57 protein-coding genes and 2 tRNA genes (2 of these 59 running past the window's edge) are annotated in these 55,759 nt (G+C 56.8%); 27 read left to right on the forward strand and 32 right to left on the reverse strand.

What is annotated here, in order from left to right; all coding sequences use genetic code 11:
* Window positions 1–42, forward strand: the 3' portion of a protein-coding gene (locus tag ACN0WX_RS04390) for a type 1 glutamine amidotransferase domain-containing protein (protein WP_417621054.1). 525 nt of this gene lie to the left of the window's left edge; 42 of the gene's 567 nt are visible here — the last part of the coding sequence; its start codon lies off the left edge, out of view; the stop codon is at window positions 40–42.
* Window positions 43–278: 236 nt separating this feature from the next.
* Window positions 279–797, forward strand: coding sequence for a hypothetical protein (locus ACN0WX_RS04395; protein ID WP_417621055.1), 519 nt, complete (start codon window positions 279–281; stop codon window positions 795–797).
* Between the two features lie 41 nt (window positions 798–838).
* Here ACN0WX_RS04395 and ribH read toward each other — a convergent pair whose 3' ends face one another.
* From ribH to ACN0WX_RS04415, 4 genes are all read right to left on the reverse strand, one after another.
* Complete coding sequence (ribH, locus tag ACN0WX_RS04400) at window positions 839–1,261, reverse strand: 6,7-dimethyl-8-ribityllumazine synthase (RefSeq protein WP_417621056.1); 423 nt, start codon at window positions 1,259–1,261, stop codon at window positions 839–841.
* A gap of 96 nt (window positions 1,262–1,357) precedes the next feature.
* Entirely contained in the window at window positions 1,358–2,674 is a 1,317-nt protein-coding gene (gene ribB / locus ACN0WX_RS04405; RefSeq protein WP_417621057.1) for a 3,4-dihydroxy-2-butanone-4-phosphate synthase, read from the reverse strand.
* 282 nt (window positions 2,675–2,956) lie between these two features.
* Window positions 2,957–3,829: an alpha/beta fold hydrolase gene (locus tag ACN0WX_RS04410; RefSeq protein ID WP_417621058.1), complete on the reverse strand. Its 873-nt coding sequence runs from the start codon at window positions 3,827–3,829 to the stop codon at window positions 2,957–2,959.
* Window positions 3,830–3,976: 147 nt separating this feature from the next.
* Window positions 3,977–6,160, reverse strand: a complete 2,184-nt coding sequence (locus tag ACN0WX_RS04415) for an FdhF/YdeP family oxidoreductase (protein ID WP_417621059.1) — start codon at window positions 6,158–6,160, stop codon at window positions 3,977–3,979.
* 287 nt (window positions 6,161–6,447) lie between these two features.
* On the opposite strand from ACN0WX_RS04415, the gene ACN0WX_RS04420 reads away from it, so the two are divergent.
* The 6 genes from ACN0WX_RS04420 to bla all read left to right on the forward strand — a co-directional run bounded on the left by ACN0WX_RS04420 (window position 6,448) and on the right by bla (window position 13,082).
* Window positions 6,448–8,694 carry a TonB-dependent hemoglobin/transferrin/lactoferrin family receptor gene (locus ACN0WX_RS04420; RefSeq protein WP_417621060.1) on the forward strand — a complete coding sequence of 749 codons (2,247 nt, stop codon included), beginning with the start codon at window positions 6,448–6,450 and terminating at the stop codon, window positions 8,692–8,694.
* A gap of 21 nt (window positions 8,695–8,715) precedes the next feature.
* The gene (locus ACN0WX_RS04425; RefSeq protein ID WP_417621061.1) at window positions 8,716–9,747 is read left to right on the forward strand and encodes a DUF6607 family protein; all 1,032 of its coding nucleotides are present in this window, start codon (window positions 8,716–8,718) and stop codon (window positions 9,745–9,747) included.
* On the forward strand, window positions 9,747–10,175 hold the full coding sequence (locus ACN0WX_RS04430; RefSeq protein WP_417621062.1) for a hypothetical protein: 429 nt from the start codon (window positions 9,747–9,749) through the stop codon (window positions 10,173–10,175). Before ACN0WX_RS04425 ends, ACN0WX_RS04430 begins: the two co-directional genes overlap by 1 nt.
* Window positions 10,175–10,729: a hypothetical protein gene (locus ACN0WX_RS04435; protein WP_417621063.1), complete on the forward strand. Its 555-nt coding sequence runs from the start codon at window positions 10,175–10,177 to the stop codon at window positions 10,727–10,729. The genes ACN0WX_RS04430 and ACN0WX_RS04435 overlap by 1 nt, the downstream gene beginning before the upstream one ends.
* Before the next feature lie 187 nt (window positions 10,730–10,916).
* Entirely contained in the window at window positions 10,917–11,981 is a 1,065-nt protein-coding gene (locus tag ACN0WX_RS04440; RefSeq protein ID WP_417621064.1) for an NAD(P)-dependent alcohol dehydrogenase, read from the forward strand.
* 114 nt (window positions 11,982–12,095) lie between these two features.
* Entirely contained in the window at window positions 12,096–13,082 is a 987-nt protein-coding gene (gene bla / locus ACN0WX_RS04445) for a subclass B3 metallo-beta-lactamase (protein ID WP_417621065.1), read from the forward strand.
* Between the two features lie 50 nt (window positions 13,083–13,132).
* On the opposite strand, the gene ACN0WX_RS04450 is transcribed toward bla, so the two are convergent.
* From ACN0WX_RS04450 to ACN0WX_RS04460, 3 genes are read right to left on the reverse strand one after another with little or no spacing between them, the layout of a single operon-like run.
* Window positions 13,133–14,407: a spinster family MFS transporter gene (locus ACN0WX_RS04450; RefSeq protein ID WP_417621066.1), complete on the reverse strand. Its 1,275-nt coding sequence runs from the start codon at window positions 14,405–14,407 to the stop codon at window positions 13,133–13,135.
* Window positions 14,408–15,313, reverse strand: coding sequence for an alpha/beta fold hydrolase (locus ACN0WX_RS04455; protein ID WP_417621067.1), 906 nt, complete (start codon window positions 15,311–15,313; stop codon window positions 14,408–14,410).
* An 11-nt stretch (window positions 15,314–15,324) separates the two neighbouring features.
* Window positions 15,325–17,673, reverse strand: coding sequence for a TonB-dependent receptor (locus ACN0WX_RS04460; RefSeq protein WP_417621068.1), 2,349 nt, complete (start codon window positions 17,671–17,673; stop codon window positions 15,325–15,327).
* 123 nt (window positions 17,674–17,796) lie between these two features.
* Here ACN0WX_RS04460 and ACN0WX_RS04465 point away from each other — a divergent pair, with 123 nt between their 5' ends.
* Window positions 17,797–18,429 carry a TetR/AcrR family transcriptional regulator gene (locus tag ACN0WX_RS04465; RefSeq protein ID WP_417621069.1) on the forward strand — a complete coding sequence of 211 codons (633 nt, stop codon included), beginning with the start codon at window positions 17,797–17,799 and terminating at the stop codon, window positions 18,427–18,429.
* Window positions 18,430–18,456: 27 nt separating this feature from the next.
* On the opposite strand, the gene ACN0WX_RS04470 is transcribed toward ACN0WX_RS04465, so the two are convergent.
* From ACN0WX_RS04470 to ACN0WX_RS04500, 7 genes are all read right to left on the reverse strand, one after another.
* Complete coding sequence (locus ACN0WX_RS04470) at window positions 18,457–20,214, reverse strand: EAL domain-containing protein (protein WP_417621070.1); 1,758 nt, start codon at window positions 20,212–20,214, stop codon at window positions 18,457–18,459.
* A gap of 29 nt (window positions 20,215–20,243) precedes the next feature.
* The gene (locus tag ACN0WX_RS04475; protein ID WP_417621071.1) at window positions 20,244–20,684 is read right to left on the reverse strand and encodes a response regulator; all 441 of its coding nucleotides are present in this window, start codon (window positions 20,682–20,684) and stop codon (window positions 20,244–20,246) included.
* Window positions 20,677–22,689, reverse strand: coding sequence for a sensor histidine kinase (locus tag ACN0WX_RS04480; protein ID WP_417621072.1), 2,013 nt, complete (start codon window positions 22,687–22,689; stop codon window positions 20,677–20,679). The genes ACN0WX_RS04475 and ACN0WX_RS04480 overlap by 8 nt, the downstream gene beginning before the upstream one ends.
* Window positions 22,690–23,026: 337 nt before the next feature.
* Window positions 23,027–23,103 (reverse strand) — tRNA-Arg (locus tag ACN0WX_RS04485).
* A gap of 118 nt (window positions 23,104–23,221) precedes the next feature.
* Window positions 23,222–23,641, reverse strand: coding sequence for a hypothetical protein (locus tag ACN0WX_RS04490; protein WP_417621073.1), 420 nt, complete (start codon window positions 23,639–23,641; stop codon window positions 23,222–23,224).
* Window positions 23,642–23,733: 92 nt separating this feature from the next.
* Entirely contained in the window at window positions 23,734–24,372 is a 639-nt protein-coding gene (nth, locus tag ACN0WX_RS04495; RefSeq protein ID WP_417621074.1) for an endonuclease III, read from the reverse strand.
* Between the two features lie 5 nt (window positions 24,373–24,377).
* Complete coding sequence (locus tag ACN0WX_RS04500) at window positions 24,378–24,638, reverse strand: hypothetical protein (protein ID WP_417621075.1); 261 nt, start codon at window positions 24,636–24,638, stop codon at window positions 24,378–24,380.
* A 154-nt stretch (window positions 24,639–24,792) separates the two neighbouring features.
* Here ACN0WX_RS04500 and ACN0WX_RS04505 point away from each other — a divergent pair, with 154 nt between their 5' ends.
* Complete coding sequence (locus ACN0WX_RS04505; RefSeq protein ID WP_417621076.1) at window positions 24,793–25,398, forward strand: hypothetical protein; 606 nt, start codon at window positions 24,793–24,795, stop codon at window positions 25,396–25,398.
* Between the two features lie 29 nt (window positions 25,399–25,427).
* Here ACN0WX_RS04505 and ACN0WX_RS04510 read toward each other — a convergent pair whose 3' ends face one another.
* The gene (locus ACN0WX_RS04510; protein ID WP_417621077.1) at window positions 25,428–26,603 is read right to left on the reverse strand and encodes an acyltransferase family protein; all 1,176 of its coding nucleotides are present in this window, start codon (window positions 26,601–26,603) and stop codon (window positions 25,428–25,430) included.
* 103 nt (window positions 26,604–26,706) lie between these two features.
* On the opposite strand from ACN0WX_RS04510, the gene ACN0WX_RS04515 reads away from it, so the two are divergent.
* Complete coding sequence (locus tag ACN0WX_RS04515; RefSeq protein ID WP_417621078.1) at window positions 26,707–27,519, forward strand: LytR/AlgR family response regulator transcription factor; 813 nt, start codon at window positions 26,707–26,709, stop codon at window positions 27,517–27,519.
* A 46-nt stretch (window positions 27,520–27,565) separates the two neighbouring features.
* On the opposite strand, the gene dapB is transcribed toward ACN0WX_RS04515, so the two are convergent.
* On the reverse strand, window positions 27,566–28,294 hold the full coding sequence (gene dapB, locus ACN0WX_RS04520) for a 4-hydroxy-tetrahydrodipicolinate reductase (RefSeq protein WP_417621079.1): 729 nt from the start codon (window positions 28,292–28,294) through the stop codon (window positions 27,566–27,568).
* Window positions 28,295–28,442: 148 nt separating this feature from the next.
* Between dapB and ACN0WX_RS04525 the strand changes: the two genes are divergently transcribed.
* The 3 genes from ACN0WX_RS04525 to ACN0WX_RS04535 all read left to right on the forward strand — a co-directional run bounded on the left by ACN0WX_RS04525 (window position 28,443) and on the right by ACN0WX_RS04535 (window position 29,748).
* Window positions 28,443–29,150, forward strand: coding sequence for an NAD-dependent deacylase (locus ACN0WX_RS04525; protein ID WP_417621080.1), 708 nt, complete (start codon window positions 28,443–28,445; stop codon window positions 29,148–29,150).
* On the forward strand, window positions 29,143–29,490 hold the full coding sequence (locus tag ACN0WX_RS04530) for a GFA family protein (protein ID WP_417621081.1): 348 nt from the start codon (window positions 29,143–29,145) through the stop codon (window positions 29,488–29,490). Before ACN0WX_RS04525 ends, ACN0WX_RS04530 begins: the two co-directional genes overlap by 8 nt.
* 78 nt (window positions 29,491–29,568) lie before the next feature.
* Entirely contained in the window at window positions 29,569–29,748 is a 180-nt protein-coding gene (locus tag ACN0WX_RS04535; protein ID WP_417621082.1) for a hypothetical protein, read from the forward strand.
* Between the two features lie 61 nt (window positions 29,749–29,809).
* Here the strand turns inward: ACN0WX_RS04535 and ACN0WX_RS04540 are convergent, their stop codons facing one another.
* From ACN0WX_RS04540 to ACN0WX_RS04580, 9 genes are all read right to left on the reverse strand, one after another.
* Entirely contained in the window at window positions 29,810–32,002 is a 2,193-nt protein-coding gene (locus ACN0WX_RS04540) for a catalase (RefSeq protein WP_417621083.1), read from the reverse strand.
* 343 nt (window positions 32,003–32,345) lie between these two features.
* Window positions 32,346–33,248 carry an ATP-grasp fold amidoligase family protein gene (locus ACN0WX_RS04545; protein WP_417621084.1) on the reverse strand — a complete coding sequence of 301 codons (903 nt, stop codon included), beginning with the start codon at window positions 33,246–33,248 and terminating at the stop codon, window positions 32,346–32,348.
* A 153-nt stretch (window positions 33,249–33,401) separates the two neighbouring features.
* Complete coding sequence (locus ACN0WX_RS04550; protein ID WP_417621085.1) at window positions 33,402–33,806, reverse strand: MAPEG family protein; 405 nt, start codon at window positions 33,804–33,806, stop codon at window positions 33,402–33,404.
* Between the two features lie 81 nt (window positions 33,807–33,887).
* The gene (locus tag ACN0WX_RS04555) at window positions 33,888–34,670 is read right to left on the reverse strand and encodes a HesA/MoeB/ThiF family protein (protein ID WP_417621086.1); all 783 of its coding nucleotides are present in this window, start codon (window positions 34,668–34,670) and stop codon (window positions 33,888–33,890) included.
* The gene (locus tag ACN0WX_RS04560; protein ID WP_417621087.1) at window positions 34,667–35,074 is read right to left on the reverse strand and encodes a hypothetical protein; all 408 of its coding nucleotides are present in this window, start codon (window positions 35,072–35,074) and stop codon (window positions 34,667–34,669) included. The genes ACN0WX_RS04555 and ACN0WX_RS04560 overlap by 4 nt, the downstream gene beginning before the upstream one ends.
* A 36-nt stretch (window positions 35,075–35,110) precedes the next feature.
* Entirely contained in the window at window positions 35,111–35,557 is a 447-nt protein-coding gene (gene dut, locus ACN0WX_RS04565) for a dUTP diphosphatase (RefSeq protein WP_417621088.1), read from the reverse strand.
* Window positions 35,557–36,822 (reverse strand): bifunctional phosphopantothenoylcysteine decarboxylase/phosphopantothenate synthase, encoded by a 1,266-nt coding sequence (locus tag ACN0WX_RS04570; RefSeq protein WP_417621089.1) that lies wholly within the window; start codon window positions 36,820–36,822, stop codon window positions 35,557–35,559. The genes dut and ACN0WX_RS04570 overlap by 1 nt, the downstream gene beginning before the upstream one ends.
* 5 nt (window positions 36,823–36,827) lie before the next feature.
* Entirely contained in the window at window positions 36,828–38,381 is a 1,554-nt protein-coding gene (gene ubiB / locus ACN0WX_RS04575; protein WP_417621090.1) for a 2-polyprenylphenol 6-hydroxylase, read from the reverse strand.
* A 13-nt stretch (window positions 38,382–38,394) separates the two neighbouring features.
* The gene (locus ACN0WX_RS04580; RefSeq protein ID WP_417621091.1) at window positions 38,395–39,135 is read right to left on the reverse strand and encodes a class I SAM-dependent methyltransferase; all 741 of its coding nucleotides are present in this window, start codon (window positions 39,133–39,135) and stop codon (window positions 38,395–38,397) included.
* A gap of 105 nt (window positions 39,136–39,240) precedes the next feature.
* Between ACN0WX_RS04580 and mutM the strand changes: the two genes are divergently transcribed.
* From mutM to ACN0WX_RS04595, 3 genes are all read left to right on the forward strand, one after another.
* Window positions 39,241–40,053: a bifunctional DNA-formamidopyrimidine glycosylase/DNA-(apurinic or apyrimidinic site) lyase gene (gene mutM, locus ACN0WX_RS04585; protein WP_417621092.1), complete on the forward strand. Its 813-nt coding sequence runs from the start codon at window positions 39,241–39,243 to the stop codon at window positions 40,051–40,053.
* A 111-nt stretch (window positions 40,054–40,164) separates the two neighbouring features.
* Window positions 40,165–40,425: a 30S ribosomal protein S20 gene (rpsT, locus tag ACN0WX_RS04590; RefSeq protein ID WP_417621093.1), complete on the forward strand. Its 261-nt coding sequence runs from the start codon at window positions 40,165–40,167 to the stop codon at window positions 40,423–40,425.
* A gap of 269 nt (window positions 40,426–40,694) precedes the next feature.
* Window positions 40,695–41,360, forward strand: coding sequence for a DUF4136 domain-containing protein (locus tag ACN0WX_RS04595; RefSeq protein WP_417621094.1), 666 nt, complete (start codon window positions 40,695–40,697; stop codon window positions 41,358–41,360).
* 12 nt (window positions 41,361–41,372) lie between these two features.
* Here ACN0WX_RS04595 and dnaA read toward each other — a convergent pair whose 3' ends face one another.
* Window positions 41,373–42,815, reverse strand: coding sequence for a chromosomal replication initiator protein DnaA (dnaA, locus tag ACN0WX_RS04600; RefSeq protein ID WP_417621095.1), 1,443 nt, complete (start codon window positions 42,813–42,815; stop codon window positions 41,373–41,375).
* 535 nt (window positions 42,816–43,350) lie between these two features.
* Here dnaA and ACN0WX_RS04605 point away from each other — a divergent pair.
* A tRNA-Val gene (locus tag ACN0WX_RS04605) sits at window positions 43,351–43,426 on the forward strand.
* Window positions 43,427–43,457: 31 nt separating this feature from the next.
* Here ACN0WX_RS04605 and ACN0WX_RS04610 read toward each other — a convergent pair.
* The 3 genes from ACN0WX_RS04610 to ACN0WX_RS04620 form a co-directional block, all read right to left on the reverse strand.
* On the reverse strand, window positions 43,458–44,132 hold the full coding sequence (locus tag ACN0WX_RS04610) for a cytochrome b/b6 domain-containing protein (RefSeq protein ID WP_417621096.1): 675 nt from the start codon (window positions 44,130–44,132) through the stop codon (window positions 43,458–43,460).
* 6 nt (window positions 44,133–44,138) lie between these two features.
* Window positions 44,139–44,654, reverse strand: coding sequence for a c-type cytochrome (locus ACN0WX_RS04615; RefSeq protein WP_417621097.1), 516 nt, complete (start codon window positions 44,652–44,654; stop codon window positions 44,139–44,141).
* A gap of 102 nt (window positions 44,655–44,756) precedes the next feature.
* Complete coding sequence (locus tag ACN0WX_RS04620; RefSeq protein WP_417621098.1) at window positions 44,757–45,356, reverse strand: TlpA family protein disulfide reductase; 600 nt, start codon at window positions 45,354–45,356, stop codon at window positions 44,757–44,759.
* A 16-nt stretch (window positions 45,357–45,372) separates the two neighbouring features.
* On the opposite strand from ACN0WX_RS04620, the gene argH reads away from it, so the two are divergent.
* The 5 genes from argH to ACN0WX_RS04645 all read left to right on the forward strand — a co-directional run bounded on the left by argH (window position 45,373) and on the right by ACN0WX_RS04645 (window position 49,589).
* Window positions 45,373–46,749: an argininosuccinate lyase gene (gene argH / locus ACN0WX_RS04625; RefSeq protein WP_417621204.1), complete on the forward strand. Its 1,377-nt coding sequence runs from the start codon at window positions 45,373–45,375 to the stop codon at window positions 46,747–46,749.
* A gap of 1 nt (window position 46,750) precedes the next feature.
* Entirely contained in the window at window positions 46,751–47,002 is a 252-nt protein-coding gene (locus ACN0WX_RS04630; protein WP_417621099.1) for a hypothetical protein, read from the forward strand.
* Window positions 47,003–47,033: 31 nt separating this feature from the next.
* Window positions 47,034–48,293, forward strand: coding sequence for a diaminopimelate decarboxylase (gene lysA / locus ACN0WX_RS04635; protein WP_417621100.1), 1,260 nt, complete (start codon window positions 47,034–47,036; stop codon window positions 48,291–48,293).
* 115 nt (window positions 48,294–48,408) lie between these two features.
* Window positions 48,409–49,119: a siroheme synthase gene (locus ACN0WX_RS04640; RefSeq protein ID WP_417621101.1), complete on the forward strand. Its 711-nt coding sequence runs from the start codon at window positions 48,409–48,411 to the stop codon at window positions 49,117–49,119.
* Entirely contained in the window at window positions 49,116–49,589 is a 474-nt protein-coding gene (locus ACN0WX_RS04645; protein WP_417621102.1) for a DUF2721 domain-containing protein, read from the forward strand. The genes ACN0WX_RS04640 and ACN0WX_RS04645 overlap by 4 nt, the downstream gene beginning before the upstream one ends.
* Before the next feature lie 305 nt (window positions 49,590–49,894).
* On the opposite strand, the gene ACN0WX_RS04650 is transcribed toward ACN0WX_RS04645, so the two are convergent.
* The gene (locus tag ACN0WX_RS04650; RefSeq protein WP_417621103.1) at window positions 49,895–50,437 is read right to left on the reverse strand and encodes a hypothetical protein; all 543 of its coding nucleotides are present in this window, start codon (window positions 50,435–50,437) and stop codon (window positions 49,895–49,897) included.
* Between the two features lie 47 nt (window positions 50,438–50,484).
* Here ACN0WX_RS04650 and ACN0WX_RS04655 point away from each other — a divergent pair, with 47 nt between their 5' ends.
* From ACN0WX_RS04655 to ACN0WX_RS04670, 4 genes are all read left to right on the forward strand, one after another.
* Window positions 50,485–51,255, forward strand: coding sequence for a TlyA family RNA methyltransferase (locus tag ACN0WX_RS04655; RefSeq protein WP_417621104.1), 771 nt, complete (start codon window positions 50,485–50,487; stop codon window positions 51,253–51,255).
* Window positions 51,256–51,316: 61 nt separating this feature from the next.
* Entirely contained in the window at window positions 51,317–52,483 is a 1,167-nt protein-coding gene (locus tag ACN0WX_RS04660) for a mechanosensitive ion channel family protein (RefSeq protein ID WP_417621105.1), read from the forward strand.
* Window positions 52,484–52,593: 110 nt separating this feature from the next.
* Window positions 52,594–53,772: an acetyl-CoA C-acyltransferase gene (locus tag ACN0WX_RS04665; RefSeq protein ID WP_417621106.1), complete on the forward strand. Its 1,179-nt coding sequence runs from the start codon at window positions 52,594–52,596 to the stop codon at window positions 53,770–53,772.
* Between the two features lie 61 nt (window positions 53,773–53,833).
* Window positions 53,834–54,127: a putative quinol monooxygenase gene (locus ACN0WX_RS04670; protein WP_417621107.1), complete on the forward strand. Its 294-nt coding sequence runs from the start codon at window positions 53,834–53,836 to the stop codon at window positions 54,125–54,127.
* On the opposite strand, the gene dgcA is transcribed toward ACN0WX_RS04670, so the two are convergent.
* Both dgcA and ACN0WX_RS04680 read right to left on the reverse strand, forming a co-directional pair.
* Entirely contained in the window at window positions 54,124–55,104 is a 981-nt protein-coding gene (dgcA, locus tag ACN0WX_RS04675) for an N-acetyl-D-Glu racemase DgcA (protein ID WP_417621108.1), read from the reverse strand. The two genes, ACN0WX_RS04670 and dgcA, sit on opposite strands and share 4 nt — an antisense overlap.
* A gap of 35 nt (window positions 55,105–55,139) precedes the next feature.
* On the reverse strand, window positions 55,140–55,759 hold the 3' portion of the coding sequence (locus ACN0WX_RS04680; protein WP_417621109.1) for a putative O-glycosylation ligase, exosortase A system-associated. It continues 793 nt past the right edge of the window; 620 of the gene's 1,413 nt are visible here — the last part of the coding sequence; its start codon lies off the right edge, out of view; the stop codon is at window positions 55,140–55,142.

Below are 55,759 nucleotides of genomic sequence, written 5' to 3' on the forward strand. Positions count from 1 at the left end.
GTCAAAGAAGGCATCCACAAACGAATGCAAAAAGCAGCCTGATCACGAGGGCTCTGACAAAAGAGGCTGGCTCCCTCCCCCCGGGGTCGGCCTTTTCCTCGGCGATATCCCGAAAGGTCAGGATTTGCTGATGCTGGCGGCGCTGTTCGTGTCAGAACAACATTTTATCCTATCCATGCGTCCACTCGCCTCAACCGCCCTGACAATGCCAGCCCCCGTTTTTTAGCGAGAGCGTTTTGGTGATTTGTCGCCGTTCTTGTAAATTTAAGGAGTAAAAGATGAAAAATTTTCTGACCCTCATGACCGGCGCGGCGCTTCTGGCTGCCTCACCAGCCTTGGCGCAAGACGCTGCCCCCACCGTTGAAGCGAAGGTTGGCATGAAAGTCTATGGGCCCAACGGCGGTGATGTCGGCACCGTTGATTCGGTAAGCGACGGTGCCGTGGTTGTGGATACCGGCAAGAACAAGGCCGCGCTCGCAACCAATGCCTTTGCGAAAGCGGAAAATGGCCTGTCGATCATGATGACAAAGGCTGATCTTGACGCTGCCATAGAAAAGGCGGCCGCCGATGCACAGGCCCAATTGCTGGCCAGCCTGACGCCTGGCACCGAAGTCAAAACCGTAACCGGCGCTGCGGTCATTGGTACCATTCAGGAAAGCGATGCCGACTATGTGACTGTCGAACATAACGGTCAGCCGGTGAAGCTGCCTGTCGCTGCCTTCATGGCCAAGGCTGACGGAGTGTCGATCACGATGACCGAAGAACAATTTAAAGCGGCCCTTGCCGGTACGCAATAAATTCTCGCTTCAGTGGCGGCGGGCCAGCAGGCCTGCCGCTGCTAGTCGCTGAATTTCAGACCCAATTCATACATTGCAATCGCGGCCTGGGCTGCCTCGCCGCCCTTGTTCTTGCGGCTCTTGTCAGCCCGCGCCAGCGCCTGTTCCTCGTTCTCGACAGTGATAATGCCGTTACCGATTGCGGCGCCATCCATGGTCAGTGCCATGATGCCGCGCGCGCTTTCGCCGGCAACAATCTCGAAATGATAGGTTTCACCGCGGATGACCACGCCAATTGCGATAAAGCCGTCATATTGATCGCTGTCGATCGCAAGCGAGATGGCGCCGGGAATTTCCAGCGCGCCGGGTATCGTGATCACTTCATGCTCGTGACCCGCTGCCTTCAGTGCATCGGTGGCCCCTTCGATCAGCATGTCGTTGAGATGGTCATAAAAACGCGCTTCGACGATTAGGAATTTTGCCATTTTATATTTCTTTCAAATGCATCATCCTGAACCGGTTTCAGGATCTGGTGGATATGTCGATGAATCTCCTGAAATAGATTCAGGATGCCGAGGCGATCAAGTGTTCTCCAGCGCCTTGCCTTTTTCCGTGCTCTCGCCGGTGGGCACTGCGCGCTGTCCAACGATCCGCAACCCGTAAGCGTCCAGCCCGACCAGGTCATGGCTGCTATTGGTCAGCAGTTCCATATCATGAACACCCAGTTCGCTGAGAATTTGCGCGCCGACGCCATAGTCGCGCAACTGGTCCATCGGCGGCGGTTTGTCTTCCGCCAGGCTGCGGACCTGCTGTGAGAAAAAGTCGGGCACACGCGGGTTGATGAATACGATGATACCAGAACCTTCTTCGCCGATGATCTTCATCGACTGCTCGATCACATTGAGGCGACCGGTATTTTGCGCAAACAGGTCGGGGAAGATGGAGGTGGCATGCATCCGCACGAGCGTCGGCTTGTCGGGGTCGACATGGCCTTTCTGGACAACAATCTGCTCGCTCTCGGTCGCCATATTGTAGAAGGTGATGGCCTTCCATTCGCCGCCCCAGCGGCTGGTGAACCGGGCTTCTACCCGGCGTTCGGTGAGATGGTCGTGGCGCAGACGATAGGCGATCAGATCGCGGATCGTGCCGATTTTCATGCCATGATGCTGGGCAAATTCGATCAGGTCGTCGAGCCGCGCCATCTCGCCATCATCCTTCATGATCTCGCAGATCACACCGGATGGATTGAGACCCGCAAGCCGTGAGACATCGACCGCCGCTTCGGTATGGCCGGCGCGGACGAGCACGCCGCCATTGCGTGCCTGCAGCGGGAAGACATGGCCGGGGGTGACAATTTCTTCCTTGCCCTTGGTCCGGTCGATCGCCACCGCCACGGTGCGCGCGCGGTCGGCGGCGCTAATCCCGGTGGTGACACCGTCGCGCGCCTCGATCGAAATGGTGAAGGCGGTTTCATGCGCGGTGCGGTTGTTCTGGCTCATCATGTCGAGGCCCAGTTCCTCGACCCGGCCCCGAGTCAGTGCCAGACAGATCAGGCCGCGACCATATTTCGCCATGAAGTTGATCGCATCGGGCGTTGCCATTTGCGCCGGGATGATGAGGTCGCCTTCATTTTCACGGTCCTCGTCGTCGACGAGAATATACATCCGTCCGTTGCGCGCCTCGTTGATGATTTCTTCCGCCGTCGCCATGACTCCGCTGCCGCCACGGGCCAGATAGGTCTCAAGCTTGCCAAGCGTTTCCGCCGTGGGATTCCAGTCCTCGTCACCCAGCCGCCGCAGGCTGTTGGCGTGCAGGCCAGCGGCCCGCGCCAGTCCCGCGCGCGTTTCCTCACCCGATTCAATCAGTTCGATCAATTGCGCGATCAGGATTTTGCTCATGGACTGGCCTCTCAATGTGATATTGGGAATCGCCTATCACACTGAAATGTGATCCGTCTAGAGGGAATGTCACATTGAATTTCACATTCTCCCCGAAATATTATTTCAAACTTGGCAATATGCGCCGGGATATGGGCTTGAAAAGCCACGGCCTCACCGCATCGGTCATCGTTTGGAGATTGCTGCAATCATTCTTCGATTTGGTGCAGTTTTCTGCCAATTTAGCCGGGATGACGATAGGCAGGACAGCCTTTTACGGCGCACGCGCTGGTGACCATTAATCTATAAAAACTCCCTGAGCGTCTCGATAAACAGGTCAAACTGGTCATGGTGCAGCCAGTGGCCGGCCTCGGCAAATTCCTTCACCGTCGCATTGTCGCCGAAATATTGCATCCGGCCGTCTTTCTCCGGATTGCTCGCCCAGCTGTCGGCGCCATAATGGAGCTGGGTCGGACAAGTGATGTTGCCCCACAGCTCGTGGATCGCATCTTGTGACAGGTCAATGCTGTCCCAGTGCTGGACATAGGGATCGAACTTCCAGCTATAGCTGCCATCCTCGTTGCGGATCACCGCGTGGGTGGTCAGGTGGCGGGCCTGTTCGTCGGAGAGATGCTGGTTGGCTTCCTGCATCCGTTTTAACGCGTCGTCAAAAGTGGGATAGCGTTTCACCTGCCGGCCGGCAGATCTGCGCTTTTCCTCGATGCTGTTGCGCACACGCTGTATCTCGCCGATCTTGTCCCTTTCGGCGAGCATCTCGGGGCTTGCTCCCAGCCCTTCGATCGCCACCAGCTTGCGCACCGTGTCAGGATAGAGCCCGGTATAGCGCAGAGCGATATTGCCGCCCATGCTGTGCGCGACAATAGTGACCGGGGACAGATCAAGCTGGTGGATCAGCTGGGCGAGATCGATGACCATCGGCATGATCGCATAATTGCCATCGGTGCTCCACTGGCTGTCGCCATGGCCGCGGACGTCGGGACAGATGATATGCCAGTCCTCGCGCAACGCCTGCGCCGTCCAGTCCCAGTTGCGGCAATGGTCCCGGCCGCCATGGAGCAGGATCAGCGGCGGCTTGTCCTCATTGCCCCAGTCGGCATAATGCAGTTTGAGCCGCTGGGAGAAATAGCTGTGCGAGGCGGGGCCGATCAGGGTCATTGGGTTTCCGTTCGGAGGTGGGAAGATTGAGCCAGTCTCTATAGGGACTGGTCTGGTTGGACAAGGGATTGGATGATGCGGCAAATATCCGCTTCCCGCCCGAACCGCGTCTTGCTCGATTCATGCCGGCAATCCTGCTGCACACCTTCAGTTTTCTCGTGAAATCTTCACCGCTATGGATTTGAAAGAGGGCGTCTTGCTGCGAGGGTCAACCCTGTTTGATGTCAAAATATTTGCTTCCGGATAATAAGCCATCACATTGCCCGTCGGGACATCGAAGGGATAGACGGTCAGTCCGCGCATTTCGCCCTGTTCCGATTCTAGTGTCACCTTGTCTCCGTCGCCAAGGTCAAGCGCGTCAATATCCGACGGATTCATCAGCACGCACCAGCGCGTGGACGTCTGGCGATAGCTGTCTTTCTCTTCGTAGATAATGCTGTTGAACTGGCCCTCGCTTCTTATCGTCGCCAGTGTGAAGGGCCAATTGCCGCTCTGTTTCGCTTTCGGAAGGGTTGGATGCACGGCAAAACGGGCCTTGCCGGTTGCGGTGCGAAAAACCGGACTGTGCAGGATCCGGTTGCGGACATGAAATTCCGTTTTGGCGATAGCGATGGATTTCAGTTCTTCCATGCCCGGAATCGTTTCCGCTATCGCCTCCCTGATCCTATTGTGGCTCCCAAAGGCGGCAAAATTGATCGGGCAATCCGGCAGCAAACGTTGTCCGAGCTCCGCCAGGATCGCGACCTCCGGCCGGACATTGTCGTGACGTTTGATGCCCCCGTCACTCATGCGCACGAAATTGAACATCGATTCCTGGGTCGTGGGCTGCCATTCTTCATCTCTCGCCGTAACCGGCAATATCAATGTTTCACCGCCCCTGGCACCGGCCAGATGGCCCTTGTTCAACGTCGTCGTCAGGAACATCTTGAACCCGATATTTTCCATCGCCTTGGCGGCGCACTTGCTGTTGGGGGTTGCGGCAAAGAGATTGCCGCCCATGATCACCGCAGCATCAATATCTCCCGATGCCGCAGCCTCGATAGTGGCAAGCGTATCCAGGCCTTTGCGATCTGGAAATTTTACGCCCATTTTTGCTTCAATTTGCGCGACGATCTCCTGCGCCAAAACCGGTTTTACGCCGATCGTGCCAATGCCTTGCACATTGCTGTGCCCGCGCAACGGAAGCAGGCCCGCACCGGGGCGGCCGATCATCCCGCACAATAGCGCCAGATTGGAAATATATTCGATATTCTCGACGCCATGAACATGGTGGGTCATGCCCATGCCCCAGGAAAATACGGCTGCTTCGGCATCGCCGCAAAGGCGTGCCACTTCAGCAAGTTCTGCTTTCGGGACACCGCAATCATCTTCAATTTCCGGCCATGATATTCCGGCCAGATCGGAGAGAAAGTCATCGCTATTTTCGGTATATTGGTCGATGAATTCGCGGTTCATCAGGCCCTGTTCGACCACCGATTTTGCGATTCCTTTCAACAGGGTGACATCCGTGCCGATGCGGGGCTGCAGGTAAAGCGATGCGATTTCATCGCCGCCTTTGATCATGGATTTCGGGCTCTTCGGCACGGCAAATTTAACCAGGCCCGGTTCCCTGGCCGGGTTGATGATGATGACATGCCCGCCGCGATCGCGTACCGATTTCAGCAGGTGGATGAACCGCGGGTGATTGGAAGACGGATTGGCACCGATGACAAACACCAGATCGCTTTTCTTGAGATCGGAAAGTTCTACGGTTGCGGTACCGGTTCCGATCGTCGATTCCATCGCCACCGAAGTTGCCTGGTGGCAATAATAGGAGCAGTTGGTGACATTATTGGTTCCATAGGCGCGTGCCAGCAGCTGGAATAGAAAGCCTGCCTCGTTGGATGATCGCCCGGAACTATAGAAAAAACTGCGATCAGGTTCCGTTTCTTTCAGGCGTTCGGTCATCCGGGTGAGCGCGAAATCCCAGCTGACTATCTCGAATTTGCCGGAATCCTCCGCTTTGAAAATCGGATTGGCAAGGCGACCGAGCTGTTCGATTTCCCGAGCGGACAGTTCATCAAGTTCGGCAAGGCTATGGGCAAAAATCTCATCGGGAATGGCGGGCTGAATGTCGGTTGATTGCGCCTGAACACTCTTGTTGCATATGGATGGAAATTCACCAATTTCATTGGTCATGCCGCCCATTTGACCGCCCATGCCAAGCCCGCACGCCTTGCATGCATTTCGCGCGCGCAAGGCCTTCGCCGCTTTGGTAAGTCCGATGCGCCGGACCGTATTCAGCGTGTACAGGACCTTCTTGGGGCCACCACCGACGACCGGGTTCACCATTGCTCCACCCCAATTCCCATCATGTGTTTTGCGAAACCATCAATTGCCAATTGCCGATCGCCTACGGCCAATATGCCAGCACGAGGAAAAACACAAAAAATACCTGCAATTGCGCAATATTATTGCTGATATCCGCCGCAGGTAATTCGGTGCTTTCGCTGGCCGACAAGTTCGTGGTGAACAGCGATTCTCATTCAGCCGCCAATTAGCATTTGACAGCAACCCATCATGCTCTCTACTTAAGAATGAGAATCATTCGCATTATCAATAAATACAGGGAAACATCCATGAAATCGAACTTCCGTCGACGGAGCATGGCCTTCAGCTGCAGTCTTCTAGCGTTGGGCTATTCCCAGGCGGCGAACGCGGCTGATGATGCCGGATCCGGTTTTGATGAAAATATTATCACTGTCACCGCCACCCGGGCACCGGTGGAGGTGGCCGATGCCCCCGCCACGGTTACGGTGATTGATCAGGAACAAATTGCCGATGAACTGGCGACCGATGTGCGCGATATCGTACGCTTTGAACCCGGTGTCTCGGTTCGTCGGGCTCCGGCCCGCTTTGGCGCGGCGCTTGGCACGACGGGCCGGGCCGGGAATGAAGATTTCAATATTCGCGGCATTGGCGGCAATCGTGTGCTGATCCAGGTTGATGGCATCCGGTCGCCACAGGGTTATAGTTTTGGCGCGCAGGAAGTCGGGCGCGGCAATGCAACCGATGTCGGCCTGATCAAGTCGGTCGAGATTTTGCGCGGTCCGGCTTCGGCGCTTTATGGCAGCGACGGCCTGTCCGGTGCGGTCAGTTTCATCACCGCCGATCCCGCAGACTTTATCAGCGACGGCAATAGCATCGGCGGTTTTGCCCGCGCGCAATATAGCTCGGCTGATCAGGAATTTTCCGAAACCGTGGCGCTTGCCGGACGGACGGGCGACTTCTCGGCGATGGCGGCTTATTCGCGCCGTGATTTCGAAGAGCTTGATAACAAGGGCACAATCGACACAGAAGATGCAACCCGCACGACGCCCAATCCGCAGGATGGCGCGTCCAATGCGTTTCTCGGCAAGCTGGTCTGGAGCAACGGCTCCCACAAAGTGCGTCTGACCGGCGAATATCTCGAACGCGAACTGTCCTCCGACATATTATCGGGGCGCGGGCCCGTGTTTCTGTTCGGTCCAACCCCTAGCTGGATCGTCGACAATCTGACCGCGCAGGATGAAACAAAACGCAGCCGGGTATCGATCGATTATACCTATGATGCCGGTGAAGAGGGTTCCGGCTTTATCGATTATGCCCATCTCGCGGCTTATTGGCAGGACGGCAAGGACCGGCAATTTGCCCTGGAAGAACGCACGCCCATTGGGGCAACCCCGCGTCCGGATCGGGAACGACTGAACACGTTCGACAATCAAGTCATCGGCGCGGTTGCCGATTTCCGGTCAACATTCACGACTGGCTCGGTCAATCACACGCTCACATTTGGCGGCGATATCAGCAAGACCGAGCAGGACGGATTGCGCGACGGGACAGAACCTCCGTTCGGGGAAGTTTTCCCGACGCGCGCTTTCCCGAAGACGGACTTCACGCTTGGCGGCGTCTATCTGGGAGACGCGATCGAATTTGGCGACGGTATATTCACCCTCTATCCGGCGCTGCGCTATGATTTTTACGACCTGAATCCGACCAATGATCCCTTGCTGCCGGCCTTCACGCCCAGCGCGCAGGATGGTTCGAAACTGTCCCCCAAATTGGGAGCCGTTGCCAAATTCGGGGATGTCCGGCTGTTCGCCAACTATGCGCGCGGTTTCCGCGCGCCGACTCCCAGTCAGGTCAATAATTTCTTTGAAAATCTGGCCTATGGCTATTCCTCCCTGGCCAATCCGGACCTCGGCCCGGAAACCAGCGACAGCTTCGAGGCGGGCATTCGCTACGCCACCGACGCTGTCAGCCTGACCCTGACGGCGTTTACCGCGGATTATTCCGACTTCATCAGTCAGGAACAGGTGTCCGGCAGCTTCACCCCCGGTGATCCGGCCATATATCAGTTCGTCAATCTCGATGATGTGACCGTCAAAGGCGTGGAAGCCAAGGCGAGCTATGAAGCAGAAAGCGGCTTTCGGGCACGCTTCGCCATTGCCTTTGCCGACGGGACGGTAAATTCGCCGAACAGTCCCCCGGCATCGCTTTCCACGATCGATCCGATCAACGCGATCCTGGGGCTCGGCTATAGCGAACCGACAGGAGCGTTCGGCGGCGAAGTCATCCTGAGCTATAATGCGCAGAAGGAAGCCAATGAGACTGTCGGAGTTTGCTCTGCCGTCTGCTTCCGTCCTGATGAGTCAGTGATTATCGATGCAACTGCCTTTGTCCGGATCACCGAAAACGCGAAAATCCGGGCGGGAATATTCAACATTGCCGACAAGAAATATTCGCTGTGGAGCGACGTCCGGGGGTTGGCGGCAACGTCGGATATCACCGACGCATTCACCCAGCCGGGCCGTAACGCCAGCATTTCACTCAGCATCTCATTCTAGTCGCACGGGGGAGAAACGACGATGATCATGAAATTGAAAACCCGACTGGGTGCAGCCCTGTTCGCATTGGCAATGGCCACATCACCGGCACTGGCCAGTGGCGATCAGCAGCCGATCGCACCCGCCGAAATACCGGCTTCCTTCGAACAGGACCGCGCCGATATATTGGCGATGGCCGGCGATTATAAAGTCCGGTTTGATATGGCGGAAACCACATCATGGCGTGATGATTATATACCGATCAAGGCCAAAATCTCTGGTGGCCATGAAAGCGTGCGCGTCATCAAGGACACGGGCCGGGAGATCATCCTGCAGCATCTTCTGGTGGTCGAGCATGAAGGCGAGACATTTGTCATCAAGCACTGGCGCCAGGACTGGATGTATGAGCCGGCCCAGCTGCTGGTCTATGCAGAAGCCGGAAAATGGGTGAACGAAGATGTCCCGGCGTCGCAGCGCCATGGCAGATGGTCCCAGACGGTCTGGCAAGTCGACGACAGCCCCCGCTACGGCGGCCTGGGACAATGGAAGACGGTCAATGGTATCCGTAACTGGACCAGCAACTGGACCGCCCGGCCGCTGGCGCGCCGGGACGCCGTGCGCAATCCGGTCTATGATCATTATCAGGCGATCAATCGCCACCAACCGATGCCCGGCGGCTGGATTCACTGGCAGGATAATACAAAGATGAAAACGGTCGATGGCAAGGCGCTGCCTTATGTCCAGGAATCGGTGCTCAACACCTATAAAAAATATGATGGCTATAGGGTCAGTGCTGCGGATGATTATTGGAGTAAAACCGAGGGCTATTGGAAAGAGGTCCGCGACGAATGGGATGCCGCTATCGTCCGGAACGGCGGCGTGACCGTCCAAGAAGAAGCGCAAACAGGCACGGTGATCAGCGCGCGGCTTTTGGAAATGGGGACAGAGATTTCCGATGGCAAAACATCGGAAGCTGCTGCGGTCAGGGAAGCGCGGTCCCTTATTCAAGATGCTACCAGCAAGCGGTCCGCAAAAAGCGCGTCCCAGACAACGCCTGCCTCAGCAGAATATTGATGGGACAGCCGATATCCGCATTTGTGCAGTCGCTGGCCGTTACCCCAAATCTTTCGGCTATGCCTGCTGCGCAAATGCGGATCATTGTGGCGATGCGGATTGCCGTTCTGGCACGGCGGAAAAGGCTCGATCCAAAGCCCTATTTGGCCAAACAACTGGGCGATGAGAAAGCGGCCCGCCATTTCGCCCATATCATCGAAATGATGAGCGATTGCTGGCCGGAACCGTTGATGGTGCACCGTCCGTGCTGTGCCAGTGTCAGCTATGATGAAATGCTGGTGCTCGATCTGACCACTGCGACGGTACAAAATGAACCAGAGCATTTTCATGGACTGATGGGCGAGATGATTGGTCGATCTGACAGACAAAAACTGCAGCTTGGTTTCGCGAAATTTGCTGCCCGATTTATACGCCGAGGAATCCTGTAGTGAACAAGGTTAAAACCAGGAACCTGTTGATATTGGTTCATCTGTTTCTCGCGGCCTTTTTGGCACCGTCTTTTTTGATGGTCGGCATAACCGGTGCACTGAAACTTGCTGGCGTCAATCCGTCGATCGAGGATATTGCCATTGAATTGCCGGCTGACACGCAGCTTGATCCAGACAGCCCGACGCTCAAGCAGGATATTGCCACAATTCTTTCCGCCCGGAATATCCATCTCGATATCGAGAGCGTCCGCAGCCGCGATGGCAAAATGACGACCCGGCCGACGTCGCGCACCTTCGCGCGGATCAACGTGACGCCCGACGGGCTGCAGGCATCGCTGCACAAGCCCGGTTTGCAATATGCGATGATGGAATTGCACAAGGGCCATGGCCCGGCGCTGTTCAAGACCTATCAGCTTGTCTCAGGAATTGCGCTGTTTCTCGTCATCGTCGGCGGTCTGGTTGTGGGTTTGATGGCCAGGGCCTACCGCCGCAAAACGATCATCTCTCTGGTGCTGGGAACAGCGGCCTTCGGGATACTTGGTTTCGTCGCCTGATCCACATCGCGAAATCCCGATCATCATCCGGTCCGGATAACGGGGTGGCTCCGACAGATATTCTCGAATCGCAGATTTGAAGGAACGGCAACTACGCGGATTTGCGTAGAGACGCCTTTGTGCCTTTGCCGTAATTTCGGGGCCTATTCTCAAATGGCAATGGAGTCTTTCCCCGATGGACAATCATATGAAAGCGGCAATTTTCATCGAGCCCGGCAGAATCATATTGGGGGAAAAACCGATTCCCGATATCGGGCCTCTCGATGCGCTGATCCGGATTACGACCACCACCATTTGCGGAACGGATATCCACATATTGAAGGGGGAATATCCGGTCGAAAGCGGTCTGACCATCGGCCACGAACCAGTTGGAATCATCGAGAAGCTTGGTTCCTCTGTCGAAGGATTCAGCGAAGGCCAGCGGGTGATTGCCGGCGCAATCACGCCGACCGGGACTTCCTATGCCTCGATGTGCGGCTTTCATTCGCAATGCGGCGGTCATGCAGGGCATGGCTGGAAGGCCATGGGCGGCTGGCGTTTCGGCAATACGATCGACGGCGCGCAGGCGGAATATCTGAGGGTTCCCGATGCAATGGCCAATCTCGCCCCCGTGCCCGACGGCTTGACCGATGAGCAGGTCCTGATGTGTCCCGATATCCTGTCGACCGGTTTCAGCGGCGCCGAATCCGGCAAGATCCGGATCGGCGATACGGTCGCTGTCTTCGCTCAGGGGCCGATTGGTCTGTGCGCGACGGCGGGCGCGAAGATGATGGGTGCGACAACCATCATCGCGGTCGAATCCATTCCAGAGCGCATGGCCATGGCGCGCAGCATGGGGGCGGATCATATTGTTGATTTCAGCAAGGTTGATCCGGTCGACGAGATCATGCGGATTACCGGTGGCCGCGGCGTTGATGTCTCGATCGAGGCGCTGGGCAAGTCGGAGACGTTCGAAGGTGCCCTGCGGGTCTTGCGGCCCGGCGGAACCCTGTCGTCGCTGGGCGTCTATTCCGAGGATCTGACGTTGCCGCTGGATGCTTTTTCAGCAGGTCTGGGCGACAACAAGATTGTCACGACCCTGTGCCCCGGCGGCAAGGAACGGATGCGCAGGCTGATGGATGTGATCGGTTCCGGCCGGGTCGATGCCAGCGGGCTGGTCACCCATCATTTCGCGCTGGATGATATCGAGGCCGCCTATGAGCTGTTTGCAAACCAGCGCGACGGCGTATTGAAGATTGCTGTCCAGCCCTAGTCCTGCATCACGCCCTTGATCAAAATCCGGTGCAGATAGCGCCGTTGTCCTTAATAGTGGCATTGTGCATTCATCATGCAGCGCTTAGCAAGTGATGTAACGGAGGAGAAAGATATGCGCTGGATTGCGGGAATGATGGCGGGATCGCTGGCGGCTTGTGCGCCGGTAACGCAGGATATGGCGCCCGCTCCGGCTGAACCGGAAACGGCGGATACCCAGCCCCTCGATACGATCTCCAATCTGGTCGATGACGAGATTCCGGCACAATTTGACTGGCAGCAGAGCTTCCCCACTTGGTATGCTGCGGTTGCGCCGTTCCGGGTCATCGGCTCCGGCAAGAACGGTATATATTATGTCGGGACCGAGGGGCTTGCGATATATTTTATCCCCACCGACGCGGGCCATATCGTGATTGACGGCGGCATGCCGGGGCAGGGCCAATATGTCGCCGATGCAATCCGTCGGCTGGGCTTTGATCCGGCGGACGTGAAAATCCTGCTCAACAGCCACGCCCATCTTGACCATAGCGGCGGTCTGGCGGAATTAAAGAGGATGACTGGGGCGCAACTGATTGCCAGCGAAGGCGATCGTTCCGCGCTGGAAGGCGGCTTCTATCTCGGTTCCGAGGACGACAGTGCGATGAATGCCCCGCCGGTCAAGGTCGACCGAACCATTGCGGACGGCGAAACGGTGACGCTGGGCAAAGTCACGCTGACCGCGCATATCACGCCCGGTCACAGCCGCGGCTGTACCACCTGGACGATGCCGGTCCTGCAGGATGGCAAAAGCTATGAGGCGCTGATGTTCTGCTCCGCCACCGTCGCTGCCAACCGCTTGATCGGACCGCCCCAATATGAGGGGATTGTTGCGGATTATCGCAAGACCTTCGCGATGACCAAAGACTGGAAACCGGATATCTTCCTGACCAACCATCCGGAATTTTCCGGACTGATGGAAAAGCGCGCGCGTCAGCAAGCGGGCGATCCGCTGGCCTTTGTTGACCGTGAAGGTTTTCCGGCGATGATGGCCCGGCTGGAAAAGGCCTTTGAAGCGGCGCTGCAGAAACAGACATTGAAATATAACGCGATCATGGAGCCGTAACGGCGCAACTGTTTTGCGCCTATGGCGCTGGCAGCCTTGGCTCTGGCTGATCAGTCGTCGGCGACCCATTCGGCGCGCAACGGCCTAGCGGCGAACGCCATCAGCGCCGCTGCAATGAGATAGAAGGCCAGCGAGTAGAGCATCGAGTAGCGCAGCCCGTCTTCGCCGTATATCGGGGTAAGTATGTCGGACAGGGCGCCGAGGAAGAATATCCCGCCGCCGATGCCAATCAGATTGTTGATCAGCAGGAACAGGGCCGATGCGGTGGCGCGGGTCTCGGCGGTGACCAGATGCTGGACCGCGGACAGGACCGGTCCGAGCCAGAAATAGGCCAGTGCCTGCGGAATCAGGAACAGGATGAAGGCGAGTGTGGCGGAGTTGCTCATGATTCCCGCTGCGAACAACGGCACGGCAAGCAAGAAGGCCGCCGCCGGAACCAGCCCGTAGGCGCCCTTGTTCTTGCGTCCCAGCCAGTCACCGATCATGCCGCCGCCGAGCACGCCGGCGACGCCGCCGATCAAGAGTATGGCACCGAAGAACAAGGATGTCTCGATCAGGCTCAGGCCAAAGCTGCGCTGCAACAGGCTGGGCAGCCAGAAGGCGATGCCATAGCCCAGCATCGAACTGGACGCGGCGCCGAAAGCGAGCAGCCAGAAGGCGCGCTTCCGCGCCAATATGCCCACGGTGGTGGTGAAGCGGATGGGCATAGCGACGTGATTGGCCGGTGCTGGCTGTTTCACCCGGTCGCGTACGAAATATTTGAAGAAGGGCGCGATCAGCAAGCCCGAAAGCCCGACGACCAGAAAGGCCAGGCGCCAGTCGACCGTGGCCGCAATATAGCCCCCCGCGATCACCCCGGTGGCCGACCCCAGTGGGATGCCGAGCGAATAGATGGATAGCGCCCGGGCGCGTTTTTCGCTCGGGAAATGGTCGGAAATCAGCGCATAGGAGGGTGCGACACCGCCCGCTTCACCGATGCCGACGCCCAGCCGCATCAGGAAAATCGACCAGAAACCCTGTGCCATGCCGGTCAGCGCGGTAAAGCCGCTCCAGATGGCCAGCGAAATGGTGATCACCCAGCTCCGGCTTGTCTTGTCCGCCAGCCAGGCCAGCGGCACGGCAAGCGTTGAATAGAGCAAGGCAAAGGCAATGCCGCCGAGCAACCCCATCTGGGTGTCGCTCAGCCCGAGATCGGCCTGGATCGGGCCGGCCAGTATTGCGAGGATCTGGCGGTCGACGAAATTGAAAATATAGACGAGCAGCAGCATGAACAGCGCGATATTGGGCGATGTTGTCCGGGTTTTCATGGCCTGATGATCCGCCATCTATTGTCCGGTATCGCCAAGAAACCGGTCGATGGCGGATATGGCTTCGGGTTCGTCGAGCATCGGTGCATGACCGCGCAACGCGATTTCCACGCTGCTGAACTGCTCTGGATGACGGCGTTTCATTTCCGCGATGGTAGCGGGCGCGAGTATGTCTGACAACGCGCCTCTTATGACCAGCGTCGGGATGTCCGCGAGCGTGTCCCAGATCGGCCAGAGATCGGGCGGTACGATGGTCTGTTCGCTGCCCGACAGGCCATCGGCAATTGCCGGGTCATAGGCAAAGCGGATCTTGCCGTCCGGCATTTCCTGGCCGGTGCGGCGAGCGAAACCCATCCAGTCCTGCGCGTCATAATCGACCATCGCATCGCCATGCACGGCTGCGCAATGATCCGCCGCCTGCTGCCAGCTGTCAAACGGGTCGAGCGGGCCGACATAGCTTTGTATCCGCTTGAGGCCGGCGGCTTCCACTGCCGGTCCGATGTCATTCAATATCAGCCGGTCAAACCGCTCGGGTGCCATAGCCGTCATCATCATTGCCATCAGCCCGCCCATCGACGTACCGATCAGGCCCAGCTTGTCGAGCTGCAAGCCATCGATCAGCGCAAACATGTCCATGACATAGCTGGCGGGTGTATAATTTGCCGGTTCGGGATCATATTGCGACCGGCCGCGACCGCGCTGGTCGGGGACAATCAACTGGTATCTCCCCGCCAGATGCGAGACGAGCCCTTCAAAATCGGCGCTGTTGCGGGTGAGCCCGTGCATCAGCAGCAGCGGCGGACCCTCGGCATCATAGATGCGCGCATAAAGGTCCAGCCGGTCGTCGGCGCTGCGGTAGATATAGTCTCGATAGGCAGGCGGAATGGCTATTGCCGGATCCGCCTGCCGTTTCTGTTCGGCCATAGCTTCGCGCCCTAGAACCGGACCCCTGCTGTGACAAAGACCTGACGCGGATTGCCGTAAAATGCGGTCAGCGTACCTTCGGGGCCGAGTGTGCCGACCGGCTGACCATTGGCACCCGGTATAATCACGCCGGTTGTTGGATCGGCGGCCACAAATGTATAGCCTGAAGTCTTGTAGCGTTTGTTGGTCAGGTTCTTTCCGTGCAGACCGATGCTCCAGCGTTTGTCCGGCGCATTATAGACAAGATTGGCATCCCAAAGGGCGAAACCCTTCTGATCGATATAGGGGTTGGCTATTTCGAACTGGTTGGTCTTGCTGCGATAGGACAGGGTTGTGCCCAGATAGAGATCACCGTCTCCAACCGGCGTCGAATAGGCAAATGTTCCGCTGGCGGTCCATTCCGGCGTATTCTGAACGGAGCGGAACTCCGCTACATCTGTCGGTACACCACCGACATCGGTGATATATTCGTCATATTGCGCGTCAATATAGCCAAGCGCACCGGAGAGATTTACCCGGTCGCCACTGGCCAACAGGTCTTCGCCAAGCCGGGCATTTGCTTCGAACTCAATACCCTTCAGGGTGGCCTTGCCGGCGTTATTGATCACACCGCAGAAGGAAGGCAGGCCAGCAACAGTACAGGCGACCGAACCCGGGATCTGCACGTTTTTATAGTCCGTGTAGAAGCCCGCGAGCGCAATATTAAGGGCACCGTCGAGCAGGCTTCCCTTATAGCCGATTTCATAGCTGTCGACCTCTTCCGGTTCGAAACTGAGGAAGGCGGCCACTTCGCTGTCGCTCGGGATGCCGCTGGCGTTGGTCGTCGGTGCATTGACACCGACACCGCGCGGATCGAAGCCGCCGCCCTTGAAGCCCTGAGAGAAGCTCGCATAGATATTGTGGTCAGGCGTTGGCTTGAAGCTCAACGAAGCGCGCGGCGTAAATTTCTTGAAACTGGCGCTGCCTTCAAAATCTGTGCCGGGTGCGCCGAACGGAATGCCCGCACCGCCAAATGTCGGCGATCCCCCACCGAGGTAGTTTTGCCGCAAGATGCTGGCCGACCGCTCGTCCCATGTATAGCGCCCGCCAACCGAGAGGCTCAGCTGTTCGGTGAAATCATAGGTAAAATCGGCAAAGACCGCATAGGTCTCGGTATCGACATTAGCTTCGGTAAAGGCGGTGAGCCCCGCGAAGGTTGTGAAAAGCCGGACATCAAAAAGCGTGTCAGCCTTGGCATCAAGATAATAGAAGCCCACCAGGCCGTTGATCTTGTCGCCTTCATAAAGCAGCTGGAATTCCTGGCTGATCTGTTCGTTCCGGTAAAAACCGGGAACGTCGAGGTCGACCGCTGGCAAGGCATCGAAATCAATCGGGGTCGCCGTGTCATCCTTGCGCCAGGCGCTGATCGACCGCAGGGTGACGGTATCGCTCAGATTGGCAGTGATATTCATCGCCAGACCATAAGCCTCGATGTCCTGTACCGGATCATTAAGTCCGCCGCGCGTGTCGAATACATTGTCCAGCACCGGTGCACCCGATACCGCACCCGGGATCAGGCGGTGGCCGCCCCGTGGATTGCTTTTGTCCTTGGTGTAGTCGCCCGAGATGCGGATCAATACCGGTTCGCCATAACCACCCAGCTCGACGGTTCCGCGTCCAGCCCAGATATCCTTGTTATAATTTTCCAGACCGTTTGTCAGATTGTCGCCAAAGCCTCCGCGCGAAAGGCGCGCGCCCGATGCGCCGACCCGGATAATGTCGGAAACCGGCATGCTGGCGGTGATCACTGCTTCCGCCTGATCATAGGTGCCATAGGTCGCCCGCGCCTTGAAGGAAGGATCCTGCGGCAGCCGCTTGGTCACATATTTGACCGCGCCACCGATGGTGTTACGTCCGTAAAGCGTGCCTTGTGGACCGCGCAAGACTTCGATCCGTTCGACATCATAAATGTCGAGCACAGCTGCCTGCGGACGGTTGAGATACACGTCATCCAGATAGATGCCGACGCCCTGTTCAAAGCCGGAAACCGGGTCCTGCTGGCCGATGCCGCGAATGAAAGCGGAAAGCGTGGAGTTGGTTCCCCGCGATGATTCCAATGTGGTATTGGGGGTCGTCAGACCGATATCGGTGATATCGACGGCACCCTGCTGCTCCAGTTTTTCGGCCGAATAAGCCGTAATCGCAATAGGAACGTCGACCAGCCGCTCTTCACGGCGACGGGCCGTGACCACGATAACGTCGCCTTCCGCGCCCTGATCTGCTGCTTCGGAAGTTTGCGCCTGCGCCTGTACCGGAGCGATCAATCCGGCTGCCAGACCGGAAATAATGGCTGCATAACTGACGGTGTGATGGAATTTCATGGAAACCTCTCCTGCAATAAATGCCCGGTCATTCCGGGTCGATGAGAGACATATATTGAAATATGAATCATTATTCAACTTAGAAATTTGCTTATCCGTTCAAATCGGGTTAGCCGTGACCTTATGGCCACAGAATATTCGGAACATATTGAGTCTAAAGATAAACAGCCGCGCACCGCGCGCGGGCTGCGGACCAAGCGCAAATTGCTCGACGCTGCAGCGCTGGAATTTGGCGAGAAAGGCTTTCACGAAGCATCAATCACCGGGATCACGCAGCGGGCAGGGACCGCCCTGGGCAGCTTCTACACCTATTTTGATTCGAAGGACGAGTTGTTCAGCGCACTGGTCAAGGACATGAGCGCGCGCGTGAAGAGCCATGCCGCGTCGGCGATGACCGAGTGGCAGGATGCACTCGAACGCGAAAAGCTCGCGCTCGAGGCGTTCATGAGCTTTGCCCGCGAGCATAAGGAAATCTACCGGATCATCGACGAAGCGGAATTTGTCGATCCCGCCAGCTATCGGTCACATTATGAAGCAACCGCCAAGCGTATATATGAACGGTTGCAGGAAGGCAGCGCCACTGGTGATTTTCGCGGCGATCTGGAAGAGGCCCATGCTTGGGCGATCATGGGCATGAATGTGTTTCTTGGTCTGCGCTACGGCATCTGGACCGAAGAGAAATCCGCCGTCGAGATCGCTGACATCGCCAACAGCCTTCTGGCGAGGGGCATTGCCGCGGACAAGCGTCGACCGTAATTCGGGACGGGTCTGTTTATGAGAGGCTTATGCTGATCGCGTTGCCAGTTTCCTGGGGCTTTGCGACGCCTGTTGTTCAAGCAGCAATTCAGCCAGTCGCTGGCTGCTGACAGATTTCGAAAAATAAAAGCCCTGTAGGGCGTCGACGCCAAGCTTGGTCAGGAGCTCCATCTGGCTTTCGGTTTCGACGCCTTCCGCGATGATATGAAAGCCGAGCCGTTTCGCCATGGCTATTATGGCCTCGACGATCGCGCCGGCATCGGCATCCTGCTCGAGGTTACAGATGAAGCTGCGGTCAATCTTCAACGTGTCGAACGGGAGATCTCGCAAGAGCGAGAGCGAGGAATAACCCGTGCCGAAGTCGTCGATATGGACGCCGACCCCGCGGGAGCGCAGCAGTTCCAGATTGGCGCGGGTCTGGTCGAGATTGTTCATGATCGTCGACTCGGTGATCTCGACCTTGAGCAGGTGTGGCCGGACCTGGTGTTTTGTCAGGGCGGCGAGCACCAGCAGACCGAACAGCGGGTCGCGGCACTGCACCGGGGAAATGTTGAGGGACACCGGCACTACCGGTACGCCGGCGTCCGACCAGGCGCGAATGAGTGAGCAGGCATCGTCCAGGAGTTTTGCGGCAAGGCGCGGCAGGATATCAAACTTCTCCGCAATCGGGATGAAGTCCGCCGGCGAGATCATCTGTCCGCTACGATCGCGCCAGCGCGCGAGCCCTTCGACGGCCACGATTTCGTGGGTCTGAGCATCGAGAATGGGCTGGAATTCCAGAAAGAATCGGTCGTCCTCTATGTCCGACGGCATGTTGCGTAGCATTTCATTCGCCTGCTGGGCCTCGGCATTCATGGCGTCGTCGAACAGACTGAAGGAGCCGCGACGGCTTACCTTGGCTTTATACATGGCCAAGTCGGCTTGCGCGAGCAGCTCCTCGGTGCTGATATCTCCGGTAAAATCCGATGCTCCCCCGACGCTGGCACTCGCCGCCACCCGCGCATCGCCATCCACGCTGATCGATTCGATCACTGCGATCACACGAGAGGCAATTTTGGGTACGCTTTCGGCGGATTCCAGCTCGGTGGCAACCACGGCAAATTCGTCTCCCCCCAAGCGCGCCAAAGTATAGTCGCTGCCGAGTTCGGCGGAAAGCGCACTGGCAATTTGCTTGAGCAGATTATCGCCGATACGGTGCCCGTAGACGTCGTTGATTTCCTTGAAATGATCGATATCGAACAGGCATATTGCACAGCCGGTTTGCGAGTCCCGCGAACTCGCAATCGCATCACTCATACGGGTCAGCATTGTCCGGCGATTGAGCAACCCGGTCAGTGGATCAGTCTGCGCGAGGCGGAGCAGTTCGACCTCGTGTTGCTTGCGCTCAATTGCATATTGAATCGTGCGCAGCAGAGGCCGGGGCAGGAGGTCCGCCTTGTCGAGATAATCCGCAGCGCCCTGTTTAAGCGCCTCGGTCCCGGCCGCAAGATCGGAGTTACCGGTGAGAACGATGATTGGTATGTCGGGACATGCCCGCCCCAGCGAAGTCAGCCCGTTCAAACCCGTCGTGTCTGGAAGCCCGAGGTCGAGCAAAATGGCGTCAAAGGGGCTCAGGCTGCCGGAGAGCAATGCCCGCGCGTCGGCCAGCGTGCCAACGCTGCTAACCTCACAGGACAGCCTGGCCTCAAGGCTGCCTTCCTGAAGGGCGATCTCGGCGAGCCTGCGGTCGCCGGGATTGTCTTCGATCAGGAGGACCGACAAGCTCTGTTTGGTAGCAATTATCATCTGGATATCCTGTGTTTGCCACTATCCCATCAAGGCAGTTTGACGACCGTGAACCAGAAATTCTCAATTGATTGCACGACGGTGAGAAATCCGTCAAAATCGATCGGTTTCGAAATGAAACAGTTGGCGTAGGAATCATATGCCTGGATAATGTCGGATTCGGCTTCCGAAGAAGTGATCACCACAACAGGAATGCTCCGAAGTTCAGGACTGGCCTTGACCTGCTTGAGTATTTCCCGCCCGTCGATACCAGGCAGGTTAAGGTCAAGAAGGATGAGGTCAGGCCGAGAGGCATTTGCATGTTCCCCGCGCCGGAAGAGGAAGTCGAGCGCCTGCTTGCCGTCCAATATGGCGGTTAGCTGGGTGGCAATTTTCGCTTCTTTCAGACCTTCCTTGGTGAGCCGGACATCGGCCGGATTGTCTTCGATCAACAAAATCTCCAGCGGACGAACTTCTTCAGATCTAATCATTTTGCTTTTCCTCATTCATGTCTGTTGCTGCTAGTGTGAAGCGGAAAATCGATCCGCCTTGCGGGTTTGGTTCGACATTAATCGTGCCGCCGTGCCGCTCGACAATACGGCGGCAGGATGCCAGTCCGATGCCTGTGCCCTGATATTTTTCGCGACTGTGCAATCTCGTGAAAATATCGAAAATCTTGTGCACGAATTCCGGTTCGATTCCGATGCCATTGTCGGCCACGGTGAACTCCCAATACTCGTCAATGCGTTCCGCGGAAATGCGGATTTTTGGCAATTCTTCGCTGCGATATTTGATGGCGTTGTCGATCAGGTTGAGGAACAGTCGTTCAATCTGGACCGAATCAGCCTGGATGTGGGGCAAGGGACCGACGACAATGTCCGCTGTTTCGTCCTCTAGAGACCGCGCTATACGGCCGACGAGTGCATCAAGATCAACCGGCTCAATGTCCAGTGGCCGGTTGCTGACCCGCGAATAGCCGAGCAGGTCGTTGATCAGGCGCTTCATCCGTTCGGCACCGTCCACCGCAAATGTAATAAATTCCTTGGCCTCACCGTCCAGTGTGTCGCCATAGCGCCGGACGATCAGGCCCAGATAGCTCCCGACCATGCGCAAGGGCTCCTGAAGGTCATGCGATGCAACATAGGCAAATTGCGAGAGCTCTTCATTGGACCGTGCCAGTTCCTCGGCCTTGGCGGAAACTTCCTGCTCGCGCTGCTCGACCCGTTCCATCATGATCTGGAATGCCCGCGCCAAGGCGCCGATTTCATCGGTGCGCCGTTTGGCGGATCTGATATTGACCCGGGTATTGCCGTCAGCGATGTGGCCCGACGCAGCGGTTAGCGCATGGAGCGGTTTCACGATTGCACGCGCAAAGAGCATGGCGAGCACTGCACTGCCCAATACCAGTATGAGGGCCAGAATGATGAAATCAATTCGTTCGATCGGACGCATTCCGACGAGAGAATCATAATCATGCCTCGTAGCCAGCACCAGATGGCGCCCGGCCTCATGCTCATAGGGGTATACGCGGCTGGCAACGACGAGCATTTTACCCTCATTTGTCGTGACCACGCCGGAATAATCCGGCTGACCACCGGTGACCACGCCAGCAAGCTCGGGAATGTCATCCTGCAGACGATGGCGGGTTCCCAGATCGAACCCGAAGGTCTTGGCGGCGTCAGGATGGGCGATATAGTCTCCCGCCTGATTGGTCGCAATGAATGAGCCGCTATCCAGAACCTCTTTGCCAACCAGATCCGACAGGAAGCGCGCGTCAGCATTCACGACGACCATGCCGCGTACCACACCATCCCGGTCTGTTACGGGTGTCGCCGCCCGAAAAACGGGTCGCTCGTGCTGCGCTTTTCCGAACTCATTGTTAAGTTCGAATTCGGAAATATAGACATCGTCGCTGGAAAGCTGCGCTGTCTGCTGAAAGAAGCCGAGATCGGCTTTCTGTTGCAGCTGCCCGGCAGGAGTCCGTATGATTTCGCCGGCCTCATTGAGCTCGACCCGGACAATTTCGCGGCCGCCGTCGGCGATCCCGATATAGCGTAGCTGAAAATATGCCGGCCGACTTTCGAGCATCGAAGCAAAATTTGCCGAAAGACGCCGTTCCCACTCCGCTTGCGGCAAGCCGCTGACAGGGTCGATCCCGCCATTTCCCAGCGCGCGGGAAATTCCGTGGACAGCGGGAGTTTCAGACAGGAAGCTGGCATCTTCGCGTGCGAATTTGATCCGATCGGCGAGCTTCGCCTTGGCGGAGACAATCGAGGTGCTAAGACGACTGGATTCACGCTCCATCAGTTGGTTGGTCGCGTTGCGATAAACGTAGAATGCGACGATAATCATCGTCAGTGTCACAATGATTGTTGTGAGTAGAGTGATCTTGCGTGCAATGCTAAATCGGAACGGCACCGCCGGTGTTCGCCCTGCTGATGGTGTCAAATCTGGTATAGTTTCGTTCAGGCCCTCAATCTTGGATTCTGCGAGCATTGGCATATTCATCACTTTGACAACCACTATTGTTTTTCCGGAGACTCTCTTGGACGACAATTGGTATCAGAAAGGTTAATTTCTTATTCATGCTGTTGGCTGATTTTGTAGTTTTATCCACTGCATTCAAATATTTGCGCCAGGCCAGGCCGCATCGGTCCGTTCGCCCTGTCGCAATTTCTCGATCGACATGTCGGTCACATGGGCTTTGCTCGCAAATGCCCGTTGTCACCGGAAGGCGCCGCTATTCGCGGCGACCGCACTGCACTTGACGGAAAGGCGAGGCACTGGACCCTGGGGTGGAAGTTTTGTCAGACGCCGGGAATATCCAGAATCATGGCGCACCCGAGAGGATTCGAACCTCTGGCCTCTGCCTTCGGAGGGCAGCGCTCTATCCAGCTGAGCTACGGGTGCCGGGGCGTGTGTCGCCGGGAGGGCGTTTAGCAGCGCGATTGCCGCATTGCCAACCAAATAGTTGACCCGTCAATTAAATAGCGGTCAATCAGATAGCAATCGGTCACCCGGACAGTGGCTAGTCCCCGCTTTTATCCTTGCGAATTTTCTCGATTTTCTGGAATTTGCCCAGGCCGCATGCCATGCCGGGTTCGATTCTGCCGGAAGTCTGGTCAAGCACGTGGATGATATCGACGCTGCAAAGCTGGTTGGTCGAGGTCTTGTAGGAAAAGGCCTCCTCGAAACCGAGACCGCTGCATCTGCTGGGCAGATTGTTGCGATAGATATCGCCATTGTTCATCTTGAAGTCGATCGTCTGGTCATCAATCACCTTGGTCGACCGGATGCTTGAGCGCATGATACAGCTTTTCGGCTCGCCGATTTTCTTGATCACATAATTGTCATCGGCGGAGGATTTGCCGGACATTTCCGTACCGGTTGCGGCGCAACCACTAGTGGCAAGAAAAGCTGTGATCAGGACTGGAGCAAGGATGCGCATGGGTTCTCTCCGATGATTCGACGACGATTATATTTGTAACATGACCTTCATGACGCAAATCTGAATGGTCCGTGATACGGAATAATCCGTATTCAGGGTGCCGGTGTCTTTTTCTTGTAGCGGCACAAATCGGCCACCGGACAGCGCCAGCATTCGGGCTTGCGCGCCTTGCAGATATAGCGCCCGTGCAGGATCAGCCAGTGATGGGCGTGGACGCGGAACGGGGCCGGCGTCTGCTTTTCCAGCTTCTTCTCGACCGCCAGCACCGTCTTGCCAGGGGCCAGACCGGTGCGGTTGCCGACCCGGAAAATATGCGTGTCGACCGCGAATGTCTCCGCGCCAAAGGCGCTGTTCATCACGACATTGGCGGTCTTGCGACCGACCCCGGGCAGCCTGACCAGCGCGTCGCGATCTGCCGGGACCTCGCCGCCATATTCGGCGATCAGCATTTCCGACAATGCGATGACATTTTTCGCTTTGGTATTATAGAGTCCGATCGTCTTGATATGTTCCTTCAGCCCGTCGAGTCCGAGATCGACCATTTGCTGCGGCGTCTTCACCTCGGCGAACAGTTGCCGCGTTGCCTTGTTGACCCCGATATCGGTCGACTGCGCGGAGAGAGCGACGGCGACCACCAGCTGATAGGTGTTGCCAAAATTGAGCTCGGTCTCGGGCGCCGGATTGTCGGCGGCGAGGCGGGAATAAAATTCGAAGATATCGGCTTTTTTCATGAGGCTCAGCCGCCTTGAACCCGGTCCATCATATCCATGAAGTCCCGCGCCGAGTTCCGGTCCGCTTCGTCCTCGAAGGCGCTATCCAGGTCGAGCGGGCTGCCAAGCATATAGAGCACCGTCCATAGAGCAAAACGGCGCCCGCGATCCTGTTCCAGGCCAAAGTCGACGCGCATATGTTCGATGCCAGCTTCCATCGTCTCCGGTTGGATTGCGGAAAGGTCGGCGGTGCCGAAATAGCGTTGCAACTGGTCATCAAAATCCATGGTGCTGGCCTATTGGGTCCGGTGGCGCTTGGCAAGCGGGGCGTGCAATTGGTGCAGGATATTCGGGATCCCTTACTGATGCGGCAATCCCGCAACAATTCCATGGACTTGCATCCAATTTGGAACGAATCGGAATGCGGCGCGTATTTGGTCTATGGGGAATCGCAAAGAGACGCTGACGGATTTTTTTTCTTATACCACGATCGCAGTTTCGGTGGCTGTGATGTCGGGACTGGCTCTGGGCCACGTCACCGAGCAATCGATGCATCCCCGGCTTTCTGTCCCTCCTCCCGCGGATCCGGTCGAACGCTATGCGCTCGGGCAAAATGCTTATCAGACGAGAAGGACGCATGTCGGGCCGGTTCGCGCCCAGGGCCGCGGATATACCGCCGAATATAGGGCTGCCAGTTATGAAATTGGCAGATATGAAAAGGGCGCGCGCATTTTGATGCCAGAGGAACCCGCGCGCAAGATCGAGCGGACAAGGCTGGAAAAATTGCAGGCCTGGAACGAGCAGAATTTTGGCAGCGATGAACACCGCAATGACGAGCATGTCGGGGATGGCGCGATGGACAGGAAGGATTACCAGCCGATCGATGTCGGCGCGGTGATGGCCGCGCCGGAATCAGAAGTGCAGCCTGCCGCCCGGCTTATCAGGACTAGCGACAATGTGATGGAACCGAGCCGCATCGCAATGGACGCGCACAAGATTCCCGCCCGTGGCGCGCCAGACGATCTGCCGGTGCTCGCCGGCAGCTGAAAAGCCGGTGCAATGCTTTGGCTAAACCGTCATCTTGCTGGCTGTGTACCGCCTGTTGGAGGCAAGCCAATCCAGACGCGCAGGAAAGATATCCGTCGTCCCAGATCAAAGAAAAGCCAACATCCCAATGCTGTCATCGCGATCAGTAAAGGCGCTTCGATAGCGACCGGCAACGCCAGTTGGTCGAGATAGTGACCGGCGACGACAATGATCGTCTGGTGGATCAGATAGAAGGGGAAGATGGCTTGCGTGAGCATCCGGCGCACAGGCCCGTCGCAACCGCTCAGGTGGCGGTGCGCCAGACCGATTGCTGCGATGATCGCGCACCAGGCGTCCAGCTCCCGTACGCTGAGCGTCACAGCCCGAAGCCACCCGGGCGGATCAATCCCTGCAGCATAAGCATCATCATAGACCACCAGCGCCGCCCAGGAGAGCAGCGCAAGGGCGAGGGCGACCCACCGCACCCTTACGCAGCGGTCGAAGAAGGCCTGATTTTTGGCAACGGCAAAGCCGAACAGGAACAGGCTGAAATAGACACTGTGTAAATACCAATCGTTCCGGAAATCGTGGCTTTCGCCAAAAACCGGAAATAGCGCAAGGCGCAAAAGGGTCAGGTAAAGCCAGGGCACAAGGATCAGCAACGGACCTGCGGTCAGCCCGCTGACCACCTTTGGTATTCTGCGAAGCAGCGGCAAAATCAATGTGAGCGCCAGAGTGTAGAGTATCAGATAGGCTACAAACCACATATGATTGTAGGTTGGTGTGATCAGGCAGCCGTCGGCATCGCACCAATGTCCTGAAGCGGTGATATATTTGCGGTAAAAATCGTCCAGCCAATCGCTATGACCGGGCGCCAGTCCGTTGGCTCCCTGCAAGGCCTCGACAATTTCGAAATAGACCTGCGGCGGAACGATCACCAAAATGGCCAGCAGCAACGGCGGCCAGAGCCGGCGCATGCGGATCGCGACGAATGACCCGACGCTCATTTTGTCCGCCATGAAACGGGTGGCGGCACCGGCGATGACGAAGAGCAGCGAGAGCCGCCAGGGACTGGTCAGCAGCATCAGTGGTTCGATCGTATCGCTGGCGAAGCGCGATTTTACGTGCCAGTCCCAGGTCACGTAAAACATGCCGCAGTGATAGAATATCAGCAGCGCAAAAGCGATGATGCGAAGCCAGTCGAGATCGTATCGGCGGGTGGTCATGGCGGGTATGCCTCCTTGCATCCCGCGTTCTTGCGCCTGCAGAGCCGCCCGCCTATAGCTAAGCCGTACAAGGCGGGCAGCGGGGACGAACGGGAATTTCGCAGTGACAAAAGGCGGCAAAATAGGGGCGAGCGGCTGGATCCGGGCCGAATGGCGGCCCTGGCTGGCCATCCTTCTCGTCACTTTGGTGCTGACCTTCGTCAATGCGACTTCCGACATTATCGACGGCGCCGGAGCGCACTGGATCGAACCGATATTGTGGGAGGGGACCAGCGCGATCATCATCGTCGGTCTCGCGCCGTTCATCGGCTATGCAATGCGACGATGGCCGCTTCAATCCGGCAATCTTCCTGTTTTTGCCATCACCCATCTGGGGCTGACCATTCCCTTTGCATTTGCCCATATATGCTTCATCTTCGTGACCCGCGAGACGGCATACAAGCTGTTCGGCGCGCGCTACGGATTCTTCGACGACGGTGTAGCGATCACCTGGCTCTATGAATGGCGCAAGGATGTTCTGGTCTATGCCGCGATCGCGGCGACCTACTGGATGTTCGATTATATCGCCGAGCGTAACCGGTTCGCGTCATCGCCGCCCGCCGAGGCCAGGATCAAGCTGCAAGATGGTGGCGCGACGATTTTCCTGTCCTCGGACGAGATTAGCCATGTTGAAGCCGCCGGCAATTATGTTGAGTTTCACACCGCAGCAAAATCGCATTTGATACGCGGAACGCTGGCATCGTGGGAAGCACGGCTGATTGCGCAGGGCTTTGTCCGCGTGCACCGGTCGCGGCTGGTGAACCGAACCAAAATCGCCGCGCTGACGCCAACGCGATCCGGCGATCTGGAGATATCCCTGCTCGATGGTCGCACCGTTTCCGGCAGCCGGCGCTATCGTACGCAACTGACAGGCTGAAACGACGGACATTGGATTATGCCGCCGGTTTAACGGGTCGGCACGCTCAAAACCCCAAAACCCCGTCCATTCCATAACGGCCAGCACGTTGTCCGACCAGCCAGCCAGCCGCCTTCACCGCGCCCCGGGCAAAAATCATCCGGTTCTCCGCCCGATGGGTCAGCTCGATCCGTTCCTCATCGCTTGCCAATATGACCGTGTGATCGCCGGCGACCGATCCGCCGCGCAACGCCGCGAAACCGATCGCGCCTTTGGCCCGCGCCCCGGTAATGCCGTCGCGGCCGCTTTCGCTTTGGCTGGCGAGGTCAATGCCGCGTCCGCGCGCCGCTGCTTCGCCCAATAGTTTCGCCGTGCCGCTGGGAGCGTCAACCTTGTGCCGATGGTGCATTTCGACAATCTCGATATCCCAGTCATCGCCCAGCCTGCTCGCCGCCTGCTCGACCAGCGCCGCCAGCATATTGACGCCGAGCGAGGTGTTGCCGGTTTGCAAGACGGGAATCTTGGTTGCCGCCTGGTCGATAGCGGCGTGATGCGCTGCCTCCAGTCCGGTGGTGCCGATAACGATGGCTGTGTTCGCTGCAACGCAGGCATCGAGCGTCGCCTGCAACGCCTTCGGGGAAGAGAAATCGACCAGCACATCACTTGCGCCGACCAATGCCGTCACATCATCGCCCTGATCCGCCCCGCCGGCATGGCTATGGCCCGCTTCCTCGATCGCCGCGACCAGCGCCTGTCCCATGCGGCCCTTGCTGCCGATAATCCCGATGGCTGTCATTTTCCGGTCCCTGTATTTGGTCGTGTTCTGAAATACTCTCTAGCCGTTCGTGTCGAGCGAAGTCGAGACACGCTGGGATAAAATTTCCGGCCCGCGCCCCCCACATGCTTCTCGACTTCGCTCGAAGCGAACGGTTATGGTGGGCCTCATGAAAGATATTCGAAATATCGTCATCCTCACCGGTGCAGGGATCAGTGCCGAAAGCGGTGTCGCCACGTTTCGTGGGCCGGATGGTCTGTGGGAGGGGCATCGGGTCGAGGATGTCGCCACGCCCGAGGCCTTTTTCCGCGATCCCGCTCTGGTGCAGAAATTCTACGACGAGCGGCGCGCGAAGCTCAGGACCGTCCACCCCAATGCCGCGCATCAGGCTCTCGCGAAACTAGACGCGGCTTGGCCGGGCGACCTGCTGCTGGTCACCCAAAATGTCGATGATCTGCACGATCGGGCGGGTTCCAAACATCTGCTCCATATGCACGGCGAGTTGAACAGCGCCTGGTGTCTGGCCTGCGATGCCCGGTCGCCCTTTGACGGGGTGATGGCGACCGAGCCACCCTGTCCCCAATGTGGTCAGCCCGGCTGTCTGCGTCCTGATATCGTCTGGTTCGGCGAAATGCCCTATCAGATGGAGCGGATTGAGCAGGCGCTGGCCCGCTGCGACCTGTTCGTATCGATCGGCACATCGGGCGCGGTCTATCCCGCAGCCGGATTTGTCCAGACCGCACGGCACTATGGCGCGCGCACGCTGGAAATGAATCTCGATCCGTCCGAGGGCAGTTTCCATTTCCACGAAAGCCGGATGGGCAGGGCGGGGGAACTGGTGCCCGACTGGGTTGAAGAGATTTTGCAGAATGTCTGAATTGGAGGGCAGTTGCCATTGCGGCGCAGTGCGGATCACGGTCCCGGCTCCGCCCGAACAAGTGACCCGGTGCAATTGCTCTTTATGCTCCAAGACCGGCTGGATTGGTGGCTATTGGCATCCCGATGAAGTGACGGTCGAAGCGCAACCGGGCGCGCTGAACCCCTATGTCCAGGGCGACAGGATGATCACCACGTGGAATTGCAAAATCTGTGGCGCACACACCCACTGGACCCCGCTCACCGCGCCGCCCGACCGGATGGGGGTGAACATGCGGATGTTCGACTGCGCCGACTGGCGGCATCTGCCGGTACACACAGTGGATGGGGCAAGCTACTAGCCGGGCGTCCGCTCTCCGTCCCCGAAGCCACCACGATATTCGGGTGCGCCGCCGCGATAATCTGCTAGGCCAAGATTCATGAAAGACCATTTTGAACGCCACAAACAAGTCTGGACCAGCGAAGAGATCCAGAAGCTTCATGCCTTTGCAAAAAAGGGAATGACGCTCAAGGCGATTTCCAAGGCGCTGACCCGCAGCGAAGAATCGATCCGGAAACGGGCCAAGGCGGACAAGTTGAAAATCGCCAAGAAGCGTTGAGTTTTGTCTGCCGCCGACTGGATGATCGCGCGATCATCCAGCCAGCAAGCTTCTTCCTATATCATGCAAGATCACGCACGTCGGGCTCTCGATCATAGAAACGTGTTGCCGCATTTTCGACAAATGATGCGTCGGTGGCGGAGACGCCATCTGCATCGGTTGGCACGTGGCAATGATCGAGCAAAGCCAGAGCACCCTCGTCATGGCCAATGGCCTTTAGATGGGCCCAGGCATCACAGACAAAGTCGATTGCCGCGCTGTCCGTGGTCAGTTTCTTGGCAGCCTCCTCGGTGAGAACCAGAGCGACAGCATCGAGGAGAACCGACGGCGTACCTGCCAGCTGTCCGTCGGCTTCGACAGATCCACCGGCAACCTTGGTTGCCCCGACTTTGGGCGCGATCAACATTGCGGAGCCGCCCTTGGCCTCAATCGCTTTTGTCAACTGGTCGATGGTCTTCTTGTCCGAACCTTCAGCGAACAGGATTCCGACTTTTCGGCCTTTCAACATATCCTTGGCATTTTTCTGAATGGACAGAGCGTTGGATGTACCGAGATCAACCGGCTTGCGCGCCGGTTTCTCCGCCTCGGGCAAGTCAATCGCCAGGCCCTTGGCCACACGCTTGGCCAGATCCGCATCGACATTTCTCAGCTGGGCGACGACGCGTTCGCGAACATGGTCCAGCGAGACTTTCGAGAGTTCAAAGACAATGGCGGAGGCGATATGCGCCTGTTCGTTATTGGTCTGGGAATGATAGAACATCCGGGCCTGGCTAAAGTGATCGGCAAACAGCTCACCCCGCGCCCGGACTTTCTCGGTCGGGTCGTTGCGCTCGGCATTTTCCCGGAATGAGGTGAAGCCGGTTTCCGGGCATTCGCGCGGGCCCCCATCTTCACCTGCCTGCGCGAGGCTATTGGGTTCATAATTGGCGCGCCCGGTCGGGACCATCGTCTGCATCAAGCCATCGCGCTCGAAATTGTGCATCGGACATTTCGGCGCGTTGATCGGAATCTGATGGAAATTTGTCGTGCCGAGACGGGATTTCTGCGTATCCAGATAGCTGAACAACCGTCCCTGGAGCAGGGGATCATTCGAAAAATCAATGCCCGGGATGACATTGGTTGGCAGGAACGCAGCCTGCTCGGTTTCGGCAAAGAAATTGTCCGGGTTCCGGTTGAGCGTCATTTTACCGATGATACGAACCGGGATTTCTTCTTCCGGTATCAATTTGGTCGCGTCGAGCACGTCATAAGGCTGCTTGGCTGCCCATTGCTCGTCAAATGTCTGGATGCCCAGTTCCCATTCAGGAAAGTCTCCTGCGGCGATGGCTTCGTGCAGGTCGCGACGGTGATAATCGGGATCGGCTCCGGAAATCTTGACCGCTTCATCCCAGGTCGTGGACTGCATGCCCAGCACCGGTTTCCAGTGGAACTTGACAAATGTTCCTTCGCCGTCGGCGTTGACAAAACGGAACGTGTGCACGCCAAAGCCTTCCATCATCCGCAGGCTGCGGGGGAGCGCGCGGTCAGACATTGCCCACATTATCATGTGCATGCTTTCCGGCATCAGGCTGATGAAGTCCCAGAATGTATCATGGGCAGAAGCCGCTTGCGGAAATCCGCGATCGGCTTCCGGCTTGACCGAATGAATGAGATCGGGAAATTTGATCGCGTCCTGAATGAAAAACGGTGCCATATTATTGCCGACCAGGTCCCAATTTCCGGCTTCCGTATAAAATTTCACCGCGAATCCGCGAACGTCGCGCGGCGTGTCCTTAGACCCCTTGGAGCCAGCAACCGTTGAAAAGCGGACGAATAGCGGACAGCTATTTCCCTTCTTTTGGAACAGGGCGGCTTTCGTCAATTCCGGGATGGCTTCGGTTACCTCGAACACGCCATGCGCGCCGGAACCCCGCGCATGAACGATGCGCTCGGGGATACGCTCATGGTCGAAATGAAAGATTTTTTCGCGGAGCACGAAATCCTCCAGCAGGCTGGGGCCCCGCGCGCCGGATTTGAGGCTGTTCTGATTGTCGGAAATTCTGTGGCCGAAATTGTCGGTCAGGTGGGCAACCGCGTCGCCATGATCCGCATCCGACCCGATATGTTGATGGGTTTCGCCGCCCGTGTCTCGCTGTTCGTCGGTAAATTCGGTTCGCCCGCTGCCGGGCTGGATATCGTGCAGCATATTGTCGAGGGCAGGGCTGCTCGAAGCTGATTGTTGTTTCGGCTTGGGGGAAGATTTTTTATTGGTCATGTTTCGCTCCTCTGGCTGCGGTCGCATCCGTTGCGTTGCGAAGAGAGAACGGCCCATAGTAATTTTGGTTCCTGAAAATATTTTGGAATTGCGCATTCCGGCGCGCACGAAAGTTTCGTAAATCCCGGCCGGACCCTGCTCCTTAATCGATCATGATTAAGCGAATTTCTTCGCCATTATCCTCGGGCTATTTATGATCTATATTTGCGACCATCCTTCTTATCCTCCGGGCGGCGTAGAAGACTGGCGATAGGACAATGCGGCTGCGGCCTGGTGGTCTAACCCGGGATGGACGCGCAAACTATATCTGCGATTTCCAACCGGAAATCTGGATATGCCCCGATCAGGTCGTCGCCGCCATATTCTGTTCCGGGCAGGCTGTCGGTGGAGCGAATTGAACCAGTGGCCTTTTCCCGGTCAATTCGTCTGCCGCCTTGAGCCATTGTTCGCCGATGATTTTATCAAGGCTAACGGGATTGAACGGATCCAGTCCCGACCCCGGATAGAATGTCAACTCTCCGAAGACGGGCAATCCGTTCGCCTCATAAAGATCCACCCGGACGAAATCGATATTGTCGCCCAATTTTTCCGCCGCCGCTATCATGCTCTTCAACGACCCTGGCGGTGTCGGATCACCATCGTCAGTGGCGGCTGAAACCCTGCGCCAATGGCGGTCAAACAATATCCACCGATGATTATGCTCGCGGTCGAGATGCACCTGAATGAATGCAACCTCGCCGTTGAACACATAAAATTTATAGTCGACCGGAACGACGTTGCTCTGGCCGATAAATGGTTCGACGAGAATGCCATGGGGAATATGCTTGTAGACCCATTCGTCGAGCCATCGGCCATAGACTTTCCCCAGCCATGCCTCGGCGGTTGATTTGATTTTCGGCCAGTCGTCATCGGGGGATGTCACAAAAGCGATCTGATTGCAGCCATGTCGCGCCTTGACCACGAACGGATAGGGCCAGAGCGGTTTTTCGGGAAGCCGGGTTCCGCTCCACAATGTCGGCGTGATCCATTCGTCACCAATCTGATCGGCGACGATTTTCTTGACCATTAGCTTGTCCGCCAGAACCGGGTATAATGGATTGCGGTCCCGCAATTTGCGCCTTTGTACCAGTTCCGTAAATTTGTCTGGCGTGGCAAGCTTGGGCAATCGGCCGTGGCGGAAAAAATAGGTCAGATTGATACGCAACAATGCTTTCAGCGGGACTTTTGCGCGATACGAATTTGGCATGTTTGAGTTCGTGATCCATCCACGTTCAGAGAAGCGGAAAATTGCCGTCCCGGGGTCGAAATTTCCTTATCCCTATACGCGGGACGGCAACAGAAGTTGCACTATTTCTTCAGCCGTGCGTCAGCTGCTGGCTGCGCGAGGCAGTGGCCGGAACTAGATATGCCGGGTTGCGAACAGGTACAGAATCCATAGCGCCAGCGCGATCGTGGTGAACCATGTCGCGATCACGCCAATTTGGCGCAGGCGCGGGGAGCCGCCCTTGTGATGCTGGTTCATGCCGACGATATGCGCGACCCGTCCGATCAGGAAAATGGCAGCAATGGCGGTGAGGCCGAGATGGTGGGCGTTGGCCAGCTCGAGGACGGCCAGCATGATCAGGAAGACCGGTGCATGTTCCGACAGATTGGCATGGGTGCGCCGCGCGGCCAGCAGATCGGGATTGTCGCCATCGCCAAACCCGATCTGGCTGGCGATGCGGACCTTGACCGTGGCATAAGCACAATAGATCAGCAGCAAGGCGCAAATTGCGGCGGCGAGGCCGGTTACCGGTAATGTCATGATGGTCCTCCCTGATTTTTGGGCATTCTTAGGCAATTTCGAAGAGATGGCAAATCTCGCTCTGCCGGACGGGCCCGGACGTCACGCGGTGGTTGGCGTACCGCAGCTTTTGCAATGCGGGTCCTTGGGCAGGTTGATGCTGCGCATCGAGGGGGCGAGGCCGTCGAAAAGCTGGAGCTTGCCGGCCGGGTCCTGGCCAAAGCCGGTGATCACCCGGATCGCTTCCATCGCCGCGAAGCTGCCCATCAGTCCCACCATTGCGCCCAATACGCCAACTTCGCTGCAATTGTCGCAATCTTCGGGGTCGAGCGCGTCACCGACGAAACAGCGGTAGCAGGGCTTGTCCTCCTCCCAGCCGCGGAACGTAGCGAGCTGGCCCTGGAACTGGCCAATGGCCGCAGATACGAGGGGAAGCTGATGCTCGACCGACAGATCGGAAACCAGCAGCCGGGTCTGGTAATTGTCCGACCCGTCGATAATCGCGTCAAAGGGCGCGAAAAATGCTGCGGCGTCGGCAGGCAGATGTTGCGCGGTAAGTCTTTGATTTATTGGAATTACCTTGACATCCGGGTTGATATGTTGCGCGGCAACTTTGGCAACTTCCACTTTCGCTTTACCAATATCATTCTCGCTGAACAGAACCTGCCGTTGCAGGTTGGAGAGCGACACGACATCATCGTCCATGATGGTCAAGGCACCGATTCCGGCGGCTGCGAGATACTGGATCGCCGGGCAGCCAATGCCGCCGGCACCAACGATCAGAATGTGACCGTCAAGAATCTTCTTCTGGCCCGCCCCGCCAATATCGCGAAGCACGATATGACGGGCATAGCGGTCAAGCTGTTCGTCGGTGAGTGGGCTCATTCAGGCCAGCGGAAGGTGATCGCCTGACGATACCATTTCTGGTCACCCGTGCGTTTGACCGCGCCATCATGCCCGGCATATTTGGTCAGATGGGCAATGACATAGGCTTCCAGCGGCCGACAACCGGTATCTACCGGGACAACTTTTGTAACTTTGCCGGTCGGGGACACTTCAAGCGCAACATCGACCCGCGCATGCACCCAGCCAATATCTGTCGTCAGCTTGCAATCGGCCTTCTTGGCGATCCGTTCCGCTTGTTTTTCATGCCGTTCGAGAACGGGCAGCTTTTTCTCAAACTGGGCCAGTTCGAGATTATAAAAATCGGCGGATAAGGACTTGATTTCAATGTCCTCGGCGGAAGCGCTAGCCCCTGATAAAGCGATGGCAGCTATAATATTGATCATCACCGGACCTTTTATATAATGGATATCGGGCTCAAGCTATACGCCAGTCGAGCCGAAACCGCCAGACCCCCTCTGCGTCTCGTCCAGATCATCCACTTCAACAAGAATGCCGCGCTGAACCGGCGCGACGATGATCTGCGCGATACGGTCGCCGCGCTGGATGACGAACTCCTCTTCGCCGTGATTGATCAGAATGACCTTCAGTTCGCCGCGATAATCGCTGTCGATCGTGCCCGGTGAATTGGGCACACCAATGCCGTTTTTCAGGGCAAGGCCGGAGCGCGGCCGCACCTGGATTTCGTAGCCCTCCGGAATGGCGAACGCGAAACCCGTCCCGACCAAGCCCCGTTTCGAAGGCGCGATGGTCAGAGCCTCCGCCGCGCGAACATCCATGCCAGCCGAGCCGCTGGTTTCATAAGAAGGCAGCGGCAGGTCACCGGCATGATCGAGCCGTTTGACGGCAATATCAACGGGTTCGAACATCAGGATATTTCCTTGCTGATTTTGGCAATGAGACGCTGTGCAACTTCCGGTTTGGGCATTCGCTCCCAGATTTCGTTGCCGTCTCTGGTGATGATATGGACGCTATTGTCCGAACCGCCCATCACGTCTCCCGATACATCATTGGCTACGATCCAGTCGCAGGCTTTCTTGTCGAGCTTTGCCCTGGCATGTTCGACGATTTTCTGGGTTTCGGCGGCAAAGCCTATGAGCAGATCGGGGCGTTGCTTGTGCCGTGCGAGGCCAGCCAATATATCCGGATTTTCGGTCAGTTTGAGTGGTGCGGGTGCCGTGCCTTTTTTCTTTATCTTCTGCCCGGACTGGCTGTCCGCGCGCCAGTCGGCAACGGCGGCCACCATGATCGCGACATCGGCCGGCAGGGCGTCGTGCACCGCCTTTTCCATCTCAACCGCAGTCTCGACATCGATCCGCATGACCCCTGCCGGTGTGGTCAAATGTACCGGGCCGGCCACCAGGGTCACTTGCGCGCCAGCCTCGGCGGCAGCAGCGGCAATGGCAAAGCCCTGACGCCCGGAAGAGCGGTTTGCGATGTAGCGCACCGGGTCGATCGGTTCGTGTGTCGGACCTGCGGTGACAAGGACATGCTTGCCGCGCAGCGGTCGATGCTTATCGGGGGCGAAGGCGGGTTGACCGTCCAGAGGGTTGGAGCCCAGTTCATTCCCATTGCCCCAACCAGCTCCGTCGGCGTCAGGGCCAAGGCGCTGTGCAATTTCCGCCATCACCGCCTCCGGTGCCGGCAAACGGCCCGGGCCAAATTCGCCGCACGCCATAGAGCCTTTATCGGGCTCCACCACGATAATGCCATCTGCTGCAAGCTGCTTGATATTGCGCTGGGTTGCTGGGTGGTCCCACATCCGCACATTCATCGCCGGAACCACCATCACCGGTGTATCGGTTGCGAGGAGAAGGGTTGTCGCCAGATCATCGGCAATTCCACCTGCCATTTTGGCCAGCAGGTTGGCGGTGGCCGGACACACGACCACCAGATCGGCTTCGCGGCTGAGCTGGATATGGCCCATCTCGGCCTCGTCTTTCAGGCTCCATAACGTTGTATGCACTTCATTTTCGGACAGCGCTGCCAGCGTCATCGGTGTAACAAATTGCGCCCCAGACTCGGTGAGCACACAGCGGACCGTCATGCCGGACTTCTTAATCAGCCGGATGAGTTCGCTGGCCTTATAGGCAGCGATGCCGCCGCCGATGATCAGAAGTATATGTTTGGTCACAGCACCTACCCCCACATCCAAACCGCCGCAGCACCAGCCCCGGCAGCCACGATAACGGTTAGCGCATAGCGCCAGAATCCACCACCCTGGCGCTTTGATCGTTTCTCCCAGATGAGTTCCACATCGGCTACCGGCGGCGGAGGAGGTGCGCCGCCCTTGCGCGGCAGCTGCTGATCCAGCCGCCGGACAATGTCTGGGAGCAGTAGCAGCGTATCGACGTCGGCATTGATCCGGTCGGCAATGGCTGCTTCCGGGCCCAGTTCGCCGCGGATCCACTCTTTCACATAAGGTCCGCTGGCATCCCACATATTGATCGTCGGGTTGAGGTCGGTGGCAATGCCTTCGACCATCACCATCGTCTTTTGCAACAGCAGCAGATGCGGCTGGGTCTCCATGTCGAAATCGCGGGTGATCGCGAACAGTCCGTCGAGCATATCACCGACCGACAATTCGCTGACCGGCTTCCCGCGCATCGGCTCGCCGACCGCGCGCAAGGCCGTGGCGAAATCCTCCATACTGTGATGATCCGGGACATATTGCGCTTCAAAATGGATTTCCGCGACACGTTTGTAATTCCCCGTGGTCAGGCCGTAGAGAATCTCCGCCAGCCAGAAGCGGGCTTTCTTGTTGATCCGTCCCATGATGCCGAAATCGATGGCGACAATCGTGCCGTCCGCTTTCACGAAGAGATTGCCCTGGTGCATGTCAGCGTGGAAATAGCCGGCCGCGATCGCCTGCTTGAGGAAAGTGTGGACGAGTCGGCTTGCAATTGCATCAAGATCGTGGCCCGCTGCGATCAGTCCCTCACGGTCCGATATTTTGATGCCGTCGACCCAGTCGAGCGTCAGAACCCGGCCTGATGTCCGGTCCCAGTCGATGGCCGGAATCTCATATTGATCGACCTGGGCCATATGTTCTGCCAGTTCCGAAGCACTGGCCGCCTCGCGTCGAAGGTCCAGCTCGCGCATGGTCCAGCGGCGAAAATTGGCGATTACCAGTTGCGGACGGAGACGTTTCGCCTCGCCTCCCAAGGCCTCGAGATGCGCTGCTGCCCATTCGTAGGTTTCAATATCTCGGGTAAATTTCTTGATAATGCCGGGGCGGAGCACCTTGACCGCAACATCGGTACCATCCGGCGTGGTCGCACGATGGACCTGGGCGATCGAGGCCGCTCCCACGGGTTCAGGGTCGATGTGGCTGTATAATTCCTCGACCGGTTTGCCGAGGCTGAGTTCAATTTCATCGCGGATTTGTTCAAAGGGTACGGGCGGCAGGCTGTCCTGCAACTGCAACAGATCGCGCGCTGCAGCTTCGCCGATGATATCGGGCCGGGTTGCCAGTGTCTGGCCGAGCTTGATCGCCGCCGGGCCAATGGCCTGCAGTGCAGCCGAATAGTTGGGTTCCTTCGGCTGGATCGTTCCCAGTCGGGCGATCCGGAAGAGGCGGCGGACCTGCGGCGGCGTGGCTTTATGCTTTTCCAGATCGCGCAGCGCACCATGTTTGGCGAGCGTGCGGCCCCATTTGAGCAGGCGAAAAATATGAGTGCGGGCTTTGGTCATCGGATAAAGTTGCTCAGACTTTCCAGCCGCTGTGAATAGCGACAAGACCACCCATCAACGGCTCGACTTTCGTCTGGCTGAAGCCTGCGGTCTTAATCATAGTGCGAAATTCTTCCATCGGTGGAAATTTCGCAATCGATTCGGCTAGATAGCGATAGCTGGCCTCGTCATTCGCCACCGCCTTGCCGACTTTTGGCAGGATATGGTGGGAATAGGTTTCATAGACTTTGTCAAAGCCGGGCCATCTGGTTTGTGAAAATTCCATGCAATAGAAACGCCCGCCATATTTCAGCACGCGATAGGCTTCGGCCAGGGCTTTGTCGATATGGGTGACATTGCGGATGCCGAACACAATCGTATAGGCATCGAAATGGGCATCCGGGAACTTTAACTGCTCCGCATTCTGCTCGCTCCAGACCAGCCGGGTCTCGTCACGCTTCAGCGCGCGCTGAACGCCTTCGGCCAGCATGTCGGCATTGATATCAGCAACCGTGATATCGGCTCCGCTGTCGACCATACGAAAGGCGATGTCACCGGTCCCTCCGGCCATGTCGAGAATAGTTTCTCCTGCCCGCGGTTTGACGCGGCGCACGAACCGGTCTTTCCACAGGCGGTGGGTGCCGGCACTCATGGCGTCATTCATAACGTCATATTTGGAAGCAACGCTGGAAAAGACTGCACCGACCCTGCCGACTTTTTCGCTCTCGTCGACTTCTTCATAGCCGAAGGAGACGGTTTTACTTTCGATTGCCATTTTTTGCCCGTGTTGCTTAATCTTGGAAATCCCAAGTAGACGAGCCTTGGCAGCACTGCAATCACTCTGTAGCTGCCCGTTTGACCGTAAGCGAGAAGGACCCTCATGCCGGAGCTACCAGAAGTGGAAACGACCATAGCCGGTTTGCGCCCGGTGCTGGAAGGGCAGCGCCTGACTCTGGTCGAGCCGCGCCGCGCCGACTTGCGCTGGCCGATTCCCGTCGATTTGCGGCAGCGCATGACCGGCTCGGTCGTGACGGCGTTGAGTCGACGGGCGAAATACGGGCTGGTCGAGACCGATCGCGGTGATGTCATGATCTTTCATCTCGGCATGTCGGGGCGCTGGCGCATCGATCCGGCCGAGCTGGAAAAACACGACCATTTGCTCATTGAGACGGAGGCTGGCCATCGGATGGTACTCAATGATCCGCGCCGTTTTGGTTCGCTGGATCTGGTGCGCATAGAGACGCTGGACAGTTATAAGGCGTTTGCCGCCATGGGGCCGGAACCATTGGGAGATGATTTTACCGGTGCCTATCTGAAAGCCGCCACCAGGGATCGCAAGGCGCCGATCAAGCAGCTGCTGCTCGATCAGCGCACCGTTGCGGGACTCGGCAATATCTATGTGTGCGAAGCGCTGCATATGGCGGGCATATCCCCGCGCAAGCGGGGTGGTTCCATTTCGAAGCCACGTTACGAGCAGCTCGTGACCGCGATAAAACAGGTTTTGACCGCTGCCATTGCTGCCGGCGGCTCGACGCTGCGCGACTATGCGCAACCGGACGGCGAACTGGGCTATTTTGCCAAGGACTGGCTGGTTTACGGCCGTGAAGGTCTGGCCTGTCATTGCGGTGCAACCGTGAAACGCCGAGTCGACAGTGGGCGGTCTACCTTTTACTGTTCGAAATGCCAGAAATAAGCGTTTCACTAAGCTATTGACGGGAATCGGCTGTCACGCTATTGGCCGCCGTCTTGAGCCGGAGCCTATATAGAAATTTCGGCATTTAATTTCAGATTTTGAGGGTTTTTCATGGCTAATACGCCGCAAGCAAAAAAACGTATCCGTCGCAACACGCGCCGCACCGCGATCAACAAGAATCGCCTGAGCCAGATTCGTACGAAGATCAAGGCCGTCGATGCTGCCGTTGAAGCCGGTGACAAGGATGTGGCAGTAGCAGCCCTCAAGGCTGTGCAGCCAGAACTGGCGCGCGGTGTGTCCAAGGGCCTGTATCACAAGAATACAGCATCGCGGAAATTCAGCCGTCTGACCAAGCAGGTTGCTGCATTGTAAACGGCCCACCAGCGTTACACAGAAAAACCCGTCCGATTGTGGCGGGTTTTCTTTTGGGTGTCTGATTCGCATCCTGTCCCCGAAATTCGGCGGATCAAGCCTATTCCAGACATTCGATCGACCGGATCGCGGACCCGTTTTCCCTTGTGCCGCTGGCGTGAAAGGGGGCAAGCTGTCCGGCACATGTCGATCCGTCGCCGTTCAAAGCCGGTTCAGCCCGGTTTGCTTATAGTCCGGTTTAAGATGGTGGATAATTTGAAGGAAGAAATATGACTGTTTTCGCCAAGCTTGGCTTCAACCGAAAAGGGCTTTCGCTAATTGCACCGCTTGCCGTGCTGACTCTGGGGGCCTGTGCCACTCCCTTTCGCGCAGATGTTCAGCGTTTTGTCGCGCTGCCTGATACCACCGGCCAGAGCTTTGCGGTGGTCGCCGCTGATCCTGACCTTTCGGGAGGCTTGGAGTTTGGTCAATATGCAATGCTGGTGGAGCAGCGAATGCTCGATCTTGGTTATCAGCGGAGCGATGATCCGGCGACGGCGCAGCTGATCGTCAGCCTGGACTATGATGTCGACAAAGGGCGGGAAAAAATAGTCGCCGACTATGATCCCTTCTTGCCCCGTAGCGGTTTATACGGTCGCGGCTACTATAGCCGCTACAATTATCGCTACGGCTTCAACGATCCCTTCCTTTTTGGTGGCTACGGATTCTCCGGCTATGGCGGAGTCCGCAGTTTTACCGTTTACACATCGGAGCTGGACTTGAAGATTGATCGTTCTGCCGATGGCAAACGTTTGTTCGAAGGCAAGGCGGAAGCGCTTTCGCGCTCCAAAAACCTGACCTATCTTGTTCCCAATCTGGTCGAAGCGATGTTCACCGATTTCCCCGGGAATAGCGGAGAGCGAGTGCGGATTTCGGTGGCTCCCGAGAAAAAATAATGTGGCTTCCGCCTAGCTTTCGAGCTGGCGGAGCAACATCCGGACATCATTATCCATTTCACTGTCTTCGCCGCGCAATTGCTCGACCAGCTTGACCGCGTGGATAACGGTGCTGTGGTCACGACCGCCGAATTTTCGTCCGATTTCCGGATAGCTGCGCGGGGTCATCACCTTTGCAAGATACATGGCAACCTGGCGTGGCCGGGCAACGGCGCGCGCGCGACGTTTTGACGACATCTCGTTGCGGTCGAGCCGATAATATTCACAGACTGTACGCTGGATTTCGTCGATTGTGATTCGGCGGCGACAGGCGCTCAATATATCCGACAATTGCTCTTCGGCCAGTTCCCGGCTGATCTCGCGACCGGTGAGTTGCGCATAGGCCAGCAACTTGTTGAGGCCACCTTCCAGCTCGCGCAAGTTCCGGCTGATGGTGCGGGCGAGAAATTCAACAACCTCTTCTGATACCTGCTGGTGCGGCATGGTAGCGAGGCGGTGTTTGAGAATATCGCGGCGCAGCTCGAGGCCGGCGGACTGGATGTCGGCGACGAGCCCCATCGACAGGCGCGACAACAGACGCTGGTCGACACCATCAAGCGCTTGCGGAGGGCGGTCGGCTGCCACGACAACGCGTTTGCCCTGGCTGATCAGCGAATCGACCGTGTGCAGAAATTCTTCCTGGGTTGAATTTTTCCCGACGATGAACTGGATGTCATCAATCATCAGCAGATCGGCTTCGCGCAGCGATGCCTTGAATTCCATACCCTCATTGCGGCGCATGGCTGAAACAAATTCGATCATGAACCGTTCGGCCGACATATAAATGATGGTCGAGGCCGGAAACTCTTCCCGAAATGCATGGCCTATGGCATGCATCAAATGACTTTTTCCCTGACCGGTCGAAGACTGAAGATATAGCGGACAGAACAGCGGTTTCTCAGCAGCAGCCGTCCGCTGTGCGGCATTGAGCGCCAGAACGTTCGAATGACCAGCGACAAATTGGTCAAAAGTCATTCTGGGGTCAAGATCGAGACGAAATTTGCTTTCAGGCGCAATATTGTGCTGGCTCGGCGTGACGACGGCGTTGGCACCGTTGAGCGGCGAGGCCTGAGCGATTTTTGCGGCCCCGGATTGGGCTTGAAGAGCAAGGTTTCTCACTTCGGGACAATGCGTTTTCCACGCCAAGAGCAAGCGTTCGGCATAGCGATCTCGGACCCAATTGGCGGCAAATTCCGAAGGCAGGATCAGCAGCAACGTTCCGGTGTTCGAATCAAAAGCAGAGAGTTTGAGGGGCTTGATCCACTGACCAAAAATCTGCGCTCCCAAGTCCCGGCGCAATCCGGCACATATTTTTTGCCAGATATCTTGCAAATCTGCCGAAATATTATCGGACACAGCCGACTTTGCTTCCGGCAATTGACCAGCTTGATTTGATACGCTCTTGTTCACTAACATTCCCCGACAACCCCAACTTTCGGCCCGTATTCCAACAGCACCGATACCCGACTGCAGATTCCAAACGCCCGATTGTCAAACACCCCCAGCCATGGGAATCATTCAGGCGCAAAAATCCTCATGTTGAAAACGCGTTTTCAACGATCCGTTTCATTTTTATGTGAGGCCTGCAAATTACATCTGCGGCCACCAGCCAAGAGTCGTTAGTAAGCCCGTCTGACCGAGTCGAGCAAGGGCGGGGCCGTAAAAAAAATGAAATATTTCTATTGACAGCGACAACCCTCAGTTTTTTCTAAATTAGATCGTAAGATACTGTTATATTTAGATAATATCCTGTGGATAATAGGGTATAGGTGCCGAATCGCGGAGTCAGCTAAGATTCCTGCCCGTCATCAATTAACCATTGTGGTTTGGTTCGGCAGATTCAATAAGTGCCATGTTGTCAATTAATCCGCGCAAATAGGCTTGCCAAAGGCGCCATGATTTGGCAGTGGCGCTCGCCTGACCTCAGCGATGCCCATGCATCGTGTCATGGGGGCGATTAGCTCAGTTGGTAGAGCGCTTCGTTTACACCGAAGATGTCGGCGGTTCGAGCCCGTCATCGCCCACCATTTTCTTCCGGCCAACCAATCTTGATTATCTTTAGCCGAAACTTGCAACGGCTAACGTGCAGACCAGTGTAATGATGGATGCGGCTATAACCGGAACCGGGCGCAGCCGGTTTTCGGGCAATTGTGCAGCGGACAATTCTTTGCGGATCCGGCGACCGGATACCATCGGTCCGACAAGATTCTCTTTGAGAACAAAATGATAGACGGCGATTGCCGTAATATGAAGCCCGATCAACGCGGCCAGCAGGTTGAAGTTGAGTTCGTGAATTTCCGCCAGCTGTCGCCCGGTCTCGAACGATATCAGAGTCGCCAGCGGCCCGGATTCAAGGCCATCGACATCGACTGAGAATAAACCGGTCGTTACCTGAGTGGCCAGCGCCAACAGCAAGGCGAAGACGCTGAGAATCGCCAGCGGACTATGGCCAAAGGTCGGGCGATGGTCCCGATTGCGCAATTGAGCGATATAAGATGGCAGCGATCCGATTCGTTGCACCATCGGGATAAAGCGCGCAGTCCATGATCCTATCACTCCCCAGAGCAGCCGAAACAGGACTAGGCCGAACATGGTCAGGCCCAGGCTTTTATGCCATTCCATATATCCCTCTTCTGCGGTCCACCAGAGGAGAGGAATCAGAATCACCATCAGCCAGTGAACCAGCCGGATAGCCCAGTCCCAAACCAGAATGCGCGGGCTCTTGTCTGCCATATCCCGCTAGTCGTCCAGGCGATATTTGTCGTGACAAGCCTTGCACGTGCCGCCGGTGGTCTGGAACGCGGCGGCAATGGCAGCGGTATCCCCACCCTGTGCAGCACTATCAAGCTTTGCTGCGGCATCCTGCATATCAGCAATCTTCTGGTTAAAATCCGTTTTGTCTTCCCAGATGATCGCCAGCGCCTCCGTTTCAACACCGGATGCGGGCCCGGTCCCGTCGGGGAACCAATCGACCATGCCCGCTGCTTCTTTGGGAACGGCCGCAGCGGCAGAACGAATTTGCGCCAGATCGGGGTTGCCGGACTTTAACTGGTCGCTGATTGTCTTGAACGCTTTGCCCATCTTCTTGAGCTGTGCCTCGCGTGTCTCAATCTGTTCTTTCACGGTCAATCCACTGGGGAGTTCCAAGCTGGCTGTCTCGGAAACCGGAGCGGCGTCGTCATTCTGGCCGCAGGCGGAAACCAGGGTCAGTCCAGCCAGTACCGGCAGCATGATTTGTATTTTGCAGCGTTTCATCGACTTCTCCAATCAGTGAAAGATGCCTAAGAATAGCGGGATTCGGTATAAACACAATCGGTTCTCGCCACGGAAAGTGACAGTGTCACGCTGGTGCCCCCGTCAACGTGCCGCCAGCGTTTCCTCCAATAGAGCAGCGGCCTTGGCGCCATCCCAATCCATCGCTCCGATTACCCGCCACACTTCTTTGCCTTGGGCATCATAAAGGACGGTGGTTGGCATAAGACCCGACCCGAAGCCAAAGCTCAAACCATTTTCCGGATCGATATAGGGCTCCAGTTCGCGGAATTTGCCGCGCTCGAAAAAGGGGGCGACTTTTTCCGCTCCCTGAATATCCTGTGATACAACCAGAACTTTGAGCCGGTCTTTCTCACGTGCAGCGAGTTCATCGAGCATTGGCATTTCAACAATGCAAGGCGCGCACCATGTCGCCCAGATATTCACCAGCACTGGCTGGCCAATGAAATCGCTCAATTGTATCGGCTTTCCGTCGGGTGCCTGAAAGGGTGTGTCGACCATCTCTGCTCCGCGCCGGGAAATATCGAGCTTGCCGACGAGGCCTTGACCACTTTCTATGGTCTCACCCTTTTCCTTTGTGTTGTCGCCAGCAAATTCTTGCCCCGCTTCGCTCGAGCCTCTATCGCAGGCCGAAACGCACAACACCAAAGCGATGGACAGGACGGTACGCATCACAAAAGACACAAAAAATTCCAATATCATGTGGGGTGGCAGATTTGCCGATGGCCCTTCATCAATCATGCGTGAGATAAACGCGTCGATCCCGTTCGACAAGAAATTATGGCGCCATGATATTCGTGCAAGTCTGGCCCATGTTGCTATGTTGGAGGAGCAGGGGATCGTCGAGGCCGAGGATGCGACGCAGATTATCGCTGGTCTGAACCAGATCGCGCAGGAATATGAAGCCGATGGTGTGCCGGAAGATCTGGATCTCGAAGATATTCACATGCACGTGGAAGCACGGCTTTCGGAGATTATTGGACCGGTAGCGGGCCGCCTCCACACTGCTCGCTCCCGCAATGATCAGGTGGCGACCGATTTCCGCCTATGGGTGCGCGATGCAATGGACATGGTCGATAGCGCACTGGCGACCCTGCAATTGACACTTGTCGATCGTGCAGAAGAACATGTCGCGACGATCATGCCCGGCTTCACCCATCTGCAATCGGCCCAGCCGGTGAGCCTCGGCCATCATCTGATGGCCTATTATGAAATGATCCGGCGGGACCGCTCGCGGTTTGCCGATGCGCGGCAGCGGATGAACGAATCGCCCCTTGGTGCTGCAGCACTGGCCGGCACGGGGTTTCCCATTGACCGTGAAAAGACCGCGTCGCTGCTGAGTTTTGACTGTCCGACCGGCAATAGCCTCGATTCGGTTTCGGATCGGGATTTTGCGCTCGACTATCTGATGGCCGCCACCCAGTGTAGTCTGCACCTCTCTCGCCTCGCCGAAGAATTTGTGATCTGGGCCAGCCAGCCTTTTGGCTTTGTCAAACTGCCCGACAGCTTCTCGACCGGTTCATCAATCATGCCACAGAAACGCAATCCTGATGCTGCCGAACTGGTGCGCGGCCATGCGGGCCGGATTGCCGGTGCAATGAATTCGCTGGTGATCACGATGAAGGGCCTGCCGCTCGCCTATTCAAAAGATATGCAGGACGACAAACCGCCCGTGTTCGAGGCCCATGACTTGCTTGGCCTGTCGATTGCCGCGATGACCGGGATGGTGGGCGAGGTGGAATTTAGCAATAGCCGGATGCGAATGCTCGCCGAAGCCGGGTTTTCGACCGCGACCGATTTCGCCGACTGGTTGGTGCGGGAGGCCAAGCTGCCATTTCGTGAAGCCCATCATGTTACCGGTGCGGTGGTGAGCCTCGCCGAAGAGCAAGGCTGTGGTTTGGCTGATCTCTCGCTGGATCAGTTTCGGTCCATTGACGACCGAATCCACGATGGTGTTTTCAGTGTGCTTGGCGTCGACGCTTCGGTCGCTAGTAGATCCAGCTATGGCGGGACAGCACCGGAGCAAGTAAAGGTTCAGATTGCTAAGGCCAGAAAAGCACTGGCGCCGGAGAGCTGACATGAACAAAATCTATTCAACCCTGTTGCTGGCCGGTGTCACGGTGATTTTGGCCGCTTGCGGTAACCGCGGCGCATTACAGCCTGCGAAAGGCGAGGCGCTACCGCCCCCCATATATGGTGAAGCGGAAGCGCCCAGCGGGGATGATTTGCTGATCCCGTCGACTCAGTCCATCCCGGAGCGCAGCGACGAATTGCTCCGCCGCTCGGAAAAGCGGCAGGATGACGAATTTGATCTGCCGCCACCTGGCTAACTCCGTTCCATCTGTTTGAAAGTATAAGATTTTGGACCATTTCCAGCTCAAAAATGGTATATTGCACGCAGAAGATATTCCGCTGCCGCGCATCGCGGAAGCAGTCGGAACGCCCGTCTATGTCTATTCGCGGGCGACGCTCGAGCGCCATGCTCAGGTTTTTCGCGAAGGCTTGAAACATGCGGGTAAAATCCATCTTGCCTTTGCCGTGAAAGCGAACCCAAATCTTGCGGTTCTCAGGATATTGGCCAATCAGGGCTATGGTGCAGACGTGGTATCGGGCGGCGAATTGCAACGTGCCCTGGCGGCGGGGATGAAGGCGGAGGATATTGTTTTCTCCGGTGTTGGAAAGAGCCGGGAGGAACTCGCGCTCGGTCTCGACAAAGGCATCGGGCAGTTTAATCTGGAGTCGGAAGAAGAAGGCGTGATGCTTGCAGAAATTGCAGCCGCCCGCGGCGAGAAGGCTTCGGCAACTCTTCGCGTTAATCCCGATGTTGATGCGGGTACACACGCGAAAATTTCGACCGGCAAGAAGGAAAATAAATTCGGGGTCGGGATCGACGTCGCGCCTGATATCTATGCGCGTCTATCGAAGCTTGACGGGCTGAACCTGCGTGGGGTTGCCGTGCACATTGGCAGTCAGCTCCAGAGCCTTGACCCGCTCGAAAAATGCTATGCCAGAATGGGCGAACTTGTAGCGCAGCTACGGAGCGCAGGCTATGCCATCACTCATGTCGATCTGGGCGGCGGATTGGGTGTGCCGTATAAGCCGGAAGACAATCCACCGAGCCCGGCTGAATATGGTGCCATGGTCGCGCGGGTAACAAAGGATTGGGATGTCACCCTGATGTTCGAACCCGGCCGGGTCATTGCTGGCAATAGTGGGGTCATGATCACCAAGGTCATCCGGATCAAGCCGGGCGTGAACAGCGATTTCGTGATTGTAGACGCGGCGATGAACGATCTGATGCGGCCAGCCATCTATGACGCTTGGCACGATTTTGAGGCGGTGGAGCCAAGCGGGGAGACGATGGTCGCTTCCATCGTCGGTCCGATTTGTGAAAGCAGCGATATTTTCGCCAAGGAACGGGTTGTCGATCGGGTAAAGACCGATGATCTGGGAATCTTCCGCACGGCGGGGGCCTATGGCGCGACCATGGCCAATACATATAATAGCCGCCCTCTGGTGCCAGAGGTGCTGGTCGACGGGGATCGCTACGCCGTGGTTGCCGAACGAATTGATCCCGCAGCGATCATGGCCGCAGAACATGTGCCCGACTGGCTGAAATAATATGTCACGCCGGTTGTCGCCGGGATGACCAACTCTTTTGGTGGATGCGATGAACCAGTTTCCCATTTTTCTGAATTTGAAGGGCCGTCGGATTCTTCTCCTGGGAAATGGCGAAATGGCGGAGGCCAAAAGGCGGCTCTATGAGCGAGCTGGAGCGGTAATCACCAATGACGAAAATGCCGGGGGGCTGAATCTGGCAGTGGTTGCGCTTGAAGACGATGACGAAGCGGTCGCAGCCGTCGCGCGGCTGAAAGCGAAAGGGCTGCTGGTCAATGCAGTCGATCGATCCGCTCTGTGTGACTATACGACGCCGGCGATCATCGACCGGGACCCGGTATTGATTGCGATCGGTACGGGGGGAGCATCGGCCGGGCTTGCGAAGGCCTTGCGTCAACGGCTCGAGCATTTGCTGCCGGCGAGTCTCGGACCACTAGCCAACGCATTGCTTGAGGTCCGAGAGCGGATACAGTCGATATGGCCGGACGGCGCGGCGCGGCGCAAGGCGATTGATGCTGCACTTGATTCAGGCGGGCCGCTCGACGTGATGGCCGATCAGAACGCCGCAAATGTGGATGCATGGCTCGACCAGCCCCACGGACAGGAGCGTTCGCAAGTCATCGATCTGGAACTGGCCAGCGCCGATCCCGATGACCTGACGCTCCGCCATGCGCGTTGGTTGGCGCAAGCGGACCAAATTTTTGCGGGCAGCAACGTACCAGAGGATATACTGGTTCGGGCACGCGCCGATGCGCAGCGTTTTGCCTTGTCGCTGTGGGATGAACAGCCGACGATCGGACTGACCTTGCGGATCAGGATGAAAATATGAACGGATTATCCGGAATTGCCGATACGAATATTGTAGCCGTGCTGCAAACCGCGCTGGCCCCGGCCTTTCTGCTGGTCGGGCTCGCGGCGATGCTCAACCTGTTTGCCGGCCGTCTCGCGCGGATCATCGACCGCTCACGCGATCTTCAGGATCTGTATAAATCCACTACCGGCAAGGCCCACGAACTCGTCGTTGCAGAACTCAACGATTTGCAGCTGCGTATCAAGATCGTCAACAGCGCCATATTTCTGAGCGTTATCAGCACGATCATTGCCTGCGCGCTGATCGGCATGCTGTTCATCATGGGGTTGACGGGTGTTGATCTGTCGGTTGCCGTCGCGGGTACGTTCATCGTTGCGATAGCGTTGCTCTCGATTGCTCTTGTCCAATTCTTGCGAGAAGTACGGGTCGGTATTCGCGATTTCATGATCCGCGAAGAATATCTTGAAAAATCCGACGGAGCGCAATGAAAAGAGGCTGCTGATCCAACCGGACCAACAGCCTCTGAACATGGGTCAGCGGTAGGAAGTGCCGCTGCCGGGTTGCCTGATCCCTAGATCAGATTTGCCCCCCGAACGGATTTTTCCGACCCCTGTGCTGAACCATGAGACATCGGACCACCTCCTTTCGCTTGTGAATAAAACACGAACTGTTGCATTGAATCATTCTCCGCTGTTCGACAGCCTAGGTGTGAATCAATTCCGAATCGCGAACAAGTCTTGAATTTTTATATTTTGCTGTCACAATTGCGCGTTCCGGCCTGATGCCAAGCGGTTCAGCTCCGGCAATCTTCCACAACACGATTGAACTCGGGCCAGGCCGGGATGGCAATTGATTCCAGACCGCTGGTTTCGACGGCAAACCGGCCTCTGCTATAGGCTATGCGGTCCATCATAATATCGTTCGCCGACACAGAAATTGCGGCATAATGAGGTGTTCCGCCACTATCACTTGCAGGATAGGATTGTAGACCAGCACTGGCGCGCAAAATCATATTGGCACCGTGGTCCACGGACCCGGCGCGTGACAGAAATAATTGGCGACGTGATTGATCACAGCGAATGATGAAAATTGCTGCACGGTCGGGCTTGCCGAACAGCGCAAGCGAGCCACGCTCATCTTTGCGATATACCCACTCGCCGGGGGTGATCGGCCAGTCGACCCAATCGCCCTCTGGTTGCACAGGTGCTGGACTTGGGCTGGCTATTGGCTGCGCCGGTTGCGGAGCCGGTGCCGGTTCTGGCTGTGCGGTCGAGCAAGCTGCAAGCGCGAGGGTCGCCAGAGGAGCGGCAAAAAATGTGTATGTGATTCTCATCATAAAGGAATATGGCCAAAAGCGCGGCGCTAGGCTAGTCCTGATTTCCGATGACACAGTCCGACCCCAAAGCCGCAAAGCAACGCGTTGACCAAGTGCTGACGGATCGCGGTCTCGCGGAGAGTCGGGCCAAGGCACAGGCCTATATCATGGCCGGACTAGTGACCGTTGCAGGTCGGAAAATCGATAAACCGGGGCACAAGATAGCCAGTGATGCGCCGATTGAGCTCAAGGGCAAGGATCACCCCTGGGTTTCGCGTGGCGGCATCAAGCTGGATCATGGGCTGCGACAATTTGGTATTGATGTCACGGGCATGATTGCCATTGATGTAGGCAGCAGCACCGGTGGTTTCACGGATGTGCTGCTGGCGGGCGGTGCGAAAAAAGTCTATGCTGTGGATAGCGGTACCAACCAGCTCGCCTGGAAGTTGCGGCAGGACGACCGGGTAGTGGTGCACGAGCAGACCAGTGCCAGAATTCTAACCGATCAGCATATTCCGGAAAAAGTTGACATCATCGTCTGCGATGCCAGTTTCATTTCGCTGGTCAAAGTGCTTGAGCGACCGATCTCCTTTTCAAAGGATGGCGCAATGCTGGTTGCGCTTATCAAGCCGCAATTTGAAGCGGAACGGAGCGAAGTCGGCAAGGGTGGGGTTGTCCGTGACGAAGCCGTCCGTCTTGCGACTTGCGAAAAGGTGAGGGATTGGCTGATTTCGGCCGGATGGGATATAATCGGGCTCATCGAAAGTCCGATTACGGGTCCCAAGGGCAATGTCGAGTTTCTCATCGGAGCCAGGAAATCATCAGTCGATTCAGGTTGACGGACAAGCCTGCATATAACGCGGGTTGTTATTTCCAACGCTTGTCCTTAGCTGGATAGATATGACAAAAACAACTCCCACTCCCCTTCTGCCGTCCAGTCCCGACATCGGTGCATCTATTCAGCGCCTGATCGGCGATGGGTCGGATTGGTTATCGAGCCATTATATAGAACTGATTGTAGCGGTTGCCATTGGCACGATAATTTTCTTTCTGCTCGGTGCGGTCAAGCGGTTTTCGGCGCGTTATGTTCGAAAAAATCATGACCTGGTCGGCTACCGCACAATCATCGGAAAGGCGATTGCCCGAACCAGCAAGTTTTTCATGTTGATGGTGTCGGCCGAGCTTGTGGTATCCTTTGCCAGTGCGCCCTCCAGCTTCGATCGCGTGGTGCATGTCCTCTTCACGATAGCAGCGGTCCTACAGGTCGCGATCTGGTTGCGGGAAGTCATCCTCGGTCTGATTGTGCGCAAGACATCGCAAGACCCGGATCAGCACGAAACGTTGGAAAACGCGATGACGCTGATCCGCTTGCTGGTCACATTTGTGCTTTTTGCAATCGCGGCGATCATGATCCTCGACAATCTCGGCGTGGACGTAACCGGGTTAATCGCTGGCCTCGGGGTTGGCGGTATCGCTATTGGTCTCGCTGCCCAGGGCATTTTTTCCGATCTGTTCGCGGCTTTGTCGATTATTTTCGACAAACCCTTTCGTCGGGGTGAAACCATCACCTATGATAATACCATTGGAACGATTGAAAAAATCGGACTTAAAAGTACACGGCTAAGGGCGGTGACCGGCGAGGAGATCATCATCTCCAATACCAATTTGCTGGATAAGGAAATCGTCAACATGACACGGTTGGCGCGACGGCGCACCCGTTTCGGCATTGGCGTCATCTACCAGACCAAACCCGATGAGGCCCGCCGCATTCCAGGCCTTCTCAAGAAAATTGTTGAAGAAAACAATGCGGTGTTCGTCCGTTCGGGCTTTGTCGGATTTGGTGATAGCTCGATCAATTTCGAACTTGATTTCGACATTATGAGTAGCGAATATGACGTGGTTTATGAAGGCCGTCACACAATCGGATTGGCGATCCTGCAGAAATTTAATGAAGAAGGATTGGAATTTGCTTATCCGACCCAGACGACTTTCACTGCTGCACCGGATGGCGAGATGATTCTTCCCTATCCCGAGGGGGGATACGGGGTGCCTGTTACCGAGAGCTAGCGTTCCGTAACGGCATAGCAAGGCGGAAGAAATCCCTTGTTAATTGTACGATTAATGGGGACAATGCGCGCCAAATTCGACTCTAATAATCAATTTAAAGGAATTTTATCATGCGTGACGCAGTCATCGTTTCAACCGCCCGCACCCCGATTGGCCGTGCCTATAAGGGGGCTTTCAACACGACAACCGGCGCGACGCTCGGTCATTATTCCGCAAAAGCGGCAGTAGAACGCGCGGGCATTGATCCCGGCACGATCGACGATGTCGTCTGGGGCAGCGCGCTGCAACAGGGTTCACAGGGTGGCAATCTGGCTCGCCAGGTTGCGCTCCGTGCAGGCTTCCCGATCGAAGTGCCCGGCATGACGATTGACCGCCAGTGTTCCTCGGGTCTGATGGCGATTGCCACGGCGTCCAAGCAAGTGACAATCGACCGGATGGATGTGGTCGTCGGCGGCGGACAGGAATCGATCTCGACCGTGCAGACTCCGGAAATGCGGGTGCAGCCGGACCGTGAACTGCTCAAGATGCACGATGATATTTACATGCCGATGCTCCAGACTGCCGAAGTGGTCGGCGAGCGCTACGGCATCAGCCGCGAAGCCTGTGACGAATATGCCCTGCAGTCTCAGATGCGTACAGCTGCGGCTCAGGAAGCCGGTTATTTTGACGCTGAAATTATCGAAGTAACCACCACCATGGGTGTACAGGACAAGGAAACCAAAGAGATTTCCCATGTTGAGGTTACGATCAACAAGGATGAAGGAAACCGCCCCTCCACTACGCTCGAGGGCCTGCAGAAACTGCAACCCGTGCTCGGCCCTGACAAGATTGTCACAGCGGGCAACGCGTCGCAGCTTTCCGATGGTTCGGCCGCCAGTGTCGTGATGGAAGCAAAAGCGGCGGAGAAAGCCGGTCTCAACCCGCTTGGCCGCTATGTCGGAATGGCTGTTGCTGGAACCAAGCCCGATGAAATGGGCATCGGCCCGGTCTTCGCGATTCCAAAGCTGCTCGAACGCTTCGACCTGAAAATGGACGATATCGGGTTGTGGGAACTCAATGAAGCCTTTGCTGTGCAGGTTCTATACTGTCAGCAGAAGCTGGGCATTCCCGACGAGCTTCTTAACGTAAACGGTGGCTCGATTTCAATCGGCCATCCTTACGGAATGACCGGAGCCCGTTGCACCGGCCACGCTTTGATTGAAGGCAAGCGGCGCGGCGCGAAATATGCTGTCGTCACCATGTGCATCGGTGGCGGACAGGGCGCAGCCGGACTGTTCGAAATTTTCTAGAAGTCAAAATTTAGTGGGTCGGCGCGAAATCGCCGGCCCTTTTTATCAGGGAAAGCATAATATGAGCGCAGTGGGTGTCGTCGCAACATTAACCGTGGCCGAAGGCAAGAATGCTGATTTTGAAGCGGTGTTTTCCGAGCTGATGGCTGCCGTTCGTGCAAACGAACCGGGCAATGAATTTTATTCGGTATTTCAAAGCAAGGATGACTCTCAGCAATATAAGGTGCTTGAGCGTTATGTCGATCAGGCCGCGTTGGAAGCGCATAGCAAATCGGATCATTTTCGGGCGAGTGGCCCGAAGCTGGCTCCGTGCATGGCGGCACCGCCGGTGATCGAGTATCTCGACGGAATCTAGCCTGCAGCTTTTGCTGGAAAAATCTTTCCGGATTCAAACCGGAAACCATCGTCCCGGTCTCTTGCGAGCAGGAGAGGCCCGTCGAGATCAACCCACTGCGCGAGCTGTGCAAGAGCGAAAGCCGGGCGGATACCCAGCGATGTCGAGAGCATGCAGCCGACCATGAGTTTCATGCCGGCGGCTTGCGCCGCATGGGCTATCGCTAGGGCCTCGGTTAAGCCACCAGCTTTGTCGAGCTTGATATTTACCGCGTCATAAAAGGGTGCAATTCTTTCGATATCTGCGCTGGTGTGGCAACTTTCATCGGCGCAAAGTGGAACCGGCGACCGGACCCCGCTAAGCAGATGATCGTGTCCGGCGCTAACCGGCTGTTCGATTAGTTCGACTGAATATTGTGCAAGCTGTGTGGCCTGTGCTTCAACGTCAAGATTGTTCCAGCTTTCATTGGCATCAACGATAAGGCGGGCTTCCGGCGCGCCGCGATGGACGGCTGCAACCCGCTCAAGATCACCCTCGCCCGACAATTTTAGTTTCAGCAGCTCGTGCCCGTTCGCCGCGGCCTGACGAGCGTGGTCCTCCATGATTTCCGGCTGGCCAAGGGATATGGTGAAGGCTGAAACGAGTGGGCGAAGCTGGGGCAGGCCAGCCAGTTTCGATAGTGGAGTGTTCTTTCTCTGGCATTCCAGATCCCAGAGAGCGCAGTCAATTGCATTGCGCGCCGCGCCGCGCGACATATTCTGGAGTACTATCGCGCGGTCGAGATGGGGATGCTTTGCAGCAAATCGAGTGATTTCTTCAGCGCAATCTGCCGCATTTTCGCCCTCGTAATAGATCGGCGTTGCCTCTGCCGTGCCCCTGTGGGTGCCGTCCGAAATTTCGCAACGCACGATATCGACGTGGGTCTTGGCTCCCCGGCTAATGATAAAAGCACCAGCGACCGGCCATCGTTCAACGGTAACGGAAACAGAGAATGTCATGCGGCACTTTTAGTGTGCAGCGAGGAAGGCGTCACTCAATTTTTGTGGAACTCATGCGGTTGAAGCAAAGCCTTTGATTTTGCCCTGCCAGTCAATTGTTTTGCAATCGGCTGCCACTTGGCTTCGGCTGAGCGTCTCGACATATATGTATCCAGGCCGATCTGAAGCGCAACAAGCATGTAGACAAATGGCTGGTAAGCAATGCCTACGAATATTGCGCCTACCAGGTAGATTATATGGCCGTGCTGCAATGCAATGGCGAGGGGGGCCACCCATTGTTCACCCTCTTTTTCTGATTTTGCGTATTTTCGTCGCAGCAGTTCCATTCGCCATAGTCCGCCGACGTGGATGATCAGCCAGAGGACCAGGCCGGGATAGCCCTGCTCCCCGAGCATTTCGAAATAGCTGCTATGAAATGCACGCGATTCGTCTTCGATAAGCCGGGCCTCGACATCGTCCGGGTCGATGCCCCATTGCTCATATTGTGCGACGTCCACTTCCGACAATTCATAGGTTAATTTATTAATTCGGTAGACGTCAAAGCCGCCGCCAAACGGATGTTTCTGCGCATAGTCCAGCGTCCATCGCCAGACCGCGAGGCGGGTTGAGGCGGACTGATCCGCTTCATAATTTTCGATAGTTGCCATCCGTTCGG

The organism is Parasphingorhabdus sp. (assembly GCF_048269915.1).
Classification (GTDB): Bacteria; Pseudomonadota; Alphaproteobacteria; order Sphingomonadales; family Sphingomonadaceae; genus Parasphingorhabdus.

What these genes read in the sequence shown, in the direction of transcription:
- ACN0WX_RS04395 (WP_417621055.1), top strand. Translation starts at nt 279, where the DNA reads ATGAAAAATTTTCTGACCCTCATGACCGGCGCGGCGCTTCTGGCTGCC.
- ribH (WP_417621056.1), bottom strand. Translation starts at nt 1,261, where the DNA reads ATGGCAAAATTCCTAATCGTCGAAGCGCGTTTTTATGACCATCTCAAC.
- ribB (WP_417621057.1), bottom strand. Translation starts at nt 2,674, where the DNA reads ATGAGCAAAATCCTGATCGCGCAATTGATCGAACTGATTGAATCGGGT.
- ACN0WX_RS04410 (WP_417621058.1), bottom strand. Translation starts at nt 3,829, where the DNA reads ATGACCCTGATCGGCCCCGCCTCGCACAGCTATTTCTCCCAGCGGCTC.
- ACN0WX_RS04415 (WP_417621059.1), bottom strand. Translation starts at nt 6,160, where the DNA reads ATGGTGAACCCGGTCGTCGGTGGTGGCCCCAAGAAGGTCCTGTACACG.
- ACN0WX_RS04420 (WP_417621060.1), top strand. Translation starts at nt 6,448, where the DNA reads ATGAAATCGAACTTCCGTCGACGGAGCATGGCCTTCAGCTGCAGTCTT.
- ACN0WX_RS04425 (WP_417621061.1), top strand. Translation starts at nt 8,716, where the DNA reads ATGATCATGAAATTGAAAACCCGACTGGGTGCAGCCCTGTTCGCATTG.
- ACN0WX_RS04430 (WP_417621062.1), top strand. Translation starts at nt 9,747, where the DNA reads ATGGGACAGCCGATATCCGCATTTGTGCAGTCGCTGGCCGTTACCCCA.
- ACN0WX_RS04440 (WP_417621064.1), top strand. Translation starts at nt 10,917, where the DNA reads ATGAAAGCGGCAATTTTCATCGAGCCCGGCAGAATCATATTGGGGGAA.
- bla (WP_417621065.1), top strand. Translation starts at nt 12,096, where the DNA reads ATGCGCTGGATTGCGGGAATGATGGCGGGATCGCTGGCGGCTTGTGCG.
- ACN0WX_RS04450 (WP_417621066.1), bottom strand. Translation starts at nt 14,407, where the DNA reads ATGGCGGATCATCAGGCCATGAAAACCCGGACAACATCGCCCAATATC.
- ACN0WX_RS04455 (WP_417621067.1), bottom strand. Translation starts at nt 15,313, where the DNA reads ATGGCCGAACAGAAACGGCAGGCGGATCCGGCAATAGCCATTCCGCCT.
- ACN0WX_RS04460 (WP_417621068.1), bottom strand. Translation starts at nt 17,673, where the DNA reads ATGAAATTCCATCACACCGTCAGTTATGCAGCCATTATTTCCGGTCTG.
- ACN0WX_RS04465 (WP_417621069.1), top strand. Translation starts at nt 17,797, where the DNA reads ATGGCCACAGAATATTCGGAACATATTGAGTCTAAAGATAAACAGCCG.
- ACN0WX_RS04470 (WP_417621070.1), bottom strand. Translation starts at nt 20,214, where the DNA reads ATGATAATTGCTACCAAACAGAGCTTGTCGGTCCTCCTGATCGAAGAC.
- ACN0WX_RS04475 (WP_417621071.1), bottom strand. Translation starts at nt 20,684, where the DNA reads ATGATTAGATCTGAAGAAGTTCGTCCGCTGGAGATTTTGTTGATCGAA.
- ACN0WX_RS04480 (WP_417621072.1), bottom strand. Translation starts at nt 22,689, where the DNA reads ATGCTCGCAGAATCCAAGATTGAGGGCCTGAACGAAACTATACCAGAT.
- ACN0WX_RS04490 (WP_417621073.1), bottom strand. Translation starts at nt 23,641, where the DNA reads ATGCGCATCCTTGCTCCAGTCCTGATCACAGCTTTTCTTGCCACTAGT.
- nth (WP_417621074.1), bottom strand. Translation starts at nt 24,372, where the DNA reads ATGAAAAAAGCCGATATCTTCGAATTTTATTCCCGCCTCGCCGCCGAC.
- ACN0WX_RS04500 (WP_417621075.1), bottom strand. Translation starts at nt 24,638, where the DNA reads ATGGATTTTGATGACCAGTTGCAACGCTATTTCGGCACCGCCGACCTT.
- ACN0WX_RS04505 (WP_417621076.1), top strand. Translation starts at nt 24,793, where the DNA reads ATGGGGAATCGCAAAGAGACGCTGACGGATTTTTTTTCTTATACCACG.
- ACN0WX_RS04510 (WP_417621077.1), bottom strand. Translation starts at nt 26,603, where the DNA reads ATGACCACCCGCCGATACGATCTCGACTGGCTTCGCATCATCGCTTTT.
- dapB (WP_417621079.1), bottom strand. Translation starts at nt 28,294, where the DNA reads ATGACAGCCATCGGGATTATCGGCAGCAAGGGCCGCATGGGACAGGCG.
- ACN0WX_RS04525 (WP_417621080.1), top strand. Translation starts at nt 28,443, where the DNA reads ATGAAAGATATTCGAAATATCGTCATCCTCACCGGTGCAGGGATCAGT.
- ACN0WX_RS04530 (WP_417621081.1), top strand. Translation starts at nt 29,143, where the DNA reads ATGTCTGAATTGGAGGGCAGTTGCCATTGCGGCGCAGTGCGGATCACG.
- ACN0WX_RS04535 (WP_417621082.1), top strand. Translation starts at nt 29,569, where the DNA reads ATGAAAGACCATTTTGAACGCCACAAACAAGTCTGGACCAGCGAAGAG.
- ACN0WX_RS04540 (WP_417621083.1), bottom strand. Translation starts at nt 32,002, where the DNA reads ATGACCAATAAAAAATCTTCCCCCAAGCCGAAACAACAATCAGCTTCG.
- ACN0WX_RS04545 (WP_417621084.1), bottom strand. Translation starts at nt 33,248, where the DNA reads ATGCCAAATTCGTATCGCGCAAAAGTCCCGCTGAAAGCATTGTTGCGT.
- ACN0WX_RS04550 (WP_417621085.1), bottom strand. Translation starts at nt 33,806, where the DNA reads ATGACATTACCGGTAACCGGCCTCGCCGCCGCAATTTGCGCCTTGCTG.
- ACN0WX_RS04555 (WP_417621086.1), bottom strand. Translation starts at nt 34,670, where the DNA reads ATGAGCCCACTCACCGACGAACAGCTTGACCGCTATGCCCGTCATATC.
- ACN0WX_RS04560 (WP_417621087.1), bottom strand. Translation starts at nt 35,074, where the DNA reads ATGATCAATATTATAGCTGCCATCGCTTTATCAGGGGCTAGCGCTTCC.
- dut (WP_417621088.1), bottom strand. Translation starts at nt 35,557, where the DNA reads ATGTTCGAACCCGTTGATATTGCCGTCAAACGGCTCGATCATGCCGGT.
- ubiB (WP_417621090.1), bottom strand. Translation starts at nt 38,381, where the DNA reads ATGACCAAAGCCCGCACTCATATTTTTCGCCTGCTCAAATGGGGCCGC.
- ACN0WX_RS04580 (WP_417621091.1), bottom strand. Translation starts at nt 39,135, where the DNA reads ATGGCAATCGAAAGTAAAACCGTCTCCTTCGGCTATGAAGAAGTCGAC.
- mutM (WP_417621092.1), top strand. Translation starts at nt 39,241, where the DNA reads ATGCCGGAGCTACCAGAAGTGGAAACGACCATAGCCGGTTTGCGCCCG.
- rpsT (WP_417621093.1), top strand. Translation starts at nt 40,165, where the DNA reads ATGGCTAATACGCCGCAAGCAAAAAAACGTATCCGTCGCAACACGCGC.
- ACN0WX_RS04595 (WP_417621094.1), top strand. Translation starts at nt 40,695, where the DNA reads ATGACTGTTTTCGCCAAGCTTGGCTTCAACCGAAAAGGGCTTTCGCTA.
- dnaA (WP_417621095.1), bottom strand. Translation starts at nt 42,815, where the DNA reads ATGTTAGTGAACAAGAGCGTATCAAATCAAGCTGGTCAATTGCCGGAA.
- ACN0WX_RS04610 (WP_417621096.1), bottom strand. Translation starts at nt 44,132, where the DNA reads ATGGCAGACAAGAGCCCGCGCATTCTGGTTTGGGACTGGGCTATCCGG.
- ACN0WX_RS04615 (WP_417621097.1), bottom strand. Translation starts at nt 44,654, where the DNA reads ATGAAACGCTGCAAAATACAAATCATGCTGCCGGTACTGGCTGGACTG.
- argH (WP_417621204.1), top strand. Translation starts at nt 45,373, where the DNA reads ATGTGGGGTGGCAGATTTGCCGATGGCCCTTCATCAATCATGCGTGAG.
- ACN0WX_RS04630 (WP_417621099.1), top strand. Translation starts at nt 46,751, where the DNA reads ATGAACAAAATCTATTCAACCCTGTTGCTGGCCGGTGTCACGGTGATT.
- ACN0WX_RS04640 (WP_417621101.1), top strand. Translation starts at nt 48,409, where the DNA reads ATGGCGGAGGCCAAAAGGCGGCTCTATGAGCGAGCTGGAGCGGTAATC.
- ACN0WX_RS04645 (WP_417621102.1), top strand. Translation starts at nt 49,116, where the DNA reads ATGAACGGATTATCCGGAATTGCCGATACGAATATTGTAGCCGTGCTG.
- ACN0WX_RS04650 (WP_417621103.1), bottom strand. Translation starts at nt 50,437, where the DNA reads ATGATGAGAATCACATACACATTTTTTGCCGCTCCTCTGGCGACCCTC.
- ACN0WX_RS04655 (WP_417621104.1), top strand. Translation starts at nt 50,485, where the DNA reads ATGACACAGTCCGACCCCAAAGCCGCAAAGCAACGCGTTGACCAAGTG.
- ACN0WX_RS04660 (WP_417621105.1), top strand. Translation starts at nt 51,317, where the DNA reads ATGACAAAAACAACTCCCACTCCCCTTCTGCCGTCCAGTCCCGACATC.
- ACN0WX_RS04665 (WP_417621106.1), top strand. Translation starts at nt 52,594, where the DNA reads ATGCGTGACGCAGTCATCGTTTCAACCGCCCGCACCCCGATTGGCCGT.
- ACN0WX_RS04670 (WP_417621107.1), top strand. Translation starts at nt 53,834, where the DNA reads ATGAGCGCAGTGGGTGTCGTCGCAACATTAACCGTGGCCGAAGGCAAG.
- dgcA (WP_417621108.1), bottom strand. Translation starts at nt 55,104, where the DNA reads ATGACATTCTCTGTTTCCGTTACCGTTGAACGATGGCCGGTCGCTGGT.